The following is a 42370-nucleotide window of genomic DNA, read 5'->3' on the forward strand; positions in this document are numbered from 1 at the left end:
GAGAGAAAAACCTTAAAAGCTTTATTCATGCCCGATAAAATACCGATAAAACAAAAGGAAGCTCAATTGAGCCTCCTTTTATGAAAAATTGTGGGACAGCAGTGGTCCAAAGACTCCCTTATCTCTTCCTCGATACTGGAAGGAATTATTTGATGATATCCAATAATATTCTTTGTGCATTATGCGGCTCTTGACCTTCTGCGACTGTTGCACGCAACCAGGTTCCATCGCCTTGCAACAGCCACGCTTGCTGATTGTCTTTCAAATACGTCAGCAAACCTTGCTGATAAATACGTTTTTTCAGTGCTGGGTCTTCAATGGGGAAGCAGGCTTCAACACGGTTAAATAAATTACGATCCATCCAGTCTGCACTGGAACAGAAAATTCGGGCATTGCCATTATTGCCAAAGTAATACACACGGGTATGTTCTAAAAAACGACCGACAATTGAACGCACACGAATATTTTCGGAAAGCCCCGGTAAACCAGGACGTAAACAGCAAATTGAACGAATAATCAAATCAATTTTTACACCGGCTTGCGAAGCTTCATATAACTTGTTAATCAGCTGCATTTCAGTGAGTGCATTTACCTTGACAATGATTTGCGCAGGCTTGCCTGCTTTGGCATTGGCAATTTCTTCATCAATAAAATTGATCAGTTGAGCATGCAGGGTAAATGGCGCATGCAGCAGTTTTTTCAACTTCGCCATTTTCCCCATACCGGTCAATTCCTGAAAAATGCGATGCACATCTTCACACAGTTCTTTATCGGTGGTCAGCAAGCCATAGTCGGTATAAATACGGGCATTGCCTGCATGATAGTTACCTGTACCCAAATGTACATAACGCACCAGTTTGTTATTTTCGCGGCGCACCACCAGAATCATTTTGGCATGGGTTTTATAACCGACAATACCGTACACTACCACGGCACCGGCTTCTTGAAGCACATTCGCGACTTCAATATTGGATTCTTCATCGAAACGTGCACGCAGCTCAATGACCGCTGTGACTTCTTTACCATTTCGTGCCGCTTCTGCAAGTACCTGAACAATTTCAGAATCTGCTCCACTACGATACAAAGTTTGCTTAATCGCGAGCACTTGCGGATCACGTGCTGCTTCACGCAACAAATTGATGACTGGTGCAAAGGATTCAAACGGATGATGTAAAAGAATGTCTTGTTTCTGCATGGCAGAGAAAATATTTTCAGACTTCTTCAATACTGTCGGAATAATCGGGGTATGGGAATCATAACGTAAATGTGGACGTTTAAAATTCGACAATAAACGCGCCAGGTTTACCGGACCCGCTACTTTGTAAAGCTGTTCTTGGTGGAGATCAAATTCATCCAGCAAATATTCATAGATATGTTCAGGACAGTTTTGAGTCACTTCCAGACGTACTGCACGGCCAAAACGACGCGAATTCAGCTCCCCTTTTAAAGCTTTAGCTAAATCTTCGACATCTTCGTTTAAAGCCAAGTCGGCATTACGTGTGACACGGAATTGATAGCAACCTGTGGCAGTCATACCTGGGAATAAATCGGAAACATGCTCATGAATAATCGCAGATAGCATGACATGATGCTCTTTGCCATCGGTGAGTTCATCCGGCAAACGGACTACTCGCGGTAATGAACGCGGTGCAGGCACAACCGCCAAATCAATTTGACGACCAAAAGCATCTTTCCCTTCCAAGGTCACAATAAAGTTTAAGCTTTTGTTGACTAAACGTGGAAATGGATGGGCTGGATCTAGACTAATCGGAGTCAGCACTGGAGCCACTTGCTCTTGGAAATACTTTTTAATCCAGACCGATTGAGCAGGTGTGAGTTCTCCACGACGCAAGAAGCAAATATCTTCTTCACGCAATTTTGGCAGAATTTCTTCATTTAAAATACGGTATTGGCGTTCGATGGCAGCATGTGCTGTTTTAGAAATAATCTCTAACACTTGCTTTGGGGTTAACCCATCCGGACTATGACTTTCATTGCCTAAATCGAGTTGCTCCATCAGTCCTGCAAAACGAATTTCAAAAAACTCATCCAGATTACGCGAGAAAATAAGCAAGAAATTCATGCGTTCAAGTAAAGGATGTAGTGGATCAACCGCCTGTTCTAATACACGCAGATGAAAATCTAAAATAGAAAGTTCACGATTAATATAGCGATCGTTATATGCATATTCTGTTTGTGTAGGAGATGTGCCTGCTGCAGTATTCATACCTAACCTATGATTATTCGAAAGTGATCCATATCTTCATAAGTATGCTTCAAAATCATGACAATTTCATAAAAAAACCCAAAAATTTGGGCTTTTTATTATGGTCTTGAATTAGGGAATATTGCTATAACGCATATATTTTTGAATCATACGTTTACGGTATTGTAGTTTTCGGTCATCACGGTGGTCTTGGTAATATTTTGGATTAGGTAAAATGGCCGCTAAAAAAGCTGCTTGTTCACGACTCAAACTTCTCGCACTTTTGCCAAAATAATGTTGGGTAGCTGCTTCTACACCGTAAATATTATCGCCAAATTCAACCGAGTTTAAATACACTTCTAAAATACGTTGCTTCGTCCAGACGCGCTCCATCATCCACGTTGCAACAGCTTCTTGACCTTTACGCAGAAATGAACGCTTATTATATAAGAATAGATTTTTCGCCAATTGCTGGGAAATGGTTGAACCGCCAGCCACCACTTTGCCTTTGTCTTTATTCCGTTCTAAGGCAAATTGCATGCCCGCCCAATCAAAACCATGATGTTGTAAAAACTTACCATCTTCTGCTGCAACCACTGCATGCTTAAGGTAGTCACTGATTTGATCGTAATCACGCCATTGATGTTTGATCGGCTTAGACGGCTCTGACCAATAATCCAGACGCATCATCATGGTCGTGTCAACCGGATGGGTTCTCCACCACACCAGACTTGAAAATATCCAAAGTTGTACTAAAAGCACCAAACTGACAAGTATTAACAAACTACGAACAATAAAAGCTTTCATGTCAGTGAGTTACTCCAAAATATCTGTTTTTTCGTGCTAAGCTTGAAGCTGAATATAGCAAAGATTATAAAAGAATAGCATGGCTGAATTTTCACCTCCCCCCATTCAAAGTAAACCTGAGGTTCACCTTTGGTGGCTGACTGCACTTTTTATTGCCATCAATATCGGTTTGTTTCTCTGGCAAGTGCTCACAGGGGTCAATATTACCAGCCCAAGTCTGGTCGACGCTATTCATTGGGGAGCTGATTATGCACCTTTAACCTTTTTAGAGGAACCCACCCGCCTGTTTACAAGCATGTTTTTTCATTTTGGCTTGATCCATTTAATGCTCAATATGTGGGCCTTGTATATTTTCGGCAGTGTGGCAGAACAACTTTTGGGTCGATTCTATTATTTAGGTTTATATATTCTTGCAGGCCTGATGGGAAGTTTGCTCAGTGGCTTTATCGATATTCAAAATACCTTTGAACTGCTGCAAACCCATGATCCTAAACTTTTCCCTACCGTCAGTGCTGGTGCATCTGGAGCGGTGATGGGTCTTGGTGGCGCATTAACGGTTTTGTCTTTATTGCCCATCTTACCCAAGCAGCGTTTTATTTTAGATAAAAAAACCTTGGTCATGGTGATGGGGATTAACCTGTTTATTGGCTTCACTATGCCTGGGATTAATAATGCTGCCCATATTGGCGGTATGCTGATGGGCGCAGTATTAGCGGCTATTTGGTACTTGGGACAACACATTCATAAACCCCGTTTAGGCTTTCTTCTAGGTTTGGGTGTGGGTATAGTGACCTGCTCTGTATTTTATGATTACTGCATGCAACAAGTGCAAATCCTTGAACCAGTTTGGCGTCAAATTCTTGCAGCCATGCGCGCACAACTGCAGTTTTAATGTTAATGAATCCTGTTTGTGAGATGAATCTATTATTGATTCATCTCTCGCAAACTTTGTAATGGTGGGATATCGCAAAGATAACTTAAGCGATAACGTCCAATCAGGGCACAAACCACGGTCATTAAAATCGGTAAAATCAGCCAAATTTCCCAATGCGCCTGAATGGTCAAATTCATTTTATAGCTGGCGATCGCGCTAATCACTTCTGCAAACAGACATGAAACCACACCGGCCATGAATCCAATAAAACCGATCTCCACACTCATCATTTGTTTTAGCTTTTGTTTGGAACTGCCAAATGAGCGCAGCAAAGCCACTTCCCGTTTGCGTTCATCCATCAACAGGTTCAAACAGGCCACTAAAACCAAAATCCCAGAGACACTGACCAATAGCGCGAGTATGGTAATAATTTGCACCAGCACATTTACCAGGCGTTTCACTTCATCCAGAATCAAACTGACATCAATAAAAACCGTATTGGAAAATTGCTGAATCACGGAAATCAGTTGTTTTTTATCCTGTTCGGGCACATAAAAACTACCCAAATAGCTACCCGCATTTTCATCCATAGTCTTGGGTGCAAAAATAAAGAAAAAATTCGGACTAAAACTTTCCCATTCGACACTACGCAAATTAATGACTTTGGCTTGGATTAAACCTTCAGGCAAACTAAAGGTCAGTCGATCACCTATTTTAATGCCCAGTTCTTCAGCTGTTTTTACTTCAACTGAAACATCACCTGCCCGTTGCAATGCTGCTGTGCCCTGCACGATTTTATTGTCCGTAGGATATTCTGCGGTTTGGGTTAAATTAAGTTCACGGCGCAAAGACTCATTGCTTTTAAGCAAGTTTTCCGAAAAAGGCTGATCATTTTTTGCCACCAGTCGCCCACGGATATTGGGATAAAGTGGCGTACTATGCCAACCCCGTTGCTCAAGCTGTGCTTTAAATAAAGGCATATCAAACGGCGGCAAGCCATAAACAAATTGATTCGGTGTACCTTCTGGCAATTGTTGCTGCCAACGCTCAAGCAAATCCGTTCGCAGTACCGCCAAGACGGTAATCAAACTTAGACCGAGTGCCAAAGCGGTAATTTGAAAGGCAGTTTGATAAGGCGCGCGAATATAAGCTGAAATGGACCACTTCAAGCTTTTAATCAGTTTTAAGCAGCCCCAAATCAGCATATACAGCACCGTACACAAGATGATAATTGCACCGATCACCCAAGCAGTCAGCACAATATTTTCCGTCAGTACCACACTAAACAGCACCAGACTGGCTGTTCCCATCAGCAACATCCATAGCATGGATTGTACTGATTTTTCTTGCTGGCGAATCACACGAATAGGCGGTGTATTCAGCAACTGCCATAAACTTGGCACGATAAAACCCAGTAACACCACTGCACTGGTCAGCATCGCAATCGGCAATGGCCCAAACAGCATATCCCATACAGAAAATTCAATTTGCAGATGTGGAATCAGTTGCAGCATCAGTTGCAACAAACCATATCCAAGCGCGACCCCTGCAAGACTGCCAATCGCCATTGCGACAATTAGGACCACGCTCAATAAAGCCAAGTACGCGCTAAGAATTTGTCTTTTTGTTGCCCCGATACAACGCATCAGTGCAATGCTATCCTGATTTTGTTGCACATAACGCTGACTGGTTAATGCAATCGCAATACCGCACAGCAAAATGGTCAAAATATTGGTGAGTTGCAGAAAGGTATCTAGATTGGCAATCGGCTTCATTAAACGAGTATTACCTTCACTGGCATTACGCAGCTTCAGGCTGGTTTGTTCATTCTGTATTTTGCTTTGCGCAGATTTATGCAGCTGATTGAAATCCTGTTCAAACTGTTTGGTCTGTTGGGCAGCCCCTGCCATCAATAAACGATATTCAACCCGACTGCCAATTTGAATGGCATTGGTTCGGGCAATGTCGGCTTGGGAAATAATTACCGTGGGCGAAAAACCGGAAAAGCCCAGTTCCTGATTGGAATCATGTTCAATTTTAGCAGTGACTTTAAAGGTTCCATCAGCAATATTGACGCTATCCCCGACTTTGACATGCAACAAATCCATAGCACGATTACTCAGCCAGACTTCTCCTGCCTGAATTTTCTGTGCCTTTGGGGCAACCCGAATTTCACCACGCAAAGGAAAAGCATCATCAATGGCTTTGACATTGACCATCACAAATTGATCATTGGTATGCGCCATCGAACTGAATGTGGTGACTTCAGATTGTTGTAACGCTAATTGATCAGCTTTATGTTGCCACTTTTTTTCAAGCGGCTGATTGTCGCTCAGGACTAAATCCCCTGCCAGCATTTCAGCCGCTTGTAATGCAACGGCATTTTGAATCTGTTCATTACTGAATTTCAGTGCCGTGGTCGCACTAATGGCCAAAGTCAAAGCAATGATCAGTAAGTAAACGCCGGTACTTTTAAAACTCTGGGTCAGCAAGGGTCGAAATAGCGGATTCATTTCAGCCCTCACCGTTACGATGTTCAATCAAGCGACCATCAAGCAGTTCAAAATGACGCTGACATTGTTCAGCCAATGTTGGATCATGGGTCACCAAAACCAAGGTCGTGCCAAATTCACGATTCAGCTGAAATAACAGTTGCTCAATTTCTTTAGCTGTTTGGGTATCTAAATTACCTGTAGGTTCATCGGCAAAAATGATTTTCGGGTCGCTAATTAAAGCACGCGCAATGGCAACACGTTGCTGTTCCCCACCAGAAAGCACTTTGGGCGTTTGTGTCGCCTGGCGTTCTAAACCGACTTTTTTAAGCAAAGCCAATGCCTTTTTTTCAGCGGCTGCAAAATTAAAATTCTTCTGTAAGCGCAGCGGCAACATCACATTTTCTACCGCGGTTAAATGCGGCAACAGTTGGAAAGACTGGAATACAAAGCCAATATATTTTAAACGTACCAGTGCACGTTGTTCTTCATTCAGTTCTGCAATCGATTCACCACAAACCACCAATTTCCCTGAACTGGCTTGATCTAAGGTCGCCAGTATTCCAAGCAAGGTCGATTTTCCTGAACCTGAACGCCCGGTAATGGCAACCTGTTCACCCGCCAAAATATCCAGACTGAAATTTTCGAAAATAATAAATTCCTTTTGAGGAAGTTTTATCTTTTGTGTCAGTTGTTGTGCAGAAATTATTGCTTGTGGCATGATGGAATGGTCACTCGTCACTTGGATCATAAAATCCCTATATGCAAAATCGCAATCTAAAAACTCGTGTATTTGCTTGCCTGGCGCTGTTCAGCCTGTGTCTTGCTCCAGTGGTGGTGTCTGCTAAAACCATTATGATTCTGGGTGACAGTATTAGCGCAGGCTATGGCATACAAGCACAGCAAGGTTGGGTACATTTATTACAAAAACGTCTAGAGCAACAGTATCCGAAACGACATAAAGTGGTCAATGCCAGTGTCAGTGGTGAAACCACCAGCGGTGCCTTGGCACGCTTGCCTAAATTATTGCAAATTCATAAACCGCATATTGTGGTAATTGAGTTAGGTGGAAATGATGGTTTACGCGGTCAATCACCGCTATTGATTCAAAAAAACCTGGCTAATTTAATTCAACAAAGTCAGAAAGCTAAAGCCACTGTGCTGGTTTTTGGAATGAAAATTCCACCGAATTACGGTACCGCCTATAGCAAAGCTTTTGAAAAAAATTACAAGATTGTGAGTCAACAGTACAAAGTAAAATTGATGCCATTCTTTTTAGAAGGAATTGCAGGCAAGAAAAACTTGATGCAACAGGATTTAGTTCATCCCAATGCAACCGCACAAAGCATTTTACTAAACAATGCTTATCCCTATATAAAAGGCGCTTTATAAAGCGCCTTTTGTTCAGTTTGAAGCTTAATTTTATTTTAAAAATCAAAAAACAAAACTTCACCCGTTTCTAGAGAATATTCTGCACCAACAATTTTCAACTGGCCTTTGGCAATAAGGCATTCTAAAACCGCAGAACCATGACGCAGCTGATTCACAGAGGCAAAAACATTAGAACGAACTGCATGTTTCGACAGTTTAGCCAAATCGTTTTTCAATTCAGTTTGCATCAATGTTTCAACCGATGGGCGAACACGGTTGACAATAGACATCAGGTTTAATGAAGGTGGATGATCTGGATTCATCAAGGTATCAATGGTCGCCTGAATAGCGCCACAATGACTATGCCCTAATACCACCACGACAGCGCAATCATAACGTTCTGCAGCAAATTCCACACTGCCGACCTGTGAAGGTGCAACCACATTACCTGCCACACGGATGACAAATAAATCACCTAAACCCTGATCAAACACCATTTCAGCAGGAACACGAGAATCTGAACAACCCAAGACGATGGCAAAAGGATTTTGATTTCCTGCCATTTCTGCCCGTTGCTGATGTGAAAGTTGTTTGGGGTGTGTCGTTTCCCCCGATACAAAACGCTGGTTCCCTTTTTTTAAACGATCTAAAGCTTCTTCTGCTGTTAGCATGCTGGTCTTCCAATGTTTTAAGTTACAATATTTTAATGCGATGAAATTGGAAAGTCACTTGCAAAAAGAATAGCTGATTAATTAATAACAAAGTTACAAAATATTTTATTTAGCTCATAAATTTGATCTGGTGCACACTTTTCAGGATTCACGTAACGGAATTCAAAAAACTATTCAGTGACAATTATTTAATAATAATTACAATAAACTACAGACATTTTTAAAAAAATAAAATGCAGTAAAAATCAGATGATTTTTATATGATTGCGTATAAAGAATTATCGTCATTAACACATTAGGATGATGATCAATGACACCGCTTCACTCGATTTTATCCCGCTTTTTGCAAATGACGTGCTTAGCACTTTCTATCAGCACGCCTCTTTATTCTTATGCAGCAATAAATAAAACACCCCGTGATGCTCAACTCTCATTAGAAAATTATTTAGTTAAAGAACGTAATGCAGCCGGCTTACGCAGTAAAACCATTAAAATTGATGATATTAGCTGGAGTTATAGTGAAGGTGGCTCCAGCAATAAACCTGCCGTATTACTCATTCATGGTTTGGCGGGAAATCGAGATAATTGGAATGGGGTGGCACATTTTTTAACACCTTATTACCATGTGATTATTCCAGACCTTCCTGGCAATGGTGAAAGCAAAGTTGCAGATAATTTTGATCTGTCTGTTCCCAATGTCACGCAACGCTTACGCCGTTTTGTTGAAGCCATTAAAGTTGAAGATAAACTGAATATTGCCGGACACTCGCTGGGTGGCTCCATTGCAACTGTTTATGCATCACAATATCCATTTGATACGCAAAGTCTGTTTTTACTCAATAGCGTAGGCATCTATAAACAGGCCAATACCGCCTATACCAAAGACCCTTATTTTTTAAAGCATCTGATTGTGTCTAAACCGGGCGATCTAGACGATGTGATAGGTCAAGTGATGCAAACCCCACCAGACTTACCACTTTATTTTAAAAAAGCACAAGAAAAAAGACTGATTTCGCAATCAGTGCAAACCCGTAAAATGATTGAACAATTGATCACCCTGAGTCGTATTTATACGCCTGAATCATTTGCCCGACTGACACGAACCATTGAAGCACCCGCGCTAATCCTTTGGGGCAAGCAAGATAAGATCATTAATGTTGAAGCGGCAAATGAATTACAATCTTTATTAAAGCGGGCCGAAACGCCTATTATTTTAAATAATGTCGGGCACATGCCTATTTTAGAAGCAGAACAACAAGTGGCGAACCACTATTTACCTTTTCTAGCAAAAACCCAAAAGTTAAAAAACCCACTTGCTGATAAACTTATCCCATTAAATTAGCTTGCAGAGACAGTATGCAAAAACATCCGATGATTGAGCAATTGATCGAAGCTCATCTTGACTTTTTAGAGCAGGAGTTTTCACATACTGCCACGATTGAAAATGAGTTTTTGAATTTTTATCACTGGTTTAGAAAACAAACCTTGCAGGATATCTGGTCATTTGAACAAATCAACGCGCTATTTCAAAAGCAGATTTTAGCCACCCCTGCGAGTACTTTTTTAATTGAGCAAATTACCGAACATCTTCGTTTTGCTTTAATTCATCCAGCCAATGAAAACACACAAATTGCGGATGTGATTCCGGTATTAACCGTCGATAAAATTGCGCAATATGTCGCGAGTAAAAGTGGACATCGTCAACGCCTGATTAAAACCGTAGTCAACAACCCTGCTTTTTCAGCCATGATCACGCAATTGATTCAACATTCAATTCAGGATTATTTAGATAATTCGGTGATGGCAAAACGTGTTCCGGGTGTTTCACGTTTTATGAAAATGGGGAAATCGGTTTTAGAAACCGTGACTGACTCCAATCTGGATGAGACCATTGGCCATTATCTGCAAAAGAATATTTTAAAGCTCAGCCAAATGAGTGAGCATGTTTTAAATCAACATTTTGATGATGAAAAGCTGTATCACTTCCAGGCCAATTTGTGGCATAAAATTAAAGATATGCCTTTAACGGTATTAAAGAACTATATCGAAGTTCAAGACCTGCCTAACACTGTGGGCTTAGGGCATGAAATTTGGGATCATCTGCGTCAAACAGAATATTTAAAACAACAAGTTCATGATGGTGTTTATGCCTGGTATACCCGGAATCAGCAGCGTAGTTTTGACCTGTTACTCCGCGACTTGAATATTGATGAAGCCTTAATTCAACAGGAATTACAGCAATTGTTAGCACCTGTTGTTCAAAAGCTCGTTTCATCCGAATATTTAAGAGAACGTGCAAGAGCCTATTTAGAAAAGTTTTATTATGCTGAAACAGCACAGAAAATTTTAAAGATTGAACAATAAAAAAAGCCGCGTGAAGCGGCTCTGTTCTTTCATATTCAAAAAATAACCTCCATATAGGAGGTTATTTTTAAAGTACTTTCAGAACTTACTTGAAGTAAGCACCTTCAGTATTGCTGTGGTCAGTTTGGTCAACCACACGTGCCAACTCAGGAACATGTTGTTTTAAGGTTGTTTCAACGCCTTGTTTCAAGGTCAAATCAATCGATGAACAACCTTGGCAACCACCACCGAATTTTAATACAGCAGTTAGGCCATGTTCTTCATCTTCAACAATTTCAACTAAGGCACAGTTACCGCCATGACCTGCAAGACCCGGGTTAATTTCGGCTTGCAATACATAGGTAATACGCTCTTCAATCGAAGCATCCGCACCTACGCGTGGCACTTTTGAGTTGGGTGCGCGGAATGTCAATTGACCGCCAAAACGGTCTTTATTGTAATCAATCACCGCATCTAACAAATATGGGATAGATGGAGCATCAATATAAGCCGCAAAATTTGGGTAATCTTGTTTATAGTCTGTAGGAATCACTTCTTCAGGTGCACTATATGCCATACAACATTCAGCACGTGGCGTACCAGGATTTTCCACAAAAATACGTACAGCAATCCCTGGAGTGTTTTGTTTTTCAAGCAAATCAAACAAATACTCTTGTGCCGTTGGCGTAATCAATAAATTTGGAATTTCTTCTGCAACTGCAGCGCTGATGTTCTCAGTCGACATAATCATATTTCCTCAAGCTGAAGTGATCATTTTAACTGAAGATGCGGGGTAATAAAAAAAAATCAACTAAAATTGTCGGAATTATTATAAAAGTTCGTCTTAACACTTCATTTAATGGCATTATTAGCTATAAATATTTAAAAATTGAACTGTCACTTTATGCTAGATTTACCTTTTAACCATACTGTTAGCCTGATCCTGATTACAGTGGCTGTTTCACTGATTGCATTTTCCAATCAGAAGGTCATGAGCCGTCTTATTTTTTGGCCCCCTGCAATGCAACGTGGGCAATATGACCGCTTTATTACTCATGGTTTTGTCCATGCTGATGGCGCCCATCTGATTTTTAATATGATTACGCTATTCTTTTTTGGTAGTGTGATTGAAAGTTTTTACCGACAGTATTTTTTTGATCTTGGCTTTGTTTTGTTCTACTTAGGCGGCTTGATTGTTGCCATTATTCCAAGTTATCTCAAACATAAAAATGATCACCGATGGGCAAGTTTAGGCGCTTCCGGTGCAGTTTCGGCAGTTTTGTTTGCTTATATTCTATTTGAACCGTGGAAACTGATTTTTGTTTTCTTTATTCCTGTACCGGCGATTATTTTTGCAATTTTATATATCGCTTACAGTATCTGGTCAGGCAAACGTGGCAATTCCAACATCAACCATAGTGCACATCTTTGGGGAGCTGCATACGGGGTGATCATGACGATCATTCTTGAACCGCGTGTTATTCCACACTTTTTGAACAAGTTGGTACAATTGCCTTTCTAGAGTTTATGGTTCACCTATCAATATTCCAAGATGCGGAAGGCGTTTCTAAATAATCCTAAAATGATCATATTTACACCTTAAGGAGCTTCGGCTCCTTTTTTGCCGTTTTTTTGAAAAAGATTTACACAATTTTGTCATTAAATGCTACCCATCAAATCAATTTGGCATAGATAATGTAGACATCTGTATATTAATGATCAAAAAAACGAGATTTTTTGCATGTCCACTTCATTAGATGGTCTTCAATTCCCTATCAATCCCACCAGCAATAAACCCAGCAGCTCCCAGACAGGCAAAGAAATTATTGCTGAAGCTTTATCGATTGTTGACAACAAGTCATCAATGAATGCCCTTGCGGAAAAAAACTGGCGTAAGCGTTATCCTATCTATTTTAAAGCCTTGGTTGAACAAGGTATCCGTAACCTCAACAATCCGATTACCATTGCAAAACAAGGCTTACATAAGGCCCATCATAGCTTTGACTTTTACAGAAATGGGCAACGCTATTTACTTAAAGACATCATGAAGGATATCGATACAGCAAACTTATATACGGTTCAGCTGAAAGGTGAAAGTGAGACTGCCCCTGAGTGGTATGTGCCATATAAAGGACAAAAATTACAAGGTCAGGCTTTACTCGATCAAATTCAAACCTGGCAAAATGCAGGCATTATAGAACCAAGCCATGCAGATGCTTTACGTGCTGCACATGCACATCCTGAATGGTTTGATCTTTCTGATCGCACCATGGTCTTATTTGGTGCAGGTTCTGAAGCCGGCCCACTGAGCTGGCTGTCTAAATGGAAAGCCAATATTGTGGCCGTCGATTTACCCAACAGTCGAGTTTGGGACAGAATTTTAACGACCATCCAACAAGGCAATGCAACCCTATATGCACCCTGTGCGGAAAATTTGGCAGACGATACGCCAACGGCCACACTCAAAGAGAAATTGGGGGCCGATTTACTCACTCAAACCCCTGAAATTGCCCATTGGCTAATCCAAAGTGAACGTCAGCTAGACCTTGCAGCCATTGCCTACTTAGATGGTGAAAAACACGTCCGGGTATCTATGGCAATGGACAGCATTATGCAGTACGTCAGTGAGCAAAAGGCTGACACCAGTCTAATGTTCATGTGTACCCCAACCGATGTCTATGCCATTCCTAAAGAAATTGTAGAGGCTTCAAATCTGAAGTTACTACAGCGCTCAAAATCGCAACGTATCATCAGTGAAAGCATTTCGATGATTTCTGCTCAGCACTTTTTCAAGAAAAATCTGGATGCATTGATCAGCTCTGATAATGGCCACGAATACGGGATTGCAGACTGCCTGGTGGTGGAGCAAGGTCCAAACTATGCGTTGGCAAAACGAATTCAACAATGGCGTGCAATATTGGCCCGTCATTATGGACAGCGTGTCAGCATCAATATTGCGCCCTCTACCACTACGCATTCGGTGACTAAAAATCCGTTATTGAAAGCCGCATTTAATGGTGCAAGCTTGTTTGATGTTGAATCTTTTCATCCGGAAACGACCAATGCGCTGATGGCCGCATTATGGATTTATGATTTGCGTCATCCAGAATCGGTAGCGAATCCAGAAACGCCTTTGGATCATCCATTAGAGTTAATGATGAAAGGTGCCAACCATGGGGGTTTATGGCGTGTGGCCTATTTGGCCCGTACCGCACTGCCTTTTGCTGCACTGTATGGCCTTGCCAATGAAAAATTGCCAATTAAGAAGATGTTTAAAGTATTTAAGAAATAGTTTTTACTATTACTTTTTATGAGCATAAAAAAAAGCTGCAATTGCAGCTTTTTCTATTTCAAACAAATATCTTAAACAAACTGTAAGAACAACCAGAACAGACCACCAGATAAACAAATCGTAGCAGGTAGCGTGAAAATCCATGCTGAAAGAATGGTGCGTACCATCTGGAAGTTTAAGCCAGATTTATTGGCCACCATGGTACCTGCAACAGCACTGTTTAATACGTGTGTTGTCGATACTGGCATACCCAAACCATCTGCTGCGGCAATAGTGGTCATAGCAACAAGTTCGGCTGACATGCCTTGGCCATAAGTCATATGACTTTTACCAATACGCTCACCCACTGTTACCACAATACGTTTCCAGCCCACCATGGTTCCAAGACCAAGCGCAAGCGCTACTGCCACTTTTACCCAGGTCGGAATATATTGCAGGAATGAATCGAGGTTTTTACGGTATTCCTTGACTGTCTTGGCTTGACTTTCTGACATTGCAGGAAACTGTTCCGCTTTATCTAAACGCTTGAATGCCGTCGTGCTTAAGTACATATCATTACGAATAGTAGAAACTTCTTTTTCTGGAATATCTTTTAGATCACCATATTCGGCAACGTGATTACCCAAGTGATCGGTCAAACTTGCCAAAGCAGGCACCACTTCAGGTGACATCTCTTTAGTTTGAATATACTTGGTCAACACTTCACGAGCTTGTGTATCAGGAATATCCTGATGATTTGGATAAATAACTGCCGCAGTTTGCTCAGATAACTGTTCAAATGATTGGATATGCTTCGCGTCCAAGTTTTTATTCAATGAGTAAGCCAAAGGTACACAACCGATCAAGATCAGCATGATTAAGCCCATACCTTTTTGACCATCATTTGAACCATGCGCAAAACTTACCCCGGTACAGGTAAAAATCAAGATGGCACGAATTAAAGGTGGTGGTGGTTGATTGCCTTTTGGAGGTTGGAACAATTCCATTTGTCTTTTAAAGACTTTCTTCACCAACAAAAATAAAATTGCAGCAAAAGCGAAACCAATCAAAGGCGAAAACAACAGTGCTTTACCGACTTTAAGCACTTGGTCCATGTCGACACCACTGGCACCATTACCCGAATTCAGCAGGTAGTTCATGATGCCCACACCTAAAATCGAACCGATTAAAGTATGTGAACTAGACGCTGGAATACCCAGGAACCAGGTACCCAAGTTCCATAAAATAGCGGCTATCAGCATGGCAAAAACCATGGCAAAACCTGCACCTGAACCGACATTCATGATCAGTTCAACAGGCAATAAAGCAATGATGCCGTAGGCTACTGCGCCACTTGCCACCATTACCCCAAGGAAATTACAAAAACCTGCCCACATCACAGCAACAGGTGCAGACAAGGCATTGGTATAAATGACTGTCGCTACCGCATTGGCAGTGTCATGAAAACCATTAACAAATTCAAAGCCTAAAGCGATTAACAAGGCGGTCGCTAACAGAATAACGGAATATAAACTTAATGCAGGAACATGTGTCAAATCGGCAGAAACTTGAAAGCCGATGTACACCAAAGTAGAAATAATAACCGTAAGAAACACCGGCATAAAAAATTTAGGTGTAGGAACATGCACATTCGTCGATTTCGCGGGTGCTGAATGCGCCTGATCTTGGACGGGAGGAATATTAGAATTCATGCAGACGGTTCAAGGGGATAATAAAATCCCCTTATTGTTCAATTTAATTGTGACAATTATATGACAAAAAGCTGTCATATAAAGCCAATTTTTAATAATTGACTTAATTTAATTCACTCGGCCTTCTCTTGGGGAGTGGAACTGTTTTAAATCCATAATTTAAAAATATTTAAAGCCCAAAATAGTTTGTGCCTCAATATTTCAAAGTACCTGGATACATGTATAAAAAATCTTTCCGATCAACCAACCACTCAACTTTTTCTTTTCCATGCTGAATGTTAAGGGTGTCATATTTCAATTCGATGAAAAATTCGGCACAAATGGGCTTATTTTAAGCAGTGCTTAACGAAGTCGGCTGAATATTCCTCAAATGCAGTCTAATTCTGTTAAAATAATGCCCATTTTGTATTCCATCGGATTGGGGTTATTTATGTCCACGCTTGCCACCCTGAAAGAGCTTCTCGCCAAACGCATCCTGATTATTGACGGTGCCATGGGTACCATGATTCAACGCCATAAACTGGAAGAAGCGGATTATCGTGGTGAGCGTTTTGCTGACTGGGCATCTGACTTAAAAGGCAACAATGACCTTTTAGTCCTCACTCAACCGCAGATTATTCAAGGCATTCATGAAGCTTACCTGGATGCCGGTGCAGACATTATTGAAACCAACAGCTTCAATGGCACACGTGTTTCGATGTCTGACTACCACATGGAAGACTTGGTTCACGAAATCAACTTCGAAGCTGCGCGTATTGCCAAAGAAGCATGTAAAAAATATTCAACACCAGACAAACCACGTTTTGTTGCCGGTGTGCTTGGACCGACATCTCGTACCTGTTCGATCTCACCGAATGTAAATGACCCGGCATTTCGTAACATTACTTTTGATGAATTAAAAGAAAATTATATTGAAGCTGCACATGCCTTAATTGAAGGTGGTGCCGATATTCTGCTGATTGAAACGGTATTCGATACACTGAACTGTAAAGCTGCGATTTTTGCAGTGAAAGAAGTATTTAACCAGTTAGGTTATGAATTGCCGTTGATGATTTCCGGTACCATTACCGATGCTTCAGGTCGTACCTTAACTGGTCAAACTGCTGAAGCGTTCTGGAACTCGGTTCGTCATGGTGATTTGCTTTCAGTTGGTTTTAACTGTGCCTTGGGTGCAGATGCGATGCGTCCACACGTCAAAACTGTGGGTGATGTCGCTGATGTCTTTATTTCCGCGCATCCCAATGCAGGTTTACCAAATGCATTTGGTGGTTATGATGAAACCCCTGAACAAACTGCAGCATTCCTTAAAGAATTTGCAGAAAGCGGCTTAATCAATATTACCGGTGGTTGCTGTGGTACCACTCCAGATCATATCCGTGCCATTTATAATGCAGTCAAAGACATTAAACCGCGTCAGATTCCTGAGATTGAACCGGCTTGCCGTCTTTCAGGTTTAGAACCATTTAACATCACCAAAGATTCCTTGTTTGTAAACGTCGGTGAACGTACCAACGTAACCGGTTCAAAAAAATTCGCCCGCTTGATTCGTGAAGAAAACTATACCGAAGCTTTGGAAGTGGCTTTGGATCAAGTGCAAGGTGGCGCACAGATTGTCGACATCAACATGGATGAAGGCATGCTGGACTCGCAAGCAGCAATGGTGAAATTCCTGAATCTGATTGCCTCTGAACCGGATATTTCTCGCGTACCGCTTATGATTGACTCATCAAAATGGGAAATTATTGAAGCCGGCTTGAAATGCGTACAAGGTAAAGCCGTGGTCAACTCTATTTCCTTAAAAGAAGGTTATGACGAGTTTGTCGGAAAAGCGCGCCTTTGCCGCCAGTATGGTGCTGCAGTCATTGTCATGGCGTTTGACGAAGATGGTCAGGCCGACACAGCGGCACGTAAGCGTGAAATCTGCAAACGTTCGTATGATATTTTGGTCAATGAAGTCGGCTTCCCTGCTGAAGACATCATTTTCGATCCAAACGTGTTTGCCATTGCTACAGGTATTGAAGAACACAACAACTACGCAGTCGATTTCATTGAAGCGACGGGCTGGATTAAACAGAACCTTCCGCACGCCATGATTTCTGGTGGTGTATCCAACGTATCGTTCTCTTTCCGTGGTAACGAACCAGTTCGTGAAGCCATTCATGCCGTGTTCCTTTATCATGCCATTCAACAAGGCATGACCATGGGGATTGTGAATGCAGGTCAGTTGGCAATTTATGATGACATCCCTGCTGAATTAAAAGCTGCGGTTGAAGACGTTGTTCTGAACCAAAACCAAGGTGAAAGCGGTCAGGATGCCACTGAAAAATTGCTTGAAGTTGCTGAACAATACCGTGGCAAAGGCGGTGCGCAGCGCGAAGCCGAAAACCTTGAATGGCGTGAAGAGTCTGTTGAAAAACGTCTTGAGTATGCATTGGTTAAAGGTATTACTGCGTATATTGATATCGACACTGAAGAAGCACGCTTAAAAGCTGCCCGTCCTTTAGATGTGATTGAAGGGCCGTTGATGTCCGGCATGAACGTGGTCGGCGACTTGTTCGGTGCAGGTAAAATGTTCCTGCCGCAGGTTGTAAAATCGGCACGCGTAATGAAACAAGCCGTGGCTTGGTTGAACCCGTACATTGAAGCGGAAAAAACCGAAGGTCAGACCAAAGGGAAAATCCTGATGGCGACGGTTAAAGGCGACGTACATGATATTGGTAAAAATATTGTGGGCGTGGTACTGGGCTGTAACGGTTATGACATTGTTGACCTTGGCGTAATGGTACCTGCGGAAAAAATCCTGCAAACCGCGATTGATGAAAAAGTCGATATTATTGGTTTGTCCGGTTTGATTACACCATCATTAGACGAAATGGTCTTTGTTGCCAAAGAAATGCAGCGTAAAGGTTTCCATGTACCGCTCATGATTGGTGGTGCGACGACTTCTAAAGCACATACCGCAGTGAAGATTGACCCGCAATATTCAAATGATGCGGTGATTTATGTGGCCGATGCTTCACGTGCAGTCGGTGTTGCAACTTCCCTGCTTTCACCTGAAATGAAACCTGAGTTCATTAAAGGTTACCGTGAAGAATATGCCAAAGTTCGTGAGCGTATTGCCAACAAGCAACCCAAAGCGGCAAAACTGTCTTATGAAGCTTCAATTGCAAATGGCGTGAAAATTGACTGGGCGAACTATGTACCACCTAAGCCAAATGTGTTGGGTCAGCAAGTTCTGAAAAATTACCCGCTTGAAACATTGGTGCCGTATTTTGACTGGACACCATTCTTTATTTCATGGAGTTTGGCGGGCAAGTTCCCTGCGATTCTGACGGATGAAGTGGTCGGTGAAGCGGCAACTGATTTGTATGAACAAGCGCAAATCATGTTAAAAGATATTGTAGAAAACAAACGTTTTGACGCACGTGCCGTATTCAGCCTTGCTCCTGCAAAACGTACCGGTGCAGATACCGTTTCGATTTACGATGAAAATCAAACTGCAACGCACAAATTTGAACATACCCGTCAGCAGTCTGACAAAGTTTCAGGTAAACCGAACTTCTCATTGGCAGATTTTATTGCACCTGAAGATGCCAAGCTTGAAGATTACTTGGGTGGTTTCACGGTATCAATTTTTGGTGCGGAAGAATTGGCGCATGAATATAAAGCTAAAGGCGATGACTACTCTGCAATTTTGGCACAGTCTTTAGGTGACCGTTTTGCAGAAGCTTTTGCTGAGCATTTGCATGAGCGTATTCGTAAAGAGTTCTGGGGTTATCAAGCTTCTGAACAGTTGTCGAATGATGAGCTGATTAAAGAGAAGTATGTCGGGATTCGTCCTGCACCGGGTTACCCTGCTTGCCCTGAACACTCTGAAAAAGCGACCTTATTTAACTGGTTAGATTCAACCAATGCCATTGGTACCGAACTGACTTCTAGTTTTGCAATGTGGCCACCTTCAAGTGTCAGCGGCTTCTATTACAGCAACCCGCAGTCTGAATACTTTAATGTCGGTAAGATTGCGCAGGATCAGCTGGACAGTTATGCAGAGCGTAAAGGCTGGTCGATGGATGAAGCGAAGCGTTGGTTAATGCCAAACTTAGATGATTCGATAGATATTTAAATCATCCTCCTCAACCCTCCTTTGAAAAAAAAGGGAGTAAAAAAGCCCTCTTAATGAGGGCTTTTTATTTCTTAATCTCCCCTAACCCTTCTTTGAAAAGAGGGGAATTTTCGCGTATCCATTGAATTATGTGACAGCTCCTCCTGGGAGGGATAAATCCAATCAGTTGACTCTCTCAATCTTGGATGAGATATGTATTCAATCTCAGTAGTAATAGCAATTGATTTAACTTGTGAAATGCTTAACCCATATCTTGAATCTTTATTCCAAGAAAAATACACCTTATTGTTACCTGTTGAAAAAGATCTATCAATTCCTTGATTAGTAACTTCTGGAAATAGAATAATATTATCAGCAGAAGGCAACTGAACTGATTTTAAATAAATTCCATGAATCTGAGCACCAAATTTAACTCTTAGATATTCAAAAAAGTACTGGCTTATCAAATAATCAAATTTCCCACTTTCAAGCTTTGGCTTGGACACACTTGCGATTAATTTTTTAAAAAATATATAAACATCCAATTTTTCTATATAGTTTTCATCTAAATGATGAGGATACAAACCATTTGCCAATTTATTTAGATTTAATAGTATTAGTTCTTCTCTATTACAGAATTGAGCAATGCCAACATATTGCCCTACTAAAGCTCTAATTTCAGCCACGCAAGCCATTTTATCTGTGGACAAATAAAGAGCGGATATACCAAAAGGTGTCATTCGTTGATCACTAGCTAAAAACGAAGGCACTAATCCAAATTTATCTCTAATATTTTTTGCTATTACTTCATTTTCTGTTTCAAATTCAATTGCTAAATTATCTTCATTAATTTCTTTCAGTAGACCTTTAAAGCTATCGAAACTTCTCCCACGATATAAAATTGAATTTGGTGTGATAATATTCAAAAGTGATTGATTGATATTTTGGCTATCTAGCAAGTATGCGAATGTATGATCTAAAAAATCCATCAATTTCGAGTTAAAGAATCTAAATTCATGTTTAAAGCTTTTCTGAATGCTCTCCCATTCAAATTCTTTGTTACAGCCTTCATATTCTTCTAAGGAATCATCGTAAAGTACTAATAATTCATCACCAAATTTCTCTTCGCCATCCTCTGCTAATTTTTCCGTTAACTCTTCGCATAGTTCGAGTGACTCTATAAAGTTATAAAAATCACTTACCCCATCCTCATCATGCGCCTCAAAAAACCAACCTGCTCTATCTGGTAGATCACTTAAAAATTTATAATTAGTTGATACCACATCAAATAATTTGTTTTTAAACATCCCATAATCCAAATGCAGATGTTCACTTTGACATTTTTCACAAAATTGACTTTCAAAATTTTCATTACTATATGTGTATGGAGGTAATTTCTTCTCAATACAATTTTTACAAAGTAACACTTACACCAACCCCACTAATCTTTTGATAAAAAATTATTAAATTACAATTATTTATTTTTATTAATTTTCATAAAAAATTACCACTTTAAAAGAGTAAAATTTTTAAAAATAATTACTGTTATCAAATTCTTGGTAAGCTTCCTTTATCAAAGGGGGATTTAGGGGGATTCTTTCAAGCAACTTTGATTGATCCTTTCTACCACATCATCAATCTCGCCCAAAACCTGACCATTATCAAACCTCAATACAGTTAGACCCAACTCAGTCAATCTTTGATCCCTTATTCGATCAGCTTCTAAACCTTCATCCGTAAAATGTTGCCCACCATCACACTCAATCACTAAATTCGCTGCGGGACAGTAAAAGTCCACGACGTAATTTAAAATTGGTTTCTGCCTGTAGAACTGCAAACCTAAAATTTGCTTGCCGCGCAGCCGTGCCCAAAGCAGCTTCTCAGCTTCTGTCATGTTATTGCGTAAATCGCGTGAGGCTTGTTTTAAGTTCTTATTGTAGGGTTTCATTTTTATTCTCTTTTATTTTTAATCTCCCCTAACCCCTCTTTAAAAAAGAGGGGGATTTCATGTGTTCAAATAAGTTACATGACAGCTCCTCCCTTTTTCAAAGGGAGGTCGGGAGGGATTTAATCTATTAAAAGTGTACCCAATAATCGCCCCTTTTCTAACCCATTAGTTCCAAATTGCTCATTCTTACAGTTTTAAGTCTGCAAAATTCGCTACTTTCAATAATAATAGATCCATAAATTTATCTCCCAAATTCATAACTATTGGTGTTTCAATGAAAAAATTAATGAACGGTGCTGAAAACATCGTTGTCGAAATGTGCAAAGGTTTTGTTCTGGCACACCCAGAACTCGCATTCAATGAATCATCTAAAATTATTTCACGTAAAGAAAAACACCAAAACGTGGCTTTAATCAGTGGCGGTGGCAGCGGTCATGAGCCTGCACATGCCGGATTTGTGGGACAAGGCATGCTGGATGCTGCGATTTGCGGTGATGTCTTTGCATCCCCGTCGCAAATTCAGGTCTATAAAGCCTTGCAACAAGTTGCGACTGAGAAAGGCGTACTGATGATCATCAAAAACTATTCTGGCGATATGATGAATTTCCAGAATGGTGCTGTCCTTGCTCATGAAGATGGCATTAAAGTCGATTACGTGAAAGTTGCCGATGATATTGCAGTCAAAGACAGCTTATACACTGTAGGCCGTCGTGGCGTTGCCGGTACGGTATTCGTGCATAAAATCGCTGGAGCAGCTGCATCAAAAGGTTATGACTTGGCACGTGTCAAAGAAATCGCGCAAAAAGCAGCGGACAATGTCACCAGCTTAGGTTTTGCCTTTAATTCATGTACCGTACCTGCCAAAGGAACACCCACCTTTACATTGGCTGATGATGAAATGGAATATGGTGTAGGCATTCACGGTGAACCGGGCATCCGTCGTGAAAAAATCCTACCTTCCAATGAATTGGCGCAACGAATTGTCGATGATCTATTCCTCGATCGTCCTAATTTAACCGAAGTTGCGGTACTCATTAACGGTTTTGGTGCAACACCGACACAAGAACTGTATCTGTTCAACCAAGACGTGTGCCAACAGTTAGCGAAAAAAGGGATTAAGATTTACCGTACCTTTGTCGGTAACTATATGACCAGTATCGATATGGCAGGCGCATCCATTTCGTTATTAGCATTAGATGATGAACTCAAAACCTATTTAGATGCACCTGCCAACACTCCTACCTTTAAAATGGATGGTTCCGCTGCCTTAGCCATTGAATTTTCGACCAATGATTCAACAGCAGAACGTGCATTAAATGTAGATGTTGAAACCCATGCAGAACACGCTGAAATTGTGAATGAACAATTTACCATTCACAATATGCGCTATGTGGTTGACGTAATGAGTGCCTGCATTATTAAAAACGAAGTGCCATTTTGTGAGCTGGATGCCCATGCGGGTGATGGTGACTTCGGTATGAGTGTTGCCAAAGGCTTTAAACAGCTCAAACGTCAATGGAACGAGCTTTTGCAAGCTGAACACATGGATGACTTTTTACTCAACTGCTCTATGATTATTATGGAACATTGTGGTGGGGCTTCAGGTCCGATTTGGGGTTCAGCCTTCCGCTCAGCAAGTAAGTCGATTAAAGGCAAAAAAACGCTTTCAGTTACCGATTTTGCGACGATGCTGCAAGATGCGGTAAAAGGCATTCAAACCACAGGTGAACGCTCATTTGGTCGTGGTGCTGTGGTTGGCGACAAAACCCTAATCGATGCATTGATTCCTTGTGCCGATTCGTGGTCTGCAAATACAGATAAAACCTTTAAAGAAAACTTTATCTTAGGTGCACAAACTGCCGTTCAAGGTGCCGAATCCACCAAAGACATCGTAGCGCGTATGGGTCGTGCAGGTACAGTCGGTGACCGTAGCTTGGGCTATCCTGATGCAGGTGCGCATGGTTTAGGTGTGATCTTTACCGATATTGCAGAACATATTAAATAATTCTTGAAAAGCATCCATTGAAAAGCCTCTATCAAAAAGCACTGGATTGAATTCCGGTGCTTTTTTTATTCCTGTTCTAATTCAATGTACACCTAACTTTAATCAGGGGATTACCTTTCCATCAAAAAGATGAGGAATATTGCGCCGCAAGGAAGAGGTTATTTTTAATGAAATACTTTTGCTAATTTGCCCACTCTTATTTCCACCACATTCCAATGGTGCATCATTTCCCGTATAAAAATGAAATACACAAATAGATAAAAATGCTCACTACTAAGCTGCTGTACATAATATTCGGTATGTTCTACAAGTTCATTAAAGGCATGTTCAAGCTTTATTCGGTCTATGACTGTTTCATTGTTAAAGAAAAGTTCTGATAACTGTTGCATAAATTCATCAGAAGTGTCCGCTACCCGCTGAATTTTATAATCAAATTTAAGCTGTTCCAGTATTTCCTCAACCCTATAAATCATATTTTCTAAAGCCAAAGCATCTAACTTTTTATATCGAATATTTTCTGACTGGATATCATTTAAACCTTTAGCAACTTTAAACGGCTGTCCATTAACATCAAATTGGACAGCATCTCGACCCAAAGAAAATTGGATTTGTTCCATGACAGCAATCCCAAGAAATCCATCTTTAAATAGCAGGGTCTAAGTTTAACTCCAGATAGTTTCTTACCTGATTTCTGCCCTGCCGTTTAGCCAAATATAAGGCCCGATCTGCCATACGAATGGTCTGTTCTTTATTTAAAGTGCTTTGAGAGAGTGCTACCCCAAAACTTGCACTCATTTTTAAAATCTTTTTTGTTTCTAACTGAATTTCTTCCTGCTCAATTATTTTACGACAACGTTCTGCAATCTCAATCGCTTGCTGTAAATTTTGTTCTTTTAAAATCAGAATAAATTCTTCCCCCCCCAAAACGCCCAACGATATCCTGTTCCCGTGTAATGGTAGATAAAATGGTAGCAACGCGTTGCAAAACCATATCTCCAACTTCATGGCCATATTGGTCATTAATGAGTTTGAAATGATCCAAATCCAGTAAAATTACCGCATAAGCCGTTTTTTTCTTGCGTTCTAAAGCTGTGAGTTGTTCGCCAATATAACGACGATTAAACACATTCGTCAGCACATCAGTTTGGCTCATTCTTTTAATATTTCTTTCACGCCGACGCCATTGTGAAAGTAAAATTTCAAAAAACAAAATCGAAACCAGCAAGATCGGCAGATAAACTTCCGCCATACTTCCGATCCAGAATTCATTATGATAAAACGCGCCATTCGTAAGTGCATCACTAAACACAGGCGCGTAACGAATCACCCCATTAAAAGTTAAGTAACTAATAATGACGATAAAAATAAGAGCAGGAATCGCAATACTATAAATAATTTTTCGTGAATAAAATACCAAGCCAATCAGGACAATATTGACAAATCCTGCAATGGTGGCGGGGCTATAAATACCGACGGTATAGCCCGCATAAATCATGGTGGCGCCAAAAAACATGGGTGAAAAATAAGAAATAAATCTCCGGAATTTTTTATTTCTTTTATATCTGAAGCTAAACCCAACTATAGTGATAAAAATGATTAAAGTGATAAACACACTGATAATACGGATGAAAAAAAAGTCCGCATTGATCCAGACAGCATTTTCAGCAGAGAAATAGCTGACCAGATACCATTTAATTGCACTGACCTGACAAAATGCCCCAAAAATCAGGAGCAATACCCCTTTATCAAAATTAGGCCAGTTAATAATTAAATTATCAGATTCGAGTATATGAAACCTAAATCTGCCCCAATAATGAAAAATCAGTGTCTGTATTTTTCTAAACAAGTTCATAGACTTAATTACTATATTTATAATTTCTAAAATTTTTATTGCTTTATATTTATAGCACAAAAATTAAACAATTTAGACTTATATCCGCTGAATAAACAACACTCCATCCAAATGATCCACTTCATGCTGCACAATCCTTGCAGGAAAACCCGTATAGACCGTTTCTATTTGTTCACCTTGCAGCGTTAAATAACGCACTTTAACCGTTTCCGCCCGTGCCACTTGCCCACGTTCATCCGGAACACTTAAACACCCCTCTTCTCCCAGAACAGTTGCTTCAGACCTTTCTAAAATTTCAGGGTTCACCATCACCACTGCATCCATTTCAGGTGCATCTGGATAACGCAGGTTAGGACGTTAAGCGACAATAATCACTCGTTTAGAGACATAAACCTGAGGGGCGACAATACCTACACCATTTCGTTCCGTCATGGTGTCATGCATGGCTACAGCGAGTTGATTTAACCATTCACTATTCAGTTCAGACTTTGCCACCTCAGCCGCTGCTAAGGTCAAAATGGCTTCACCACGCTGTGCTACAGGTAAAATGGTACTCATAAATTCATTCCCGTGTTAGATATAGCCTGAGATATAAAGCCAAATCCAATACTGTTTTAAATCACAGATTCTGTATAAATCTTAACGCTAAAAACATATCTCTCATATGCAATTTTAATCCTTGTATTTCACCTTTCCTGCAGATCAAGGTTTGCGATCCTTAAGTAAAATCTTTTAAGCCTATTTTAATTTTACTTGGTTATAATTAGCTCAAATCCTTTATAAATATAAAATAATGACTACAGCCCAACTTCTTCTTGGTGTTCTTTTTAGCTCAATAGGCTTAGGCTATTTTCTATATGGGAAAAAGCAAAAATTCACTATGCCCTTGATTTGTGGCTTAGTACTGATGATCTTCCCCTATTTTGTAGAAAATACCGTAATGCTAACAACCACCGGTATCATCATCTCTATTTTGCCTTACTTTGTAAGACTCTAATATCCATACAGATCACCAGTCATCATTCATAAATTTAAGTTGTCGTACTCAGAAAAAAGAATGATTTTTCATATAGATAGCAATTGATTCAAATCAAAACTTTAGCACTATTTGTACACGCGCTATTGGCGCAATGTATTACATTTGGGTGGTGTGCCTGGTCTCGTTCTTTACTGCAATGCTTTATAGAGCCAAATTTGAAAAACAGAATTTAGCAGCATCTGCAATTTCGACACCGCACAATCCAGTGCAAGATTAATCATTAATAAAAGAACAATAAAAGAAAAAGCTCTTCATTAAAGTACAGTTGCGAATGACGTTTCCGCGTATCAAATAACAGGATGAATTCAAAATAAAAAATGCCAGTCAATTTCTTAAATGACTGGCATTACTTCATTAAATGCTTTTTTATTATTAAGCAGAGCAGTTTTTCTTTAATTCATCTTCAACAATCTGGATCTCCAGATCACTGAATTTACGAATTTCCCCTTCAGCATGTTTTTCTAGCATGCCTGCAATCAAAGGGACTTTAATCTTAACCTGCCAATTTAAGGTAATGTGAATCTGCAGATCGTCCCCTGTTACTGAACGTTCACAGTTCGCATGTAAAGGCAGATTCGCACCCAATTCTATAGTCGAAGTTAAAGCTTCTAAATTGGTGATATCGGTACGCTTCAAACGGAAAGCATCTTTAATTAATTTTTTTGCGATATCCGGAATCTTCACATCTAAATTATATGCACGGCGTAAAGTATAGGTATCGCCCTGAATCTTAGATTCAATAATTTCTAATTTTTCACCTGGAATACGTCTGCATACTGCTTCGTGCAAAGCTGTATCTGATGCAAGCCGTTTAAATTCATCAATTGAAACTCCCTGAATTGTAGAATTTACAGTAAAACGATGTGCCATTTTTCTATCCTTTGTTTTTTATTGGTCGTTTTGAATACTTATAAACCATTTGATCATCACTGATCTAGGGCATTTTGTCGCTTTTTATTTAATTGAATTTTAGTGATGCTGTCATTGACCATCTATACCGAACTATTGACCATGTACGCCATAACGTATTTCAATTTGCTCGGAACAGGAAATACTGAGGAAATGGTTTCTATATTCAATGATCGCATAGAATTGTTCAGCACCATCATCCAGCCCTGTCGCTGCCCACGTGGTGCCTCTTGGAAAATCATTCAACCATTCAGCCTTATAAAAATCAGAGACTGAATCGAAGTTAATATAATCTTCAGGCGCAGCTTGAATCCGTGCTGCCATTTCATCAAATTGCTTCAATTGATGTTGAATGAAATCAATCAGCATAGAGGTCAGTCCAAGTGCGCTATAAAAAGATATTTATACACCCTTAAAATGTGTGATTGCCTGTTTCTTTTTCACCTGTTCCCACTGCCACCAGCCAAAAGCGGCCAAACCAACAAAGGCGGCATATAAACCCGCAGTCAGGAATAAGTCTTTATAAATAAACATGCCGACATAAATGATATCGACGAAAACCCACAACACCCAGGTGGCAATATGTTTACGGCTGGTCCAATAGGTAGCCAGTAAACTAAAAGCCGCCAGTTGTGAATCCAGCATCGGCACCGCAGCATCGGTAAAATTTTTTAAAGTTAACCCAAAAATTAAACCGCCCACTGCTGCAAGTGACATTTGGAAAATCACGATTTTTTTGGCAATCGGTTCAATCCGAATTTCATGATCTTGCTGTTTGCCCTTCAACCAGTGATAGAAACCATAAAAGTTCACCACCATAAAGAAGAACTGCAAGATGGTTTCGCCATACAGCTTAAATTCATAAAATAAATAAGCATATAAAACAAAGGCTGCGAAATTAAACCACCAACACCACATATTGCGTTTAATGGTCAATGTCACCCCAATAAGACTGATAATGACCGCAACAATTTCTAAAGGTGACATAGCAATAAACAGACAGGTAAAGAGTGCTGCTATTATGGGAAAAATAGCGCTGAACGCAAGATAAATTGTACCAATCCAGCTACACAATCTGACGGACACCATAGTTGTTTCCAACTACGATCTGTAACGTCAATGCAAATTGAAAATAGATTGCCCAGATTTGACAGTTTTCTAACGACCGTTTAAGAATATAAAAAATGATCGCATTGGAAGAATAAAAATGTCCCAACAACAAGGAAAAGTCAGCCGGGAAATTCGCGGATCTCTGTTCTTGATTGGACTCGACCGTGCTGAAAAACGAAATGCCTTTGATAGCCATCTGATTCATGACTTATCATTGGCCTTAACCGAATATGAAGATCATCCCGAGTTACGCTGTGCCGTGATCTTCGCGCATGGAGCTCACTTTACCGCGGGCTTAGATTTAGTCGAACTACAACCTAAGCTGAGTAGTGGCATATTTAGCTACGATGAACAACAGATTAATCCATGGGGAACCAGTGGACGTCAGCAAAAAAAACCGGTAATTGTTGCAGTACAAGGCTATTGCTATACCGCAGGGATCGAGCTGATGCTGAATGCCGATATTGTGATTGCTCAGGACAATAGCCAATTTGCACAAATGGAAGTGCAACGCGGTATCCTACCATTTGGCGGTGCAACGGTGCGTTTTGTACAAGCGGCAGGCTGGGCTAAAGCCATGCGCTACTTGCTCACGGGTGATGCATTCGATGCCCAAACCGCGCTGGACTTAAACCTGATCAATGAAATTACCACTGAAGCTCCCCTCAAACGAGCCATTGAACTGGCTGAACGGATTGCTCAAGCTGCACCACTTGCAGTACAGGCGACACTTGCTTCAGCCAAAGAAGCTGCTGAACATGGTGCAGAAACAGCATTTTCCAATTTACAGCAACACCTTACCCCGCTGTTAAAAACCCAAGATGTTCAGGAAGGTGTCATGGCGATGCTGCAACGACGTGCGCCCGAATTTAAAGGTCAATAATTTAAAAGTAAATCATCCAAAGCTTAATAATCTAAATCCAATAAAAACGAGTTTGCTATGCCGTATTTAAATCAGAAGCCACAAAATAATCACTTTAGCGTCCGTACCCAATCATTCATGGCAACCGATGGTTATCCCCTTATTGGAACACTTTACACACCTAGACATGACCTAAAAGCCAATATTGTATTGTCCAGTGCCACTGGTGTTCCACAAGCCTTCTATCGGCACTTTGCCGAATATATGACCCAGTTTGGCTATCAGGTTTTAAGCTTTGATTATCGTGGCGTGGGACAGTCTGCACCGCAAAATTTAAAAGGTTTTAAGATGTCTTATTTAGATTGGGGTGCTTTGGATCTTGCTGGAGCGATTGACTATCTGGCACAAGATCAAATCCCGCTGTTTATGGTCGGACATTCTTATGGTGGGCAAGCACTCGGTCTGGCACCCAATCATCATAAAGTGACTGCCATGTACTGTTTTGGCACAGGTGCAGGCTGGCATGGCTATATGCCGTTGAAAGAAAAGATCAAAGTTCAGGTGATCTGGAATATTATCTTCCCGCCGATGGTTGCTCTAAAAGGCTATTTGCCTTGGAGCAAACTGAATATGGGCTCAGATTTACCGATTGACGTTTATAAACAGTGGCGAAAATGGTGTAAAAATCCGACCTATTTCTTTGCCGACCCTGAACAGCACGCGTTGATTGAGCAATATGCACAAGTCAAAACGCCCATTTATGCAGTATCTGCACTGGATGACGACTGGGCTTTACCCAATTCACGGCATGCCTTTATGCAATATTACAGCCAAGCTCCGATGCAATTTATTGATATTGCAGCGCAAGATTATGCTCTTAAACAGATTGGGCATATGGGCTATTTCCGTAAAGGTGCGGAAAAAATATGGGATGAGCTTCTATACAGCTTTGATGATTTACTGGCTCAAAAAACGGATAGAGATTAAAAAAATGCGTCCACAGAAACTCAGCCGAGAGCAAATTCTTAACTTATGCGCCTTACAATTTAAGACACAGGGTTATGCAGGCACCAGTATGGAAATGCTGGCCAAAGCCTGTGGACTCAGCAAAACCTCTTTTTACTATTACTATCCGAGTAAAGAAGCTTTATATCATGGATGTATTGGAACTGATCCAGCAATACTTAAATACGTATTTATTTAAACTGATTGAAAATCCTGAAATGTCTGCCGCCCAACACTTTGAGCATCTACATCAACGAGCGGTACAGTTCTTTAGTTATGGAGTCAAAGGTTGTCTAATCGGTATTATTTCTATTGAAGCCCGATATCACTCTGCCGAGGTTTTAGAAAAAATTCGCGCTATTTTTCAGGATTGGGAAATAGCATTCTATCGATTATTTAAAATACAGCTTACAGAAAATGAAGCCAAAATTTTAGCCAAACAAAGTTTAGCCGATTATGAAAGGGCGATTTTAATGTATCGCCTGAATGATGATCCATTCTATCTTGATCAAGTGAAGCAACGCATTTTAAAACAACTACAAACGGTATAAAGATGTATAGCTTTTCATCCTTTAGCTAAAAGTATTTAGCACTCAAGAGAATCACTTTAATCAAACGTGGCTATGTGCATCTTTCATTTCAAATTTATGCTCATCCCCAAAACGGTCGACATGAGTATAAAACACCCCATAACGTCCCACATAATATTCCAGAGACTGATCATAGAAAGTCCAGTAAATAGACCATTCCGCCAAATCCAGTTTACGAATCTGGGTTTGGGTTTTGGCTGGCATTTTTCTTAATACATCTTCTTGAACCACAATCGCCTGACTCAAATTTCGTTCAGCCAGTTCGCGCTCAAAAAATATTTGGCAGATATCATCAAATAATTGTTGTTCGTATTCCTCCACTTCATCGATACGTGCTTCATGGGCAGATAATGGCTTTGTTGATATAGCGGCTTGTTTATCTAAATCTGCTAACTGCTTGATTTTGAATTGCTGAAAATGTTGATTGATCTGAAATTTAAAAATGACTTTCCAAAGCCCAATAAACACAATGAAAAGACACAACCACAAGAGTATTTTTATCATAGCTACACTCTCACGAGTAAATAATTGTTATCTTTATATTTATAAAACAATTTGAATAAAAATCATACAATTTTTAAATTTATATGCTATAAAAAATGTTCATTCGGAGACTTTTTCTTTCATGTTCCCTATTCCATATCCTCAATACCCGCTTCTGATCTGGCTCGCTTTGGACATTCAAGTCAACAAAGCCGCTTCACGACGTGTGAACTTTTTGCATGAGGTGTCTTGGAATATGTACCGTGATCATTTCTTTGAATAATCACTAAAATAAATATCTAAAGGTCGCCTCAACAGCGACCTTTTTTAATGCCTGAAAATAAGGAAATAAATAATGAACCTTCCATCGAATAAAAATGACTTCCCCTCGCCACTGTCCGAGCCGGTTGTAGCTTCTTTTACCCGATCCTCACGCTTCGCTACAGCCGGTCAATTTGTTACTGTGGTGCTGATCTGGTCACTGACCCCATTGGCAGCCGTTTGGACAGTGCATGAAATTCACTGGGCGTGGGGCTTATTTATCCGATTTAGCTTGGCGATTCCCATCGCCTTAGTCTGTCTGGCTTATTTTAAAGTCAAACTGCCCTTGCACCCGCAAGCTTTACTCAGCTATGCGGCAGGCGCACTGGGCTTGTTTGCGTCCATGACCTTTTGCTATATGGGTGCATCAAAAGTTCCATCTTCCATAATTTCAATCATCTACGGCATTGCCCCATTCATATCCGGCTTGCTGGCGACCTGCATTTTTAAAAGTGAAAAGTTGAGTGTTTATCAATACACAGGTTTAATGATGGGCATGCTCGGTCTGTATTTTGCTCTGGGCTTAAGTTCGCAAAACATACGCCTGAATTATCTCGGGATAGCTTTAGAAGTCATCGCCATGATGCTTTATGTACTGTCTGCATTTGCAGTTCGTGGTGTGGCTGCCAACATCCATCCAATCAGTCAAATGACTGGTGCGACACTGGTGTCATGGCTAGGCTATTGTGCTTTACTGCCTTTTTTCTGGTCAGATCTGCCCTCAGATTTCCCTTCATTGCAAACCGGTGTTGCACTGATTTATAGCGCTTTATTTTCATCGGTACTGGCGATGATTTTTTATTATCAATTACTCAACACCGTTAATCCAACCACACTGATGCTGATCACGATTATGACGCCTGTACTCGCCACGCTGTGGGGAACATGGCTCAATCATGAAACTTTAGGCGCAGATTTAATTCTTGGACTGTTTTTAATATGTGTGGGATTATCTTTATATTCTTATTCCATCCGTATAACGACATCAATCAAATAAAAAATCCCGGGTGTGATATTCACTCGGGATTTTTAAAATCTTTAACTCAAACAGCGTTTCATTATTCGATCCGAATGATTTTACCGTGATCATCATGATGGATCACACTGACTTTTTGTTGACGCCCCTGTTCAATGTCTTGAATAGCTAAATCAAAATGCTGTTCATAATCCGAGATATTTTTGGCAGAACTTGGCTTTACTGTTTTTGCAGGAATAAAATTCGACCACAATAATAATGCAACCACACATGCCAATAATGCACTCACACCATGTTCAATCCCCAAACCAAAAGCTGAAAACAGTTGATGAATGACATGTTGTTTTTGCAGACTGACTACACCAATTACAATTAACAATGGACGCCATAAAAATAACCATACTGCCCACATCATCGCGGTAGAAGTATTAGATGCATAGCGTTTATGCCAAGGCAATAAACGGCGTAAATCAATAATTAAAGAATTACTTTTCATGGCTGATGCTCTCATTATGGACAGTTGAATTGCGCATGCCCCGGTCCGGACTCACCCAGCGTGCGCGCTTACCGTCACGACGCAACAACACTTTTGGAAATGCCACAATACTGGCAGACAGCGTAATTAACCAGAATACAAACGGATACCAGATCATCCAGAAGTAATTTTTACCGAGTCCCGGTTCATAACGACTATCCATCCATTTACTGATTGCAAACTGAAGTAAACAGGTTGCCCCTAATAGCATGCCTGTTCCATAAGGCAAAAATGGTGAACTCGTGCCACTGATTCCAAGCGGAACGATAAAGTGAATGATCCAAATAATGGCCATAAACAGCATTAAATAAGACCAGACCAACGTCAGGATCAATTCAAACAGTAATGGCCATAAAAAATTCAGTTTCGGTTTGAACAGCACGTCGATATTTTTAATCAGCACTTGTGCCCCACCCATCGCCCAACGCAGCCGCTGTTTCCACAAACCATTAAAAGTTTCTGGCATTAAAATCCAGACCAAGGCATTCGGTTCAAAGTGAATATTCCAGCCCGCACGTTGCAGCTTCCAGGTGATATCAATATCTTCAGTCAGCATATCAGGTGACCAATAACCCACCTCATGCACCGCACTTTTACGAAATGCAGTGATCACGCCAGAAACCGTAAACAGTCGACCAAAACTGCGTTGCGCACGTTTGATCATGCCCACAATAGAGGAAAATTCTCCGACCTGAATACGACCAATTAAGGTGGAACGGGTACGAATCCGTGGATTACCGGTAACTGCAGCAACGGTTTCATCTTCCAGAAAATGGCGTAACATCCATGTAGCTGCATGCGGATCAAGCAAGGCATCACCATCGATGCCAAGCAAATATTCCGCATCCGTCAGCAAGCTTCCTGCTTGCAATGCCATGGCTTTGCCCTGATTTTGCGCCAAATGTACCACCCGTAACTTTTCATGCTGTGCAGCCAAACGGTCTAACACTGCTGCAGTGTTGTCTGAACTACCATCATTAATCGCAATCACTTCAAAGTTTGGATAATCCAGTGCCAGAGCATGCGTTAAGGTTTCTTCAGCGTTATCCCCTTCATTAAAACAAGGCACCAGCACTGCCACCTTAGGATAATAAGGCAGTGCTTCAGGCTGTTGATATGGTGGATCCTGTCGCTCTTTCCAATAGAAAATCAGTGCACCCATCATCCATAAATACGACATAAACAATGGATAATAAAAGACAAAGTGCAAAGCAGAATGCCAAAAGTGCTGCAGCGTTGACATATAAAATTCCTTTAAGGAACAAGTTTGCTTGATTTCAAATCAAAGGCCTGGCGTAACACTTGCGCATTGGGATGATCTTGAATCGGATCATCGGGATAGTAAGCCACGTGCATTGCACCTTGTTGATATAAAGATTGAATGGTGCTTGCCATTTCATCTGAGGGAACCTTTTGATTGCTTCGCCAGTTCACTGCCTGCAATTCAAAGACCGTTTTTTTGATTCCCTGTGGAAACTGCTTCACGCGATTGACAATATCTCGATAAAAAACATCACTATTCGGGGCTTGTTCCATATAGGGCATCGCCATGATGGCAGTGAAATCATAACGATTGATAGACTGTTCTAAAGACTGTGAATACCAATTTTCCGCATACGGTTTCAGCGCAACTTGCGCATATAAATTTCGTGCGGTGAGTAAAAAAGGATGATACTGACGGACTTGTTGTGCCAGTTGCAATGCAAAGTCATCAATGTACTTGGTTTTATAAGCCGTCCATTTTTGCAGCTCGGCATCATTGCTACGAATTTCGGCTAAATCGGTCGGCAAACCAATAGCCGCATAAGCTTTCAAAGCTTCGGGACTGGCATCTTCATAGTCAGATAAAGTGGTATCGTCATGGAATAAAATACCGTTAAAAGGCACAGACTTGGCCAGGTCTTGATAAATCCCGCTAATAGTTTTTCGTGCATCGGGTGAAAATGGACTTAAACGGCGATAGCCCATATTCAGATGCTCTGAATCTTCCTTTTGCTGGGTTTCAACCACATCTTTAGACACCGGATTATTTTTAGGTAATTCCCATGCCAATAATGGCATCCACGCGTAGACACGCCCCACTTGGGTTCGGGTCTGAATTTGCCAGGCGACACGGTTAAACAGGTCTGCGCGCATCGGTAAATAATGATTGGGGAAATACACCATATCTGCCGAGCCGTTGGCATCAGGATCGGAAAAGGCCTGTAAATACACGGTATTCACTTTCATCGCCACAATCCGGTCCAGTAGATGATCGAGGTTACGTTCTTGTTGAATCGGATCTTTGTCGTAAATGTAATCTAGATCGATATGCATGATTTTTTGCGGACGGTTATTGTCGCCCAAATGTTGCTGACGATTTTGAATTTCTCGCGCTAAATCCGTTGTGGTCATATTGCCTTCAATCAAAATACGATTGAGCTGACCCAGTGAACTTTTCGCCGAATCCGCACCATCATCCAGACTGATGGCAACCGGCATCCCCAGTTGTTTGGCAATTTTCACGGTTTGCATATTATAGTGACCATAAGGCCAGACCATTACCCGTGGTGATTTCAAACCGTGCGCAATCAGCAATTGGTTATTCTGTTTTAAATCATTGGAAATACGCTGCTGATAGTGGCTATCATCTTCATAGCTCGCAGATTTAGCATCATATAAGCGTGTGACAGCAGCAGGTTCCAGATTGCCTTGTGGATTGCCTACAATACCGCGATGCAAATTATAACTATGACTGGCAATTTCCACTAAACCACTATCTTGCATCTCTTTCAATTCTGACCAGGACAGCATGTCTTTACGCTGAATCTGCTCACCTGAAAAATCAATGCTTTGATCTTCTTTGGGTTCTAACCATGAACCGACCACCGCCAAAACCACAGGAATTTTATTCGCTTTAACAATCGGATAGGCATTTTTATAAAAAGAGGCATAACCATCATCCACCGTCAATAAAACCGGTTTTGTCGGTAGGCTATATTTCCCTTGATGAGCCTGGATGAGTTGGTCGACATTAATAAAGTGAAAACCATTTTTTTTCAGCCAATCGATATGTTGCTGAAATTGGGTGCTACTCACTGCATATTCAGGAATAAGTGCATTTTCAGTGTTGATAATTTCATGATAACCAATCACGGTCAGTGTCGGATTATGCGCTGGCTTTTGACTCCAGGCTAAATGGGGAATCTGCCACAAAACTGCAGAAAGAGACGTGGAGAGCAATGTTGAAAGCAAGCGAGTAGTCATTAATATGGTGCTCAAAAAATCATTTTATTCTCTGAATATCACACATTTTCCATCAATAAAATGTGGTTCTTGCCTTTCCTGATGTATGGCATTCAGTTATTTCAACTTGCCTTTTTATCAAATCAAACTGAAATGAATCTTAAAAATACGCATGAATTAGAAATAAAAGTTTTAAAAAAACACCAATATGTCTGTTTTTTCAGCAAGGTAAGTGCATTTAAATAAATTGCTTAAATTTATAAAAACTATGCTGATTAGAGCTGCAAAAATTAAAGATCTTCCAGATATCCCCGCGACATGATTCAGGTCATTCCTACGGGTATTCAATCGGGTGTTAAAGCGCATCAGCGATGTGAAAGTCGTATGCAAATTTGCTGAGAAAAGATCAATTAAAAGTAGATTCTATAATGAAGGTTTTATCAAAAAAATGGCTTTGAAACTTACATACGCATCGTATCGAATTAAATGCCAACTGCTTTAGTCAGCCTTCCTTACTTAAATCACTAAGCTTGAAGTGCTTGGTACTGGTCTCGGCCGGCGCCTTTAGCTGCATAAAGCTGAACATCGGCTGCTTTCATAAGTTCGTGAATATCAGCATATGGATGATTTCGATCCATCCATGCGACCCCCATGCTTAAGGTCACATATTGTTTTTGGTCGGGTCTATTTAAATGTTGCAATTGTGCTTGTCTGACTGCATTTAAAACCTGTTGCAATACCTTTAAAACCACTTCACTGGGAACATTATGCAAAATAATCGCAAACTCCTCTCCCCCATAGCGTGCCACATAAGCTGAAGGTGGTAAGGCCTGTTGTATAATTTTAACCAAATCTTGCAAAATCACATCGCCCTTTAAATGCCCATAGTAATCATTATAATTTTTAAAATAATCCACATCTAACATGGCAAATGCCAAGGTGCTATTACTGTGGTTTTTTGTCAGGGTAAATAAACGCTGAATTTCACTATTTAATGCACGACGGTTAAATGCTCCTGTCAATGCATCAACTTGAATTTGTAATTCTAACTGCTCATTGAGCTGATGTAACTGTAAAGTTCGCTCTTGTACTTTTTGGTCTAAAGAGCTATTCAGTTCAAGTAAATTATTATTTAATTGCTCGATATGATGAGTATGCTGAGCATAATTTTTTGACTGCTGGAACATAACCAACAATGCATAAAAACTGGTAGAGATAAATGAGAGATTAAAGGACTCAATTAAATTGAGCGTCAATAAAAAGTCATGGATGAAAGTAACGCATAATAAGATCACCGCCCATAAATTAATCGTAGAATATTGCTCTTTGGTTTTTAGAGTCAGATAAAAGCCATAGGCAAAATTCAAAATTACAGCTACGCTCAATAGTGAACTATAAAATGCCAAACGTTCAAAAATTTCAGGGAGAGTAAATACAGTTACAACAATATCTATTCCAAGCACCAGCATTGCTACAAAATAAACAATTGGATGTAAATAGCGCTGGTTGAGTAAAATCATATAACTCAGAAAAAATACCACGGCAAAATAAGTAAATAGAAACTCTAATCGTCTTCCCCATATCCAGCTAATATCTGTAAATACCGTATAGGCATAAGGTGCAGAAAATAAATTATGTAAGGCCAAGAATAAAATAAAAATACCAAACACAAATACCCGAATACTGCTGCACCCAATCTTTCCTTGAAAAACTGAAAACATTAAGGTAAATATGCCGACGCCCAATACTGCACCACAAACCAAACCAATACTCATCATCAACTGTTCAAACTGTCGAGTAATGGTTTTCGCAATACCAATCCGCATCGGATTTTCTAATCCACCATGTAAAGGATCAAAATTTGAGGCTTGAATGGTCAGGGTAAAATATTCTTTATTGACAACCATAAAGGCAATTCGAGGTGCATTTTCTGTGAGATGAGTTTTTGTATCTTTACCAATTTCACCTAAACGCAGCACGAAATCTCCATTCAAATACAGACGGTAAGCGCCATATTGATTGGGAATAAAAATAGCGATACGGCGCCCAATATATTCTTTAGGAATTTTAAAATGGCCGATAAAAGTACCGTAGGTTTGATTGGTGCCGGTGAGCTGTTTAAAGGAAATCGGTAAATTCACCGTTTCAGATTTTAAAACAGAACTGGGTTGAGTGATAAATTGCTCAGGATAATACTGCCATACGCCCTTCAGTAGGCTGGTACTCTTTTCCGTAAATTGAACTTCATTTAATAATTTTTGCTGTAAGGAAGAAGATTCAGGCGCAGCACGATATTGTGCCCATACAGGTTTTTGCCAGGCGAATACGCATAAACAGATCAAAAGAAAAAACTTAAAAAAATGTATTAAATTATGGCTCTTATCCAAAAAGCGAATCATCCTTAAATTACGCTTAGCTATTACTGAATGTAGCGATAAAAAAATAAAACTCAAACAATTTTTCATCTATTTGCAAGATCTATCCTTGTATCTTGCAGGATGTTTATTCATCAGAATTAATAAGTTTTAATCGCGAGTTTTTACGTCGAATAACTCAATTTCAAAAATCAGGTTTGAGTTCGCAGGAATGATTTTACCCATTTTTCGTTCGCCATATGCCAAATGTGCAGGAACCAGTAATTTACGTTTACCACCGACTTTCATCCCCATAATGCCCTGATCCCAACCTTTAATTACACGACCAGTTCCAATCACGGTTTCAAAGTAATTGCCACGGTCAATGGAGGAATCAAATTTGGTTCCATCTTCCAGCCAGCCTGTGTAATGCGTGGTAATCAGCGCGCCTTTAACAGCTTCTTTACCTTCACCCACTTTTAAATCAATAATTTCTAATTCATTTGTCATCATCATTTACCTGAGCTGAATACTAAATTTTTCAATGACTATTATAAACCGGATTCAGGTGAATTCTTCATGCTTTAAAATGTGTAGATTTAAAAGCTCAGCTCTTAAATATTCGAATGGTTGAGTAAACAAGCGGTCAGTTTTTTATAGTTTTCAGCTGAACCCATTAAAATCCAGTATCGACTCATTCGATGTTCGGTTTTATGGTGCACACTGTGAACCACCTTCATGTCATAAGCCTTAAATAGATCTTCATATTGATCTAAAGTCTTGCGTTGATCAGGACATTCGATAGGTGCGTGCATGACTCAGGGCTTCTATACGCTCGAACATAGATCAGAAAAATAAGAACGATCTCAGCACAATCAAGGTGACAAATAGACTTAACAGTTCATAGCCTGCACCAATAATGGCACCAATCCCTAGGGCTATAAGCAAACGATAAAATCAGGCTGCATATCTACCCCTCTCATTGTTATTATTTTCAGGTATCCGCAATTTTATGATCAGGATGCAAGGCCTAAAACCCGCATCCTGCTTATATTTACTGTAACTGTTCCCATTCAACCACGACTTGCGCATGCTCGCCAATCAGCGTCCATTCACCATCCATGACATTTAACTGTAGCTGCATGGTGCGTTCGCATAATTGTGGTAGCGCATTTGTGGTTGCTGTAGAAAGCTTCCAGACTTGAACATTACTTAAGGTTTTTAATTTGCTGTTGCGCTTATACCATTCATCAACCGATGAACCATAGGTGACCACTGCAACTTGCTTACAACGGGCGCTGGCTTTTTTGACTTTATCTTCATCTGGACTCCCCACTTCAATCCACTTGATCAGCTGACCGGTTAAGTCTTTTTCCCACAAAGCGGGTTCATCAGTTTCAAACAGATCTTTGGTAAATTCTAAAGCTTCACCAGCAAAACGCGCATAAGCCAAAATACGCACCATCAAGCGCTCAATGGTTTCAGAGGGATGTAAAGCCATCGTCAATTGATAATCAGCATATTGATGATCATCCATATTGGCAATGTTCAAATCAGCCTTATAAATCGTTGCTTTAAGCGCCATAAAAAAGTCCTCAAATTTGGCGCTTAGCATATAAGATTTGGACTACTTTTGCTGAGTTGTTTTATCCGTTTCATCCAAATTCAGCTGACATTGAAATAATTGATCTTCAAAGTGTCGCCAATCGCGCTGATCTTGCACAATGATTTCAATACGGTTATCAATACCCTCTTCTGAAGACTGATAGTTAAATTGCTCCGGATTAAAATTAAAGGTTTTCCAGCCCTGATTGGTATTAAAAATTGCTTTAATCCGCAGCCAATTCTTTTGTTCACAAAGTAAATCCAATAAAAGATAAAAATCAAATTGCCAGCGCTTGGGTAACTTCCAACCTGCCACACTATAGCCTTGCGCAGTTTCGACATAGTGATAAGGCAATTGTTTAATCTCAGGCAGACTTTGCCCGGTAGAAAATGTTTTTTGAATTTTAAGTAAGGGCTGAATCTTGCGTTCAGTGCCTACATACGGTAGATCAATTTGCTCAAGCGAAATTTCAGTCTGTCCACTCATCAGCCAGATCTGTTGATAGGCTTGATATTCAGTCTTCAATGCCGCTAAAGCCTGATCATCTGCGAAATCCATTCGATCTGCATGAGAAACCACAATAATCTGCGCAGCTTTTAACTGATCTGCATACAGATTTTGCTTGCTCCAATCCGCATCATGCAAACGCGAGCCATCCACTACCGTCACTAAAGCCCGCATCGCAATACTCTGTTGCCAATGCGGTTCAGTGAGTTGTTCCAGTAATTGTGCAGGATGTCCCAAACCAGTCGGTTCGATAAATAATCGATCCGGTTTAGTTTCAGACAATAACCGCGACAAAGCAATTTGCATGGGCAATTGACTACTACAGCAAAGACACCCCCCCAATAGTTCTTTAACTTCATAACCTTGAGTTTGCGGTAACATCTGCTGATCAACACCAATTTGTCCAAACTCGTTCATCAACACTGCCCAAACTTCATTTTCTGGCTTTTGACTGAGTAAATGCTTGAGCAAGGTGGTTTTTCCAGCCCCTAAAAATCCAGAAATGATATGCGTAGGGACAGCTTGCGTGGGAGAAATCAGTTTCAAAACTTACTCGCTATTCATTTGGTGGAAATCAATCAATGCAGTAGTGAGAACTACCCACCTCAAAAATCTGCATATTTCTCCACTTTAATTTCTTCCTTGAGCTATGGCAACGTATTCACACTATTTAAAAGGACTTACACAGCATTGTTATTAAATTTGGCTATATACGGTTGAAATTAATTCGTTATCCAAATTTTCAAATATAAACATACCTTAATCATCAAGTCTAAATTCAATTTCAAAGTTAGTACCATCCCAAACTTTTAATTCCCCAATCCAATCTATTTTTGCATTAAATCTTTTGGAATATTGACTAGCATCTTTGCCATCTAAGATATGTTGAAAATCACTGCTATTATTGAGCATTGATATAATTGGTCTTATCTTTAATTTTACTGCAAAAGCAAGGTCAAGGTCACTGCTGTCCCACAATTTTTCATAAAAGGAGGCTCAATTGAGCTTCCTTTTGTTTTATCGGTATTTTATCGGGCATGAATAAAGCTTTTAAGGTTTTTCTCTCAAACAGATTTACTTGGATCATTCTTAGTAACCGTTGAACCGTCCAGCCTTCTTGTCCTAAATGCCGAGCAAAACTCACCAGTAAATAGGCAATCAGGGCAATCCAAATTTGCGTCTGAATTGCGTTCC

37 protein-coding genes and 4 pseudogenes are annotated in these 42370 nt (G+C 40.3%); 14 read left to right on the plus strand and 27 right to left on the minus strand.

The window, feature by feature from the left end; all coding sequences use genetic code 11:
- Positions 1–145: 145 nt before the first annotated feature.
- Both ppk1 and mtgA read right to left on the minus strand, forming a co-directional pair.
- Complete coding sequence (gene ppk1, locus E0409_RS12100) at positions 146–2227, minus strand: polyphosphate kinase 1 (protein WP_131291220.1); 2082 nt, start codon at positions 2225–2227, stop codon at positions 146–148.
- A gap of 111 nt (positions 2228–2338) precedes the next feature.
- Positions 2339–3013: a monofunctional biosynthetic peptidoglycan transglycosylase gene (gene mtgA / locus E0409_RS12105; protein ID WP_067724298.1), complete on the minus strand. Its 675-nt coding sequence runs from the start codon at positions 3011–3013 to the stop codon at positions 2339–2341.
- A gap of 79 nt (positions 3014–3092) precedes the next feature.
- Here mtgA and E0409_RS12110 point away from each other — a divergent pair, with 79 nt between their 5' ends.
- Positions 3093–3905, plus strand: a complete 813-nt coding sequence (locus E0409_RS12110; protein ID WP_131291222.1) for a rhomboid family intramembrane serine protease — start codon at positions 3093–3095, stop codon at positions 3903–3905.
- Positions 3906–3937: 32 nt separating this feature from the next.
- Here E0409_RS12110 and E0409_RS12115 read toward each other — a convergent pair whose 3' ends face one another.
- Positions 3938–6400, minus strand: coding sequence for an ABC transporter permease (locus tag E0409_RS12115; protein ID WP_131291224.1), 2463 nt, complete (start codon positions 6398–6400; stop codon positions 3938–3940).
- A gap of 1 nt (position 6401) precedes the next feature.
- Positions 6402–7130 (minus strand): ABC transporter ATP-binding protein, encoded by a 729-nt coding sequence (locus E0409_RS12120; RefSeq protein WP_131291226.1) that lies wholly within the window; start codon positions 7128–7130, stop codon positions 6402–6404.
- Between the two features lie 11 nt (positions 7131–7141).
- Here E0409_RS12120 and E0409_RS12125 point away from each other — a divergent pair, with 11 nt between their 5' ends.
- A complete protein-coding gene (locus tag E0409_RS12125; protein ID WP_131291228.1) occupies positions 7142–7771 on the plus strand; it encodes an arylesterase in 630 nt (209 codons plus the stop codon).
- Between the two features lie 35 nt (positions 7772–7806).
- On the opposite strand, the gene E0409_RS12130 is transcribed toward E0409_RS12125, so the two are convergent.
- Entirely contained in the window at positions 7807–8421 is a 615-nt protein-coding gene (locus E0409_RS12130; protein ID WP_067724303.1) for a carbonic anhydrase, read from the minus strand.
- A 310-nt stretch (positions 8422–8731) separates the two neighbouring features.
- Here E0409_RS12130 and E0409_RS12135 point away from each other — a divergent pair, with 310 nt between their 5' ends.
- Both E0409_RS12135 and E0409_RS12140 read left to right on the plus strand, forming a co-directional pair.
- Entirely contained in the window at positions 8732–9763 is a 1032-nt protein-coding gene (locus E0409_RS12135) for an alpha/beta fold hydrolase (RefSeq protein WP_131291230.1), read from the plus strand.
- Positions 9764–9777: 14 nt separating this feature from the next.
- Positions 9778–10785, plus strand: a complete 1008-nt coding sequence (locus E0409_RS12140; protein WP_131291232.1) for a hypothetical protein — start codon at positions 9778–9780, stop codon at positions 10783–10785.
- A gap of 85 nt (positions 10786–10870) precedes the next feature.
- Here E0409_RS12140 and nfuA read toward each other — a convergent pair whose 3' ends face one another.
- Positions 10871–11509 (minus strand): Fe-S biogenesis protein NfuA, encoded by a 639-nt coding sequence (gene nfuA / locus E0409_RS12145; protein ID WP_131291234.1) that lies wholly within the window; start codon positions 11507–11509, stop codon positions 10871–10873.
- A 159-nt stretch (positions 11510–11668) separates the two neighbouring features.
- Between nfuA and E0409_RS12150 the strand changes: the two genes are divergently transcribed.
- Both E0409_RS12150 and E0409_RS12155 read left to right on the plus strand, forming a co-directional pair.
- Positions 11669–12286 carry a rhomboid family intramembrane serine protease gene (locus E0409_RS12150; protein ID WP_131291236.1) on the plus strand — a complete coding sequence of 206 codons (618 nt, stop codon included), beginning with the start codon at positions 11669–11671 and terminating at the stop codon, positions 12284–12286.
- A 219-nt stretch (positions 12287–12505) separates the two neighbouring features.
- The gene (locus tag E0409_RS12155; RefSeq protein ID WP_131291238.1) at positions 12506–14056 is read left to right on the plus strand and encodes a hypothetical protein; all 1551 of its coding nucleotides are present in this window, start codon (positions 12506–12508) and stop codon (positions 14054–14056) included.
- 71 nt (positions 14057–14127) lie between these two features.
- Here the strand turns inward: E0409_RS12155 and E0409_RS12160 are convergent, their stop codons facing one another.
- Positions 14128–15747 carry an inorganic phosphate transporter gene (locus E0409_RS12160; protein WP_131291240.1) on the minus strand — a complete coding sequence of 540 codons (1620 nt, stop codon included), beginning with the start codon at positions 15745–15747 and terminating at the stop codon, positions 14128–14130.
- Between the two features lie 430 nt (positions 15748–16177).
- Here E0409_RS12160 and metH point away from each other — a divergent pair, with 430 nt between their 5' ends.
- A complete protein-coding gene (gene metH, locus E0409_RS12165; RefSeq protein WP_131291243.1) occupies positions 16178–19870 on the plus strand; it encodes a methionine synthase in 3693 nt (1230 codons plus the stop codon).
- A gap of 71 nt (positions 19871–19941) precedes the next feature.
- On the opposite strand, the gene E0409_RS12170 is transcribed toward metH, so the two are convergent.
- Entirely contained in the window at positions 19942–21156 is a 1215-nt protein-coding gene (locus tag E0409_RS12170) for an RES domain-containing protein (RefSeq protein ID WP_252151813.1), read from the minus strand.
- 278 nt (positions 21157–21434) lie between these two features.
- The gene (locus E0409_RS12175; protein WP_131291247.1) at positions 21435–21797 is read right to left on the minus strand and encodes an endonuclease domain-containing protein; all 363 of its coding nucleotides are present in this window, start codon (positions 21795–21797) and stop codon (positions 21435–21437) included.
- Positions 21798–22071: 274 nt separating this feature from the next.
- On the opposite strand from E0409_RS12175, the gene dhaK reads away from it, so the two are divergent.
- Positions 22072–23802: a dihydroxyacetone kinase subunit DhaK gene (gene dhaK / locus E0409_RS12180; protein ID WP_131291249.1), complete on the plus strand. Its 1731-nt coding sequence runs from the start codon at positions 22072–22074 to the stop codon at positions 23800–23802.
- 164 nt (positions 23803–23966) lie between these two features.
- Here dhaK and E0409_RS12185 read toward each other — a convergent pair whose 3' ends face one another.
- The 4 genes and pseudogenes from E0409_RS12185 to def form a co-directional block, all read right to left on the minus strand.
- Positions 23967–24419 (minus strand): hypothetical protein, encoded by a 453-nt coding sequence (locus E0409_RS12185; protein ID WP_131291251.1) that lies wholly within the window; start codon positions 24417–24419, stop codon positions 23967–23969.
- Positions 24420–24444: 25 nt separating this feature from the next.
- Positions 24445–24735, minus strand: coding sequence for a GGDEF domain-containing protein (locus tag E0409_RS12190; RefSeq protein ID WP_165541334.1), 291 nt, complete (start codon positions 24733–24735; stop codon positions 24445–24447).
- Positions 24668–25297 carry a GGDEF domain-containing protein gene (locus E0409_RS16770; protein ID WP_252151815.1) on the minus strand — a complete coding sequence of 210 codons (630 nt, stop codon included), beginning with the start codon at positions 25295–25297 and terminating at the stop codon, positions 24668–24670. The genes E0409_RS12190 and E0409_RS16770 overlap by 68 nt, the downstream gene beginning before the upstream one ends.
- 435 nt (positions 25298–25732) lie before the next feature.
- Positions 25733–26212 (minus strand): annotated as a pseudogene (def, locus tag E0409_RS12200) (peptide deformylase).
- Positions 26213–26447: 235 nt separating this feature from the next.
- Between def and E0409_RS16775 the strand changes: the two are divergent.
- Positions 26448–26651 (plus strand): amino acid transport protein, encoded by a 204-nt coding sequence (locus tag E0409_RS16775; RefSeq protein WP_131291257.1) that lies wholly within the window; start codon positions 26448–26450, stop codon positions 26649–26651.
- A gap of 414 nt (positions 26652–27065) precedes the next feature.
- On the opposite strand, the gene E0409_RS12210 is transcribed toward E0409_RS16775, so the two are convergent.
- From E0409_RS12210 to pnuC, 3 genes are all read right to left on the minus strand, one after another.
- Positions 27066–27563, minus strand: a complete 498-nt coding sequence (locus tag E0409_RS12210) for a DUF2505 family protein (protein ID WP_131291259.1) — start codon at positions 27561–27563, stop codon at positions 27066–27068.
- Positions 27564–27695: 132 nt separating this feature from the next.
- Positions 27696–27971, minus strand: coding sequence for a hypothetical protein (locus tag E0409_RS12215; RefSeq protein WP_131291261.1), 276 nt, complete (start codon positions 27969–27971; stop codon positions 27696–27698).
- Positions 27972–28004: 33 nt separating this feature from the next.
- Complete coding sequence (pnuC, locus tag E0409_RS12220) at positions 28005–28589, minus strand: nicotinamide riboside transporter PnuC (protein WP_131291286.1); 585 nt, start codon at positions 28587–28589, stop codon at positions 28005–28007.
- Between the two features lie 220 nt (positions 28590–28809).
- Between pnuC and E0409_RS12225 the strand changes: the two genes are divergently transcribed.
- From E0409_RS12225 to E0409_RS12235, 3 genes and pseudogenes are all read left to right on the plus strand, one after another.
- Positions 28810–29595 (plus strand): crotonase/enoyl-CoA hydratase family protein, encoded by a 786-nt coding sequence (locus tag E0409_RS12225; RefSeq protein WP_131291263.1) that lies wholly within the window; start codon positions 28810–28812, stop codon positions 29593–29595.
- 57 nt (positions 29596–29652) lie between these two features.
- Positions 29653–30561, plus strand: a complete 909-nt coding sequence (locus E0409_RS12230; protein WP_131291265.1) for an alpha/beta hydrolase family protein — start codon at positions 29653–29655, stop codon at positions 30559–30561.
- 4 nt (positions 30562–30565) lie between these two features.
- A pseudogene (locus E0409_RS12235) lies at positions 30566–31130 on the plus strand (TetR/AcrR family transcriptional regulator).
- A 60-nt stretch (positions 31131–31190) separates the two neighbouring features.
- Here the strand turns inward: E0409_RS12235 and E0409_RS12240 are convergent.
- A complete protein-coding gene (locus E0409_RS12240) occupies positions 31191–31673 on the minus strand; it encodes a hypothetical protein (protein WP_131291267.1) in 483 nt (160 codons plus the stop codon).
- A 121-nt stretch (positions 31674–31794) separates the two neighbouring features.
- Here E0409_RS12240 and E0409_RS16510 point away from each other — a divergent pair, with 121 nt between their 5' ends.
- Positions 31795–31935: a hypothetical protein gene (locus tag E0409_RS16510; protein ID WP_165541335.1), complete on the plus strand. Its 141-nt coding sequence runs from the start codon at positions 31795–31797 to the stop codon at positions 31933–31935.
- Positions 31936–32007: 72 nt separating this feature from the next.
- Positions 32008–32970 (plus strand): DMT family transporter, encoded by a 963-nt coding sequence (locus E0409_RS12245; RefSeq protein WP_131291269.1) that lies wholly within the window; start codon positions 32008–32010, stop codon positions 32968–32970.
- Positions 32971–33031: 61 nt separating this feature from the next.
- Here E0409_RS12245 and pgaD read toward each other — a convergent pair whose 3' ends face one another.
- From pgaD to E0409_RS12295, 10 genes and pseudogenes are all read right to left on the minus strand, one after another.
- Positions 33032–33445, minus strand: coding sequence for a poly-beta-1,6-N-acetyl-D-glucosamine biosynthesis protein PgaD (pgaD, locus tag E0409_RS12250; RefSeq protein WP_131291271.1), 414 nt, complete (start codon positions 33443–33445; stop codon positions 33032–33034).
- A complete protein-coding gene (gene pgaC / locus E0409_RS12255) occupies positions 33435–34727 on the minus strand; it encodes a poly-beta-1,6-N-acetyl-D-glucosamine synthase (RefSeq protein ID WP_131291273.1) in 1293 nt (430 codons plus the stop codon). The genes pgaD and pgaC overlap by 11 nt, the downstream gene beginning before the upstream one ends.
- Positions 34728–34738: 11 nt before the next feature.
- Positions 34739–36631: pseudogene (gene pgaB, locus E0409_RS12260) on the minus strand (poly-beta-1,6-N-acetyl-D-glucosamine N-deacetylase PgaB); the annotation flags it as partial.
- A 602-nt stretch (positions 36632–37233) separates the two neighbouring features.
- Positions 37234–39108: a sensor domain-containing diguanylate cyclase gene (locus E0409_RS12265; RefSeq protein ID WP_131291278.1), complete on the minus strand. Its 1875-nt coding sequence runs from the start codon at positions 39106–39108 to the stop codon at positions 37234–37236.
- A 126-nt stretch (positions 39109–39234) separates the two neighbouring features.
- On the minus strand, positions 39235–39573 hold the full coding sequence (locus tag E0409_RS12270; RefSeq protein ID WP_067724328.1) for an FKBP-type peptidyl-prolyl cis-trans isomerase: 339 nt from the start codon (positions 39571–39573) through the stop codon (positions 39235–39237).
- Positions 39574–39677: 104 nt separating this feature from the next.
- Positions 39678–39878 (minus strand): hypothetical protein, encoded by a 201-nt coding sequence (locus tag E0409_RS12275; protein WP_131291280.1) that lies wholly within the window; start codon positions 39876–39878, stop codon positions 39678–39680.
- Between the two features lie 239 nt (positions 39879–40117).
- Positions 40118–40648: a YaeQ family protein gene (locus E0409_RS12280; protein WP_131291282.1), complete on the minus strand. Its 531-nt coding sequence runs from the start codon at positions 40646–40648 to the stop codon at positions 40118–40120.
- 42 nt (positions 40649–40690) lie between these two features.
- The gene (locus E0409_RS12285; protein ID WP_131291284.1) at positions 40691–41722 is read right to left on the minus strand and encodes a CobW family GTP-binding protein; all 1032 of its coding nucleotides are present in this window, start codon (positions 41720–41722) and stop codon (positions 40691–40693) included.
- A gap of 213 nt (positions 41723–41935) precedes the next feature.
- Entirely contained in the window at positions 41936–42154 is a 219-nt protein-coding gene (locus tag E0409_RS12290) for a hypothetical protein (protein WP_252151814.1), read from the minus strand.
- 4 nt (positions 42155–42158) lie between these two features.
- Positions 42159–42370, minus strand: a pseudogene (locus tag E0409_RS12295) (IS4 family transposase); the annotation flags it as partial.

It is taken from the genome of Acinetobacter sp. ANC 4862, assembly GCF_004336635.1.
Lineage (GTDB): Bacteria > Pseudomonadota > Gammaproteobacteria > Pseudomonadales > Moraxellaceae > Acinetobacter.

Bases quoted from the DNA above. Each gene is read 5' to 3' on its own strand.
- E0409_RS12275 (WP_131291280.1), bottom strand. From the start codon at position 39,878: ATGCACGCACCTATCGAATGTCCTGATCAACGCAAGACTTTAGATCAA.
- E0409_RS12125 (WP_131291228.1), top strand. From the start codon at position 7,142: ATGCAAAATCGCAATCTAAAAACTCGTGTATTTGCTTGCCTGGCGCTG.
- E0409_RS12280 (WP_131291282.1), bottom strand. From the start codon at position 40,648: ATGGCGCTTAAAGCAACGATTTATAAGGCTGATTTGAACATTGCCAAT.
- pgaC (WP_131291273.1), bottom strand. From the start codon at position 34,727: ATGTCAACGCTGCAGCACTTTTGGCATTCTGCTTTGCACTTTGTCTTT.
- E0409_RS12150 (WP_131291236.1), top strand. From the start codon at position 11,669: ATGCTAGATTTACCTTTTAACCATACTGTTAGCCTGATCCTGATTACA.
- pnuC (WP_131291286.1), bottom strand. From the start codon at position 28,589: ATGTCACCTTTAGAAATTGTTGCGGTCATTATCAGTCTTATTGGGGTG.
- E0409_RS12160 (WP_131291240.1), bottom strand. From the start codon at position 15,747: ATGAATTCTAATATTCCTCCCGTCCAAGATCAGGCGCATTCAGCACCC.
- metH (WP_131291243.1), top strand. From the start codon at position 16,178: ATGTCCACGCTTGCCACCCTGAAAGAGCTTCTCGCCAAACGCATCCTG.
- pgaD (WP_131291271.1), bottom strand. From the start codon at position 33,445: ATGAAAAGTAATTCTTTAATTATTGATTTACGCCGTTTATTGCCTTGG.
- E0409_RS12210 (WP_131291259.1), bottom strand. From the start codon at position 27,563: ATGGCACATCGTTTTACTGTAAATTCTACAATTCAGGGAGTTTCAATT.
- E0409_RS12270 (WP_067724328.1), bottom strand. From the start codon at position 39,573: ATGACAAATGAATTAGAAATTATTGATTTAAAAGTGGGTGAAGGTAAA.
- E0409_RS12230 (WP_131291265.1), top strand. From the start codon at position 29,653: ATGCCGTATTTAAATCAGAAGCCACAAAATAATCACTTTAGCGTCCGT.
- E0409_RS12170 (WP_252151813.1), bottom strand. From the start codon at position 21,156: ATGTTTAAAAACAAATTATTTGATGTGGTATCAACTAATTATAAATTT.
- E0409_RS12175 (WP_131291247.1), bottom strand. From the start codon at position 21,797: ATGAAACCCTACAATAAGAACTTAAAACAAGCCTCACGCGATTTACGC.
- E0409_RS12265 (WP_131291278.1), bottom strand. From the start codon at position 39,108: ATGATTCGCTTTTTGGATAAGAGCCATAATTTAATACATTTTTTTAAG.
- E0409_RS12135 (WP_131291230.1), top strand. From the start codon at position 8,732: ATGACACCGCTTCACTCGATTTTATCCCGCTTTTTGCAAATGACGTGC.
- E0409_RS12130 (WP_067724303.1), bottom strand. From the start codon at position 8,421: ATGCTAACAGCAGAAGAAGCTTTAGATCGTTTAAAAAAAGGGAACCAG.
- E0409_RS12110 (WP_131291222.1), top strand. From the start codon at position 3,093: ATGGCTGAATTTTCACCTCCCCCCATTCAAAGTAAACCTGAGGTTCAC.
- E0409_RS12240 (WP_131291267.1), bottom strand. From the start codon at position 31,673: ATGATAAAAATACTCTTGTGGTTGTGTCTTTTCATTGTGTTTATTGGG.
- E0409_RS12245 (WP_131291269.1), top strand. From the start codon at position 32,008: ATGAACCTTCCATCGAATAAAAATGACTTCCCCTCGCCACTGTCCGAG.
- E0409_RS16510 (WP_165541335.1), top strand. From the start codon at position 31,795: ATGTTCCCTATTCCATATCCTCAATACCCGCTTCTGATCTGGCTCGCT.
- E0409_RS12225 (WP_131291263.1), top strand. From the start codon at position 28,810: ATGTCCCAACAACAAGGAAAAGTCAGCCGGGAAATTCGCGGATCTCTG.
- E0409_RS12140 (WP_131291232.1), top strand. From the start codon at position 9,778: ATGCAAAAACATCCGATGATTGAGCAATTGATCGAAGCTCATCTTGAC.
- dhaK (WP_131291249.1), top strand. From the start codon at position 22,072: ATGAAAAAATTAATGAACGGTGCTGAAAACATCGTTGTCGAAATGTGC.
- E0409_RS16775 (WP_131291257.1), top strand. From the start codon at position 26,448: ATGACTACAGCCCAACTTCTTCTTGGTGTTCTTTTTAGCTCAATAGGC.
- E0409_RS12120 (WP_131291226.1), bottom strand. From the start codon at position 7,130: ATGATCCAAGTGACGAGTGACCATTCCATCATGCCACAAGCAATAATT.
- ppk1 (WP_131291220.1), bottom strand. From the start codon at position 2,227: ATGAATACTGCAGCAGGCACATCTCCTACACAAACAGAATATGCATAT.
- E0409_RS12155 (WP_131291238.1), top strand. From the start codon at position 12,506: ATGTCCACTTCATTAGATGGTCTTCAATTCCCTATCAATCCCACCAGC.
- mtgA (WP_067724298.1), bottom strand. From the start codon at position 3,013: ATGAAAGCTTTTATTGTTCGTAGTTTGTTAATACTTGTCAGTTTGGTG.
- E0409_RS12215 (WP_131291261.1), bottom strand. From the start codon at position 27,971: ATGCTGATTGATTTCATTCAACATCAATTGAAGCAATTTGATGAAATG.
- E0409_RS12115 (WP_131291224.1), bottom strand. From the start codon at position 6,400: ATGAATCCGCTATTTCGACCCTTGCTGACCCAGAGTTTTAAAAGTACC.
- nfuA (WP_131291234.1), bottom strand. From the start codon at position 11,509: ATGTCGACTGAGAACATCAGCGCTGCAGTTGCAGAAGAAATTCCAAAT.
- E0409_RS12185 (WP_131291251.1), bottom strand. From the start codon at position 24,419: ATGGAACAAATCCAATTTTCTTTGGGTCGAGATGCTGTCCAATTTGAT.
- E0409_RS16770 (WP_252151815.1), bottom strand. From the start codon at position 25,297: ATGATTTATGCGGGCTATACCGTCGGTATTTATAGCCCCGCCACCATT.